Source organism: Streptomyces sp. NPDC026246, assembly GCF_055567995.1.
Map to the genome: position 1 here is coordinate 1 of NZ_JBVHPJ010000021.1, position 53,704 is coordinate 53,704.

General features: G+C 69.9%; 69 protein-coding genes and 1 pseudogene (1 of these 70 cut by a window edge). 49 read left to right on the forward strand and 21 right to left on the reverse strand.

Features of this window, described 5'->3' with window-relative positions:
- From ACZ4M5_RS33195 to ACZ4M5_RS33205, 3 genes are all read left to right on the forward strand, one after another.
- Positions 1–235, forward strand: a 235-nt coding sequence (locus ACZ4M5_RS33195; RefSeq protein WP_467742537.1) for a hypothetical protein, incomplete at its 5' end; no start/stop codon positions are given.
- Between the two features lie 89 nt (positions 236–324).
- On the forward strand, positions 325–870 hold the full coding sequence (locus tag ACZ4M5_RS33200) for a nuclease-related domain-containing protein (protein ID WP_467742539.1): 546 nt from the start codon (positions 325–327) through the stop codon (positions 868–870).
- Between the two features lie 132 nt (positions 871–1,002).
- A complete protein-coding gene (locus tag ACZ4M5_RS33205; RefSeq protein ID WP_467742541.1) occupies positions 1,003–1,344 on the forward strand; it encodes a DUF6233 domain-containing protein in 342 nt (113 codons plus the stop codon).
- Positions 1,345–1,358: 14 nt separating this feature from the next.
- On the opposite strand, the gene ku is transcribed toward ACZ4M5_RS33205, so the two are convergent.
- The 5 genes from ku to ACZ4M5_RS33230 all read right to left on the reverse strand — a co-directional run bounded on the left by ku (position 1,359) and on the right by ACZ4M5_RS33230 (position 3,826).
- A complete protein-coding gene (gene ku, locus ACZ4M5_RS33210; protein WP_467742543.1) occupies positions 1,359–2,267 on the reverse strand; it encodes a non-homologous end joining protein Ku in 909 nt (302 codons plus the stop codon).
- 215 nt (positions 2,268–2,482) lie between these two features.
- Complete coding sequence (locus tag ACZ4M5_RS33215; RefSeq protein WP_467742545.1) at positions 2,483–2,881, reverse strand: DUF7352 domain-containing protein; 399 nt, start codon at positions 2,879–2,881, stop codon at positions 2,483–2,485.
- A gap of 14 nt (positions 2,882–2,895) precedes the next feature.
- Positions 2,896–3,276 carry a hypothetical protein gene (locus tag ACZ4M5_RS33220; protein WP_467742547.1) on the reverse strand — a complete coding sequence of 127 codons (381 nt, stop codon included), beginning with the start codon at positions 3,274–3,276 and terminating at the stop codon, positions 2,896–2,898.
- Positions 3,276–3,503 carry a hypothetical protein gene (locus ACZ4M5_RS33225; RefSeq protein ID WP_467742549.1) on the reverse strand — a complete coding sequence of 76 codons (228 nt, stop codon included), beginning with the start codon at positions 3,501–3,503 and terminating at the stop codon, positions 3,276–3,278. Before ACZ4M5_RS33225 ends, ACZ4M5_RS33220 begins: the two co-directional genes overlap by 1 nt.
- Positions 3,504–3,610: 107 nt before the next feature.
- Positions 3,611–3,826 carry a hypothetical protein gene (locus tag ACZ4M5_RS33230; protein WP_467742551.1) on the reverse strand — a complete coding sequence of 72 codons (216 nt, stop codon included), beginning with the start codon at positions 3,824–3,826 and terminating at the stop codon, positions 3,611–3,613.
- A gap of 314 nt (positions 3,827–4,140) precedes the next feature.
- Here ACZ4M5_RS33230 and ACZ4M5_RS33235 point away from each other — a divergent pair, with 314 nt between their 5' ends.
- Positions 4,141–5,181, forward strand: a complete 1,041-nt coding sequence (locus tag ACZ4M5_RS33235) for a hypothetical protein (RefSeq protein ID WP_467742553.1) — start codon at positions 4,141–4,143, stop codon at positions 5,179–5,181.
- A gap of 172 nt (positions 5,182–5,353) precedes the next feature.
- Here ACZ4M5_RS33235 and ACZ4M5_RS33240 read toward each other — a convergent pair whose 3' ends face one another.
- The 7 genes from ACZ4M5_RS33240 to ACZ4M5_RS33270 are packed head-to-tail and all read right to left on the reverse strand — an operon-like array spanning position 5,354 to position 8,381.
- On the reverse strand, positions 5,354–5,677 hold the full coding sequence (locus ACZ4M5_RS33240) for a hypothetical protein (protein WP_467742555.1): 324 nt from the start codon (positions 5,675–5,677) through the stop codon (positions 5,354–5,356).
- Positions 5,674–5,976 (reverse strand): hypothetical protein, encoded by a 303-nt coding sequence (locus tag ACZ4M5_RS33245; protein WP_467742557.1) that lies wholly within the window; start codon positions 5,974–5,976, stop codon positions 5,674–5,676. Before ACZ4M5_RS33245 ends, ACZ4M5_RS33240 begins: the two co-directional genes overlap by 4 nt.
- The gene (locus ACZ4M5_RS33250) at positions 5,973–6,569 is read right to left on the reverse strand and encodes a hypothetical protein (RefSeq protein WP_467742559.1); all 597 of its coding nucleotides are present in this window, start codon (positions 6,567–6,569) and stop codon (positions 5,973–5,975) included. Before ACZ4M5_RS33250 ends, ACZ4M5_RS33245 begins: the two co-directional genes overlap by 4 nt.
- Positions 6,566–6,715: a hypothetical protein gene (locus ACZ4M5_RS33255; RefSeq protein WP_467742561.1), complete on the reverse strand. Its 150-nt coding sequence runs from the start codon at positions 6,713–6,715 to the stop codon at positions 6,566–6,568. The genes ACZ4M5_RS33250 and ACZ4M5_RS33255 overlap by 4 nt, the downstream gene beginning before the upstream one ends.
- Before the next feature lie 3 nt (positions 6,716–6,718).
- Positions 6,719–6,892, reverse strand: coding sequence for a hypothetical protein (locus ACZ4M5_RS33260; RefSeq protein ID WP_467742563.1), 174 nt, complete (start codon positions 6,890–6,892; stop codon positions 6,719–6,721).
- Positions 6,889–7,956 carry a hypothetical protein gene (locus ACZ4M5_RS33265; RefSeq protein ID WP_467742565.1) on the reverse strand — a complete coding sequence of 356 codons (1,068 nt, stop codon included), beginning with the start codon at positions 7,954–7,956 and terminating at the stop codon, positions 6,889–6,891. Before ACZ4M5_RS33265 ends, ACZ4M5_RS33260 begins: the two co-directional genes overlap by 4 nt.
- A gap of 2 nt (positions 7,957–7,958) precedes the next feature.
- A complete protein-coding gene (locus ACZ4M5_RS33270) occupies positions 7,959–8,381 on the reverse strand; it encodes a hypothetical protein (protein ID WP_467742567.1) in 423 nt (140 codons plus the stop codon).
- Positions 8,382–8,826: 445 nt separating this feature from the next.
- Here ACZ4M5_RS33270 and ACZ4M5_RS33275 point away from each other — a divergent pair, with 445 nt between their 5' ends.
- A complete protein-coding gene (locus ACZ4M5_RS33275; RefSeq protein WP_467742569.1) occupies positions 8,827–9,108 on the forward strand; it encodes a hypothetical protein in 282 nt (93 codons plus the stop codon).
- Positions 9,109–9,172: 64 nt separating this feature from the next.
- Here the strand turns inward: ACZ4M5_RS33275 and ACZ4M5_RS33280 are convergent, their stop codons facing one another.
- From ACZ4M5_RS33280 to ACZ4M5_RS33315, 8 genes and pseudogenes are all read right to left on the reverse strand, one after another.
- Positions 9,173–10,426 carry a hypothetical protein gene (locus ACZ4M5_RS33280; RefSeq protein WP_467742571.1) on the reverse strand — a complete coding sequence of 418 codons (1,254 nt, stop codon included), beginning with the start codon at positions 10,424–10,426 and terminating at the stop codon, positions 9,173–9,175.
- A 190-nt stretch (positions 10,427–10,616) separates the two neighbouring features.
- Entirely contained in the window at positions 10,617–10,793 is a 177-nt protein-coding gene (locus tag ACZ4M5_RS33285) for a hypothetical protein (protein ID WP_467742573.1), read from the reverse strand.
- A gap of 254 nt (positions 10,794–11,047) precedes the next feature.
- Positions 11,048–11,413 (reverse strand): hypothetical protein, encoded by a 366-nt coding sequence (locus ACZ4M5_RS33290; RefSeq protein WP_467742575.1) that lies wholly within the window; start codon positions 11,411–11,413, stop codon positions 11,048–11,050.
- Positions 11,410–11,796: a hypothetical protein gene (locus ACZ4M5_RS33295; protein WP_467742780.1), complete on the reverse strand. Its 387-nt coding sequence runs from the start codon at positions 11,794–11,796 to the stop codon at positions 11,410–11,412. The genes ACZ4M5_RS33290 and ACZ4M5_RS33295 overlap by 4 nt, the downstream gene beginning before the upstream one ends.
- A gap of 498 nt (positions 11,797–12,294) precedes the next feature.
- Positions 12,295–12,489, reverse strand: a pseudogene (locus ACZ4M5_RS33300) (helix-turn-helix domain-containing protein); the annotation flags it as partial.
- A gap of 230 nt (positions 12,490–12,719) precedes the next feature.
- Positions 12,720–12,977: a hypothetical protein gene (locus ACZ4M5_RS33305; RefSeq protein WP_467742577.1), complete on the reverse strand. Its 258-nt coding sequence runs from the start codon at positions 12,975–12,977 to the stop codon at positions 12,720–12,722.
- Positions 12,978–13,180: 203 nt separating this feature from the next.
- Complete coding sequence (locus ACZ4M5_RS33310) at positions 13,181–14,386, reverse strand: helix-turn-helix domain-containing protein (RefSeq protein ID WP_467742579.1); 1,206 nt, start codon at positions 14,384–14,386, stop codon at positions 13,181–13,183.
- A 181-nt stretch (positions 14,387–14,567) separates the two neighbouring features.
- Positions 14,568–14,753 (reverse strand): hypothetical protein, encoded by a 186-nt coding sequence (locus ACZ4M5_RS33315; protein WP_467742581.1) that lies wholly within the window; start codon positions 14,751–14,753, stop codon positions 14,568–14,570.
- 288 nt (positions 14,754–15,041) lie between these two features.
- Here ACZ4M5_RS33315 and ACZ4M5_RS33320 point away from each other — a divergent pair, with 288 nt between their 5' ends.
- From ACZ4M5_RS33320 to ACZ4M5_RS33530, 43 genes are all read left to right on the forward strand, one after another.
- Positions 15,042–15,359, forward strand: coding sequence for a hypothetical protein (locus ACZ4M5_RS33320; RefSeq protein WP_467742583.1), 318 nt, complete (start codon positions 15,042–15,044; stop codon positions 15,357–15,359).
- Complete coding sequence (locus tag ACZ4M5_RS33325; RefSeq protein ID WP_467742585.1) at positions 15,356–15,643, forward strand: hypothetical protein; 288 nt, start codon at positions 15,356–15,358, stop codon at positions 15,641–15,643. The genes ACZ4M5_RS33320 and ACZ4M5_RS33325 overlap by 4 nt, the downstream gene beginning before the upstream one ends.
- Entirely contained in the window at positions 15,640–15,945 is a 306-nt protein-coding gene (locus tag ACZ4M5_RS33330) for a hypothetical protein (protein ID WP_467742587.1), read from the forward strand. Before ACZ4M5_RS33325 ends, ACZ4M5_RS33330 begins: the two co-directional genes overlap by 4 nt.
- A complete protein-coding gene (locus tag ACZ4M5_RS33335) occupies positions 15,945–16,430 on the forward strand; it encodes a hypothetical protein (protein WP_467742589.1) in 486 nt (161 codons plus the stop codon). Before ACZ4M5_RS33330 ends, ACZ4M5_RS33335 begins: the two co-directional genes overlap by 1 nt.
- A gap of 142 nt (positions 16,431–16,572) precedes the next feature.
- Entirely contained in the window at positions 16,573–16,695 is a 123-nt protein-coding gene (locus ACZ4M5_RS33340; RefSeq protein ID WP_467742591.1) for a hypothetical protein, read from the forward strand.
- 23 nt (positions 16,696–16,718) lie between these two features.
- Positions 16,719–17,171, forward strand: coding sequence for an NUDIX domain-containing protein (locus tag ACZ4M5_RS33345; protein ID WP_467742593.1), 453 nt, complete (start codon positions 16,719–16,721; stop codon positions 17,169–17,171).
- A gap of 38 nt (positions 17,172–17,209) precedes the next feature.
- Positions 17,210–18,409 carry a hypothetical protein gene (locus ACZ4M5_RS33350; RefSeq protein ID WP_467742595.1) on the forward strand — a complete coding sequence of 400 codons (1,200 nt, stop codon included), beginning with the start codon at positions 17,210–17,212 and terminating at the stop codon, positions 18,407–18,409.
- Positions 18,410–18,440: 31 nt separating this feature from the next.
- The gene (locus ACZ4M5_RS33355; RefSeq protein WP_467742597.1) at positions 18,441–18,950 is read left to right on the forward strand and encodes a DUF6197 family protein; all 510 of its coding nucleotides are present in this window, start codon (positions 18,441–18,443) and stop codon (positions 18,948–18,950) included.
- Positions 18,951–18,953: 3 nt separating this feature from the next.
- A complete protein-coding gene (locus ACZ4M5_RS33360; RefSeq protein ID WP_467742599.1) occupies positions 18,954–19,547 on the forward strand; it encodes a hypothetical protein in 594 nt (197 codons plus the stop codon).
- Between the two features lie 122 nt (positions 19,548–19,669).
- Positions 19,670–21,556 (forward strand): hypothetical protein, encoded by a 1,887-nt coding sequence (locus tag ACZ4M5_RS33365; protein WP_467742601.1) that lies wholly within the window; start codon positions 19,670–19,672, stop codon positions 21,554–21,556.
- A gap of 18 nt (positions 21,557–21,574) precedes the next feature.
- Positions 21,575–21,955: a hypothetical protein gene (locus ACZ4M5_RS33370; RefSeq protein ID WP_467742603.1), complete on the forward strand. Its 381-nt coding sequence runs from the start codon at positions 21,575–21,577 to the stop codon at positions 21,953–21,955.
- A 71-nt stretch (positions 21,956–22,026) separates the two neighbouring features.
- Positions 22,027–24,369 (forward strand): type IV secretory system conjugative DNA transfer family protein, encoded by a 2,343-nt coding sequence (locus tag ACZ4M5_RS33375; RefSeq protein ID WP_467742605.1) that lies wholly within the window; start codon positions 22,027–22,029, stop codon positions 24,367–24,369.
- Positions 24,369–25,136, forward strand: coding sequence for a GIY-YIG nuclease family protein (locus ACZ4M5_RS33380; RefSeq protein ID WP_467742607.1), 768 nt, complete (start codon positions 24,369–24,371; stop codon positions 25,134–25,136). The genes ACZ4M5_RS33375 and ACZ4M5_RS33380 overlap by 1 nt, the downstream gene beginning before the upstream one ends.
- A gap of 284 nt (positions 25,137–25,420) precedes the next feature.
- A complete protein-coding gene (locus tag ACZ4M5_RS33385; protein WP_467742609.1) occupies positions 25,421–25,948 on the forward strand; it encodes a hypothetical protein in 528 nt (175 codons plus the stop codon).
- A complete protein-coding gene (locus ACZ4M5_RS33390) occupies positions 25,941–27,467 on the forward strand; it encodes a terminase large subunit domain-containing protein (protein WP_467742611.1) in 1,527 nt (508 codons plus the stop codon). Before ACZ4M5_RS33385 ends, ACZ4M5_RS33390 begins: the two co-directional genes overlap by 8 nt.
- A 669-nt stretch (positions 27,468–28,136) precedes the next feature.
- Positions 28,137–30,002: a hypothetical protein gene (locus ACZ4M5_RS33395; RefSeq protein WP_467742613.1), complete on the forward strand. Its 1,866-nt coding sequence runs from the start codon at positions 28,137–28,139 to the stop codon at positions 30,000–30,002.
- A 65-nt stretch (positions 30,003–30,067) separates the two neighbouring features.
- On the forward strand, positions 30,068–30,805 hold the full coding sequence (locus tag ACZ4M5_RS33400; RefSeq protein ID WP_467742615.1) for a hypothetical protein: 738 nt from the start codon (positions 30,068–30,070) through the stop codon (positions 30,803–30,805).
- A gap of 117 nt (positions 30,806–30,922) precedes the next feature.
- Positions 30,923–31,330, forward strand: coding sequence for a head decoration protein (locus tag ACZ4M5_RS33405; protein ID WP_467742617.1), 408 nt, complete (start codon positions 30,923–30,925; stop codon positions 31,328–31,330).
- An 18-nt stretch (positions 31,331–31,348) separates the two neighbouring features.
- A complete protein-coding gene (locus ACZ4M5_RS33410; protein ID WP_467742619.1) occupies positions 31,349–32,398 on the forward strand; it encodes a major capsid protein in 1,050 nt (349 codons plus the stop codon).
- Positions 32,398–32,673, forward strand: a complete 276-nt coding sequence (locus tag ACZ4M5_RS33415; RefSeq protein ID WP_467742621.1) for a hypothetical protein — start codon at positions 32,398–32,400, stop codon at positions 32,671–32,673. Before ACZ4M5_RS33410 ends, ACZ4M5_RS33415 begins: the two co-directional genes overlap by 1 nt.
- A gap of 99 nt (positions 32,674–32,772) precedes the next feature.
- A complete protein-coding gene (locus ACZ4M5_RS33420) occupies positions 32,773–33,105 on the forward strand; it encodes a hypothetical protein (protein WP_467742623.1) in 333 nt (110 codons plus the stop codon).
- A complete protein-coding gene (locus tag ACZ4M5_RS33425; protein ID WP_467742625.1) occupies positions 33,102–33,938 on the forward strand; it encodes a hypothetical protein in 837 nt (278 codons plus the stop codon). Before ACZ4M5_RS33420 ends, ACZ4M5_RS33425 begins: the two co-directional genes overlap by 4 nt.
- A gap of 59 nt (positions 33,939–33,997) precedes the next feature.
- Entirely contained in the window at positions 33,998–34,561 is a 564-nt protein-coding gene (locus ACZ4M5_RS33430; RefSeq protein WP_467742627.1) for a hypothetical protein, read from the forward strand.
- On the forward strand, positions 34,558–34,950 hold the full coding sequence (locus ACZ4M5_RS33435) for a hypothetical protein (protein WP_467742629.1): 393 nt from the start codon (positions 34,558–34,560) through the stop codon (positions 34,948–34,950). Before ACZ4M5_RS33430 ends, ACZ4M5_RS33435 begins: the two co-directional genes overlap by 4 nt.
- A complete protein-coding gene (locus tag ACZ4M5_RS33440) occupies positions 34,950–35,393 on the forward strand; it encodes a DUF6093 family protein (RefSeq protein ID WP_467742631.1) in 444 nt (147 codons plus the stop codon). The genes ACZ4M5_RS33435 and ACZ4M5_RS33440 overlap by 1 nt, the downstream gene beginning before the upstream one ends.
- A complete protein-coding gene (locus ACZ4M5_RS33445; RefSeq protein ID WP_467742633.1) occupies positions 35,393–35,785 on the forward strand; it encodes an HK97 gp10 family phage protein in 393 nt (130 codons plus the stop codon). The genes ACZ4M5_RS33440 and ACZ4M5_RS33445 overlap by 1 nt, the downstream gene beginning before the upstream one ends.
- A gap of 1 nt (position 35,786) precedes the next feature.
- On the forward strand, positions 35,787–36,254 hold the full coding sequence (locus ACZ4M5_RS33450) for a hypothetical protein (protein WP_467742635.1): 468 nt from the start codon (positions 35,787–35,789) through the stop codon (positions 36,252–36,254).
- A 126-nt stretch (positions 36,255–36,380) separates the two neighbouring features.
- On the forward strand, positions 36,381–36,851 hold the full coding sequence (locus ACZ4M5_RS33455) for a phage tail tube protein (RefSeq protein ID WP_467742637.1): 471 nt from the start codon (positions 36,381–36,383) through the stop codon (positions 36,849–36,851).
- Between the two features lie 104 nt (positions 36,852–36,955).
- Complete coding sequence (locus ACZ4M5_RS33460; RefSeq protein ID WP_467742639.1) at positions 36,956–37,483, forward strand: hypothetical protein; 528 nt, start codon at positions 36,956–36,958, stop codon at positions 37,481–37,483.
- Between the two features lie 50 nt (positions 37,484–37,533).
- Complete coding sequence (locus ACZ4M5_RS33465) at positions 37,534–37,848, forward strand: hypothetical protein (protein ID WP_467742641.1); 315 nt, start codon at positions 37,534–37,536, stop codon at positions 37,846–37,848.
- Between the two features lie 19 nt (positions 37,849–37,867).
- Positions 37,868–42,556 carry a hypothetical protein gene (locus ACZ4M5_RS33470; protein WP_467742643.1) on the forward strand — a complete coding sequence of 1,563 codons (4,689 nt, stop codon included), beginning with the start codon at positions 37,868–37,870 and terminating at the stop codon, positions 42,554–42,556.
- Positions 42,546–43,439 (forward strand): phage tail family protein, encoded by an 894-nt coding sequence (locus tag ACZ4M5_RS33475; RefSeq protein WP_467742645.1) that lies wholly within the window; start codon positions 42,546–42,548, stop codon positions 43,437–43,439. The genes ACZ4M5_RS33470 and ACZ4M5_RS33475 overlap by 11 nt, the downstream gene beginning before the upstream one ends.
- A gap of 10 nt (positions 43,440–43,449) precedes the next feature.
- Entirely contained in the window at positions 43,450–44,391 is a 942-nt protein-coding gene (locus tag ACZ4M5_RS33480) for a hypothetical protein (RefSeq protein WP_467742647.1), read from the forward strand.
- Positions 44,388–45,491, forward strand: a complete 1,104-nt coding sequence (locus tag ACZ4M5_RS33485) for a hypothetical protein (protein ID WP_467742649.1) — start codon at positions 44,388–44,390, stop codon at positions 45,489–45,491. The genes ACZ4M5_RS33480 and ACZ4M5_RS33485 overlap by 4 nt, the downstream gene beginning before the upstream one ends.
- A gap of 2 nt (positions 45,492–45,493) precedes the next feature.
- Positions 45,494–47,152: a phage tail protein gene (locus ACZ4M5_RS33490; RefSeq protein WP_467742651.1), complete on the forward strand. Its 1,659-nt coding sequence runs from the start codon at positions 45,494–45,496 to the stop codon at positions 47,150–47,152.
- A complete protein-coding gene (locus ACZ4M5_RS33495) occupies positions 47,149–47,514 on the forward strand; it encodes a hypothetical protein (RefSeq protein WP_467742653.1) in 366 nt (121 codons plus the stop codon). Before ACZ4M5_RS33490 ends, ACZ4M5_RS33495 begins: the two co-directional genes overlap by 4 nt.
- Positions 47,515–47,674: 160 nt before the next feature.
- Positions 47,675–48,079 (forward strand): peptidoglycan-binding protein, encoded by a 405-nt coding sequence (locus ACZ4M5_RS33500; protein WP_467742655.1) that lies wholly within the window; start codon positions 47,675–47,677, stop codon positions 48,077–48,079.
- Between the two features lie 2 nt (positions 48,080–48,081).
- Positions 48,082–49,050 carry a peptidoglycan-binding protein gene (locus ACZ4M5_RS33505; protein ID WP_467742657.1) on the forward strand — a complete coding sequence of 323 codons (969 nt, stop codon included), beginning with the start codon at positions 48,082–48,084 and terminating at the stop codon, positions 49,048–49,050.
- A 49-nt stretch (positions 49,051–49,099) separates the two neighbouring features.
- A complete protein-coding gene (locus ACZ4M5_RS33510) occupies positions 49,100–49,474 on the forward strand; it encodes a hypothetical protein (RefSeq protein ID WP_467742659.1) in 375 nt (124 codons plus the stop codon).
- 77 nt (positions 49,475–49,551) lie between these two features.
- A complete protein-coding gene (locus ACZ4M5_RS33515; protein ID WP_467742661.1) occupies positions 49,552–49,887 on the forward strand; it encodes a hypothetical protein in 336 nt (111 codons plus the stop codon).
- Positions 49,850–50,095 carry a DUF7620 family protein gene (locus ACZ4M5_RS33520; protein WP_467742663.1) on the forward strand — a complete coding sequence of 82 codons (246 nt, stop codon included), beginning with the start codon at positions 49,850–49,852 and terminating at the stop codon, positions 50,093–50,095. Before ACZ4M5_RS33515 ends, ACZ4M5_RS33520 begins: the two co-directional genes overlap by 38 nt.
- Entirely contained in the window at positions 50,095–50,436 is a 342-nt protein-coding gene (locus ACZ4M5_RS33525) for a putative phage holin (protein WP_467742665.1), read from the forward strand. The genes ACZ4M5_RS33520 and ACZ4M5_RS33525 overlap by 1 nt, the downstream gene beginning before the upstream one ends.
- Positions 50,437–50,448: 12 nt before the next feature.
- Entirely contained in the window at positions 50,449–52,494 is a 2,046-nt protein-coding gene (locus ACZ4M5_RS33530) for a hypothetical protein (RefSeq protein ID WP_467742667.1), read from the forward strand.
- Between the two features lies 1 nt (position 52,495).
- Here the strand turns inward: ACZ4M5_RS33530 and thyX are convergent, their stop codons facing one another.
- Positions 52,496–53,236 carry an FAD-dependent thymidylate synthase gene (gene thyX / locus ACZ4M5_RS33535; protein ID WP_467742669.1) on the reverse strand — a complete coding sequence of 247 codons (741 nt, stop codon included), beginning with the start codon at positions 53,234–53,236 and terminating at the stop codon, positions 52,496–52,498.
- Between the two features lie 379 nt (positions 53,237–53,615).
- Between thyX and ACZ4M5_RS33540 the strand changes: the two genes are divergently transcribed.
- Positions 53,616–53,704, forward strand: partial view of a hypothetical protein gene (locus ACZ4M5_RS33540; RefSeq protein WP_467742671.1) — the 5' end (the start) only. Its footprint extends 196 nt past the window's final position; only the first 89 of its 285 coding nucleotides appear in the window; the start codon lies at positions 53,616–53,618; the stop codon falls past the right edge of the window.

Here is a 53,704-nt window from a genome sequence, read left to right on the forward strand (position 1 = left end):
GCGCGCGGAGGAACGCCAGACCCAGGCCGAGGCCGGGAACACGGTGGAGAACGGGGCCTGGTGCACGGTGTGGCTGGAGGGGCGGTGGCGGTGGGTCACGTCGAAGATGACGACGCCGCAGCGGGAGTACGCCGCGGACTGCGTGGCCGCCTACTCGCGGTACCTGGCGACGTGCGACGGGGACCTGGAGCGGGATGAGCCTGAGGGCCTGCGCTGGTGGAGGGACGGCCGGTGAGTGCGGGTGCGTCGGCGGCGCGTGAGGCGCGGCGGTTGCGTGCACGGGCCCGGCGGGGAGTGTGGCGGCGTATCACGGCGTGGGTGGGCATGAACCCGGAGGCTGCCCGTGCGGACGCCCAGGCGGCCCGCTGGGAGCTCGGCGCCCGCGCGGAGAAGGACACGGCCCGAATCGTCCGCCCGTTACGTCTGCGGGGCTGGCGGATACGCCACGACCTTCGCCTGGCGGGCCGCCGCTTCAACATCGACCACGTGAAGGTGCCACCGTGCGGGAGCGCGGTGGTGGTGGGGGACACGAAGCGCTGGCCTGTCGGATGGGAGACGTGGGAGGCCGGGGGTCGACTGCTCTGTGGTCGGGAGGACCGGCATGGGGAGGCAGAGAAGGTCGCTCGGTACGCGCAGCTGGTCGGCCAGGCGCTCGGCATGCCCGGGGTGGCGGTGTGGCCGCTGCTGGTGGTGCACGGGTCGACGGTGCGGGGCGGTCACATCGAGGTGACGACACCGGCCGGGATGGTGCAGGTGGTGGCGGCTGGAGAACTGCGGCGGGTGCTGCGAGACGCGCCGTCCGGTTGGTCGTGGGGGCGGTCGCGTCGTGTGGCGGCCCGTGTCGACGAGGTGCTGGTGCCCTACCGGTGATCGGTGTGCGGGGCGTAGCGTGCTGGTGCCATCGGGAGGGGGCACCACCCTGTAGTGGCCACCCGAGGGCCCGTCGTCTGGGGGATCACCCCAGATGGCGGGCCCTTTTCCTCGGTCTCTAGAATCGAACACATGAACGATCGTCCGCCGTCGCGTCTCGAGATGCTGCGCTTCCTGGAACGCGTGCAGGCCGCGGACCTCGAGCGGACCCGCCGGTGGATCGCCGAGGAGGAACGCCGCCAGGCCGAGCGCCGTGCCGGGGAGGAGCGGCGGCCGCCGGCCCCGGACTGGGTGCTGGACTACGGGCTGAACCGGGACGCCCTGCCGGTCGCCGTGCATGCGGGGGAGTGCCATATGGCGGGGAAGCGGGCGAAGGGCGTGGACCGGGTGGCGGCGTTGCGGGCGTTGTCGGAGGGCGTGGCGGCGTGCGGGCATTGCCGGCCGGACGCGGAGCTTGGGTTCCTGGACGGGTGAACCCTTGCGCCTTGTCAGGCGCTGCGCGGCCGCCGGCTGGCCGTCTTCTTCGCCGTGGTCTTCTTCCCGCTGGTCTTCTTGGCGGGCTGCTTCTTGGCCGCGGCCTTCTTGGGCATCTCGTGCACGTCGGCGTCCTCGCCGCGGTCTGCCCGCGCCTTCTGCACGGACTCTTGCAGGGCGGCCATGAGGTCGACGATCCGGCCCGTGTCCCGTTCCGGCTCCGGCGCCGCGGGCAGCTCGCGGTGCTCCCGCTTGGCTTCGATGATCTGCTCGATGGCTTCGGTGTAGGTGTCGCGGAACTGTGGGTCGTCGAGGTCTTCGCGGGTCATGGAGTCCATGAGCGCCAGCGCTCCGTCGACCTCCTCATCAGTCAGTTCGACGGGTGGGGGGAGGAGGGAGCTGGGGTCGCGGATCTCGCCGGGCCAGCGCATGGCGTGCAGGACGATCACGTCGTCGCGGACGCGCAGCAGGCCGAGGCGTTCCCGCCCGGACCAGGCGTACTTCGCCACGGCGACCTTCGAGGAGCGGGCGAGGGCCTGGGTGAGGAGCTTGTAGGGCTTGTGGGAGACCTGCCCGGACGGCTGGAGGTAGTAGCCCTCGCCGATGCGGATGGGGTCGACGGAGGCGAGGGGGATGAACGCGACGATCTCGATGGCTTTGGCGGTGGGCAGGGGAAGGTCGCGGAGTTCCTCGTCGGAGATGGCGATGACCTGGTCTTTGGCGTACTCGTAGCCCTTGCCGATCTCGTCGGTGCGGACCTCGCGGTCCTCGACCTCGCAGTACTTGCGGACGCGGACGCGGCCCATGTCCTCGAGGTGGTACTGGTGGAAGCGCACGGAGTGGTCTTCGGTCGCGGACTGCACGTTGATCGGCACGGTGACGAGACCGAAGCTGATGGCGCCTGACCAGACGGTTCGGGGCATGGGGTACCTCCGCGTGTGTCCCCGAGCAGCACCAGGCTACGTCCGTCGCTGGGGGCTCGCATGCGACCGCCCCACCACGACGGGGGACTGCGTGGTGGGGCGGAAGCGTGTGCGCTCGCCCGGCTATGGACCGGACCTCCCCGGGTGCCACGGTTTCCCGCAGCAGACGAGCGAGCGCTATACGCCAGGATGGCACGGGCTACTGACAGCCCGGGTTACTGCGGCGCCCAGCCGCCTTGGCCATCGCCGATTAGGTCGACGCCGCAGGCGTGGCAGATGCCCGGCACACGGTCCGCCGGGTCCTGCATCCTCGGGACCTCTACGACGTCCCAGTGCTGGCAGTGGTTCTCCAGTACGTGCCACACCAGCTGGCCGTCCGGGGTGATGGCCGTACCGTGGTGCCGGCCCAGCCAGATCGGGAAGGGCTGGCCGGTTCCGACGATCTGGAAGCTGCGCCGCATCGGCTCCATCCCGTCGGGGCGGGCCACGTACCAGACGTCGACCTTGCCGGGGCGACGCACGGCGGCGTGGAGGATGTCGCCGGTGAGGTCGATGCCGTGGGGCCGGTCGTCGAGGGGGAGCTCGGTGCGGTGGATGACGTGCCTCTGCTTCACAGGCCCTGCCTTCCTTAGGCGAGGTCGAGGACGGCGCGGAGCCTCTCCCGGGCGATGTGCCGGTTCTGCTCGCCGTCCTCGTTGGCGAGCGCGCGGACGCGGTCCAGGACGGCGAGGAGCTGCTCCCGTGTGGGCTTGCTCTGCGGCTCCCACCAGTCGGGCGGTTCCACCTTCAGTGGCACGTTGATGACCACGGTGGCAACGCGGTCGTCTGGGCCTGCTTGGAGGTGGCCGTCGGGGGTGCGGTCGTAGACCTCGCAGCGCAGGAAGCGGCCGGTGGGGCCTTTGTCGATGGTGATGTCGGCGTCCTGGGGGACGTTGGCGGGGTTGATGCCGTTGTCGGTGAGCCAGGCGCAGAGGGCAACGCGCCGGCTGCCGAGGGGGTGCTTGGCCATCAGACGGTCGGCCTCCCCGCTCGGGTGGTGGGCTCGCTGGCGTCGAGGAGGGCCAAGGCGTGGTGGAGGAGGGCCCGGCACACGGCGCGCTCTCTTGGGTCGTGTACGGCCTCGAGGTCGAGGCGCTGAACCGACTGGGTGGCACTGGGCCCGCCGGTGCTGACGTAGAAGATGGCGGGGCCGTGGACGGCGAACTGGCTGAACGGGTCTTCGTCGGGAAGGGGCATGACTCTACGGTGCCGCGCTTCCGGCCGGTCGTTCCCCCGGGCATGAAGGTGGCCCGGCAGGGTGCTGGGGGCACGCCTGCCGGGCCGGTCTGCGCGGCCGGGGCGGTCTAGCCCCAGGTGGTGTCCTGCGGCGCCGCGACGGGCCCGGTGGGGTCGCCGCCGGGGTTGGCGGGGGTGGTGCCCCAGGTGGTGTCGGTTTCGTCGGCGGGTGCGCCCCAGGTGGTGTCGGGCGGGGCGATGAACGTGTCGGCGGTGGCGAGGCCGAGGGCGGCGGCTGCGGTGATGCCGAGGCCGGCGGTGAGAAGGCGGAGGCGCTTGGTCATGGCGCGTGGGTTTCCTTCCGGTTGTGGTCGTTTCGTGAACGATAACGGGGCGTCTACCCGGTTTCTCGATGGCCGATCCTGCTGCGAATCCCCACTCCCTGTAGGCGATTTCCCTGGCAGTAGACGCCTGAGGTTGCGGGGAGGATGCGGTGTACGAGCGCCGGGGGACGCCCCATGGATACGGTGCCGTACGCTCGATTCATCCATCAACCACTTCCGGCTGCGCTTTCATGCAGTGCGTCAACACGCAATGCTGTGGTCGGTTTTGACAGGGGACCGAACCTTTGGCCATCGATAATGCGATAGGTGACGGCGTGTCGCTTTCGGCGGAAGCCGAGCGGGCTTACGGCTTCATCTCGTCCGGCCGGCCGGTACCCGAAGAGCTCGAGCAGGCGGTCACGGAGCTGGTACGGCTGGGGTTCGTGGTGCTCGACCCCCGGTGCGATAACCGACCGGTTGCGCTGGATCCGCGGCTGGTGGCGCAGCGCCGTATCGACGAGATGCTCGCCGAGAACGCGGCCCGCATCGAGCGGATGCGGGCCCTTCCTCACGTCGCGGACCGTATGGCTCAGGACTACCAGCGGGGCCTGTGGCGCTCCTCCGGCGGCGCCGAGTACCTGGAGGACCCGGCGGTGGTGAACGCCCGCCTGGACGACGTGGTGGCCTCCGCACGGTTCGAGATCCTCGCGGCCCAGCCGGGAGGCCCACGCACCCGGGAACAGCTGGAGCGGTCCCTGGCTCGGGACACGCAGGCCCTGGACCGCGGCGTGGCCAAGCGCACCCTGTACCGGGGCATGGCGCGGGACAACTCGGTCACCGCGGAATATGTGCGGGCGATGATCGGCCGGGACACGGGCAAACGCCCCGAGTACCGGACGTTGGAGGCGCCGTTCGAGCGGACCATCATCGTTGACCAGCGGGTGGCGTTCATTTCCAACCACTACCTGCCCGACGCGCCGGAGCATGCGGCGTGGGTGGTGACGGACAAGGCGATGGTCGCCTACATCGCTGTCGAGTTCTGCGCCCGCTGGAACGCCGCAGACCCGTGGCATGGGGAGTTGCGGGCGCGTAGGCAGTCGGGTGGCGGGGTGACGTGGTCGGAGGGTGTGCGCACGACGCGCCGTCAACGTGAGGTGGCCCGCGGTCTGGTGGCGGGTCTGGATCAGCGGGCTATCGCCTCGCAGCTGGGGGTGTCGCTGCGCACGGTCGCGGATGAGATCAACGAGTTGAAGGATCTGTTCGACGCGAGGTCTCCGGCGGAGCTGGGCTATAAGTGGTCGTTCTCGTCGGACCGGCTGGTGGACGACGGTGCGGCGGAGGCCGGGTTAAAGACCCGGGTGGAGCCGGCTGCCTAGTCGTCGTCGAACGTCATCTGGTGCGGCTCGGCGGGCTCGGCCGGGTGACAGTGGAAGAGGCCCTCAGGGAGGGCCTCCTGCCCGTCTAAGGGGCGAGGGGTGGGCTGCCGGTGCAGCGCCTCGAGAGCCTCGATGCGGCGCAGCAGCTCGCCCCTGGACGGCGTACGACGCCTCACGCGTCCTCCTGGCTCGCGGCGCGCCTCTTGGCGGCCCAGTCGGGGTCGAAGCTGGGTGCGGGGCTGCGGGGCGGTGGCGGGTCGTTGCGGTGCTTCCACGCGTCCCAGCCCTGCACCGGGTGCGCGGCCAGCCAGGTGAGGTTCTCGACGGAGAGGACGACGAACATGGCCCACCAGCAGGTGCTGTGGCGGCGCATGGTCTGGTCGTACTTCTTCCAGTTGGCCCAGTCGGAGGCGCGCTGTGCGGGGCGGAGTCGTCCGAGGGCGTAGCCGGCGGCGAGCAGGCCTAGGGCCGCGGCCGCGGTCGTCAGAGGGCTCACGCGGTGGTCCTCTCACGGTGGGTTGGCCAGCCGGGTGCGGCGTGCATGCGCTGGCTGTCGATGTCGATGAGGCCAAGCTCGAGGACGTGGAGCAGCGCTTCGCGCACGGCGCCGTCGACAACTTCGGCCAGGGTGAGGTTCTGGGCGTAGGCGCCTTCCGGCCCGAGAGCCCAGCCGGTGGCGGCGTGGCCGGCAATACGGTCTAGGCGGTGGAAGTCGCTGCCTTCGCTGGTGTCGACGGGGATGCGAGGCCACGGGTCGAACGTGCGGGAGGGCAGGGGCGGCTTGGGCTCGGTCATGTGGTGGGCTCCTTGTCCTCGATGGCGTCGAGGGTTGGGCAGGGGTGGGGGATGTACGCCACCCACTCCTCCGTGCGCGGGCCTGTGGAGCGCCGGACTGAGCACTCGGCGCACCATGTCCGGCCCATCTGCTGCACGGGCGCGTGGAGGGCCGTGACGCGCTTCTTGAGGTCGTTCCACGCGTCGGGAAGGACGTTGATTGCCTCGGCTGCCAGACGCCGACAGTTGCGGATGGTCTTCAGGACGAGACGGACATCGACTTCGTCGAGGTGACGTTCCATGGCCGACCAGACGACGAACTCGACAGCGTCGTCCGCGTACGCCGGGGACGCGAGGTCCTTGCGGGCCTGCTCGGCTTCCTTCTGCCAAGCTGCGGCCAGCTTCTCCATCGCAGCGAGGCGCTGCTCGAGGGCGTCGGTGGGGCCGGTGCGGGCTTCGGCTTCCTCGGCGCGCTTGAGGGCGTAGGCGAGCTGGATGCGCAGGTATGGGGCGTTGGCGGCCTCGGAGGCGAGGCGTTCGTCTTTGGGGAGTGCCGCGGCCTTGGCGTTGGCAGCTTCTGCGGCCTCGAGGTGCCGGTGCGGCTGGTCGGTCATGCGGTTTCCTCGTAGGTGAGTGGCTGGGTGTGGGCCCACGGCCCGGTGCGGGGCCGGGGGCGCCGGTGGGGGAGGTGGGTGTGGTGGCCGCACAGGAGCGTGGCGACGGTGACGACGAGGATCAGGTAGGCGGCCACACCGGTCACGGGTTACGCCTCGCAGTCGTGGTCGTCGGGGTGGAAGGGCTGCCCGTTGTCGTCGTGGAGGGTGAGGCCGTTGTCGGGGTCGTACCAGCCGTCGCCGGTGGCGCCGCAGTTGCCGCATTCCCAGCGGCCGGCGAGGCTGATGCCGGTGAAGCCGCCGCTGGTGTGCTGTGGGCTCATGACTGGGCCCCGTCCTGCTGTGCTCCGGCGGCGGGCTGCTTGAACCCGCCGCGGGCGACCGCGCGGCGAACAGCACGAGCCTGGTGCTCCCAGTGCGACCGGTCGTCCTCGTCGAGCTGGTCCCAGTCGGGGCCGCGGGGGTCGAACCGCTGGTGTAGCCAGGCGGGGAGCGTGTCGTGTGGGGCGGGCTGCGCCTCGGCAGCCATGCGGCGCATCCAGGGCTCCCCGCAGTCCGGCGCGCACAGCTCGTGGTCGCCTTCGGCGTGGCCCATCAGCCGCTCGTGAACGTCGCACGGTTCACCTCCGTCCTCGCACGGCACGCCGCTGCACGGGGTGGCCACGTACTCGGCCTGCCCTGCCTTCCGGAGGAAGACCTCCATCAGGGCGAAGGCCGCGCCTGCCGCGTCGTTGGCGCCGCGCTCGGCGTAGGCCCCGCCTGCCTTGTTGCACTCGGCGGCGGCGTCCAGCCACCTGGCGGCCCGGTCCGCCGGCTCGGGCAGCACCGCCATCACGGCGTCGGCGAGAGGCTGCGCGCGGTGGAGGCAAATCTCCTCGGCCGTTGCGGTGAGCGGCAGCCCGCCAGGGGTGTTGTGCTGCGGACCGCCGTAGCGCGGCTTCAGGGCGTCGGCGATCGCTTCGGCGATGCGGTCGCGGATGGCGGCCCGGTCGGCGGCGTCGACGGCGAGCTGCCGCCCGCAGCGCGCCCCCTTCAGCCATTCCCGCACATCCGCCGTGGTGATCGGGCGCTGCTCCCGCTCGGCGATGGCGCAGCACTCGCCGACGAACGCGAGGGCGTCCTCGGCGCGGTAGAGCTGGAGGCCGAGGGCGGCGGCGAGGGCGCGGACCTCCTCGGCGGTCAGCTCATCCTCGGCCCGGTCGGCGGCGGGCGCCTGGACGGCAGGAGCGGCGAGCAGCGTGCGCAGCGCCTCCACTGCGGCATCCGTCAAGCCGACGTCCACGGCCCAGACCTGCGTGTCGATGAGGGTGACGTCCGGCAGGTGCAGGATCACGCCGCCGTCGGGATTCAGGGTTAGGCGGGGCTCCGGGGCGGTCTGGTCGGCCATGGTCAGGACTCCAGGGCGGCGCGGATGCGGGTGACGGCTTCCATCTGCATGGCTGAGCGCTGGGTGTCGGGTTCGGTGCGCATCTCGGTATCGATGGCGTTGGCGAGTGCGCGAACGCGGGAGTCGGCGAGCATCAGATGGAGAAGGAGAGGGCTGATTGTCTCGCCGGAGGCGGTGCCTTCCTCGGACAGCCAGCACCAGTCGTGCTCGGTCATGCGGAAGTCGCCGCCCTTCCAGCCCTGGTAGGTGGCGCCGACGGCGGATCGGGCGGCTTCGAGCATCTCGCCGACGGTGATGTTCTCGGCTGGTTCGAAAGCCAGGTCGTAGTAGTCGCCGCGGTAGGAGTGGGGGTTGTGGAAGCCGTGGCGGACGGTCTGGTGGGGGTCGGCTGCTTGGAGAGTGGTGATGAGGTCGCCGAGGTTCATGGGCGAGGGCTCCCGTGTGGTTGGGGGCGGTGGTTGGTCAGCCTGCCGCAGTTCGAGCAGGGCGTTCCCCCGGCTCGGTGGGGCGGGGTGCGTGATGGGTCCACCCTACCGAATGTTGCATGGCACTGCAATGCAAAGCGAGGGATTAGGGATGCCGCCTCAGTGCCCCCAAGGGCATGAAGACGCCCCCAGACGCAACGCCTGGGGGCGGTCAACCAGCGTTTCCCCTCACCGGGTCTCTAGGGTCATGGGGGCGCTTTAAGGAGCAACCCCACGAGCTCGGGATGCACTCACAGCATGCCGCGCAAGGCCGGGCACGTTCCCCTGGCGTCTTCCGGCCCTCGGCTGCCGGGCTGTCGAGTCACAGTCCGGTGACTTGCCCTGCCAGCGGTGCGGGTGACGGCGCATCATGCCCCGGTACGGATCTGATCAACGGGGGGACCCCATGCGCACCACCACTACCGCCCTGCTCGCCGTCCTGCTGCTCGCCGGCGGGGCCGTCGGCTGCTCGGACGACAAGTCCTACGAGGAGATCACCGCCGACTGCGCGGCCGCCATCAAGGACCAGGCGGAAGGCGACACCAGCAAACCCGAGGCGTGCGAGGACGTGAAGGAGGACGACTACAAGGTGCTGCGGATCTCGCAGGGCCTGGAGGACTCGGGTGTGGTGAAGGACGGGGAGGTCGACATGGACAAGCTCCTCGACGACGCCACCGCCACGCCGTAGTCGGCCGCCTTGACAGCAGTGCCCCTCGGCTGGTGGCCGAGGGGCACTATGTGGTCGTCGAGAGTCATGCCGCCAGTCCAGCACCCCCTTGCGCGTCCTCATTCTTCCTGCGGCACGAATAGTGCTCCGGCAGCCCCTGAGGGCCCGTCATGCTTGCGGGCGAACCACAGCCGAAGCGGCACAGCGGGATCGGCCGCCCTGACGCGTCGACGGCGACCTTGGCCGGCTCCGCCTCCTGAGCAGTACGGCTCTCAAGGACGATCGTGCGACTTCCGCGCCTCTCCCTCGGTTCCGCTCTCACCTCCGAGGCTGGACGGTCCTCGGTGCACCGGTCCCGCCTGTCGCCTCGCCGCACCGTCGGCGCGCGTTCCTTGTCGTCCAGGGCGGGGCCGTTCGCTTCCATGTACTTCTGCCAGTGCTGCGAGGGCAGCCAGCCGTGCAGGCCGTTGTGCTGGAACGGGACCCGCTCGCCGGCCGCCGCTTCCACGATGAACTGGGTCAGGGTCAGGCCGCCCGTTCCCTCGAAGACCCTTGACTGATGGACGGGCACGAGGACGCGGTGCCAGCCCCAGCAGTACCCGCTGTCAGTGGGGTTCTTCTCGTCGTACTGCTTGTACGGGCATCGGGTCAGCTTGCCCCTGGGACTGCACTGGCCCTCCTCGACGACGAAGTTGCCGTCACGGATCTGGATGGGGTTCTTCTGCACGCGTATGACGGAGGCCGGCAGGTTCGGCGTACGAACGTACGGAACAGTGCCGACGCCCGGATGGTCGGGGTCGGTGAAGTCCCACACAGACCGGATCCCGCCGCGACGCCGGAACCCCTCTCGCCTGCTCATCCCTCGAGCGGTCTGAATGCTCAGCTGAGGCTCGTAGTCGAGAACGATGCCGTTGGCGCCGCTGATACGGACGTCGAGGCGGGCGTGCCCGCCGGCGGCCGACGACTCGATGTCCGCGGGGAAGCCGTGGTCTTCGCAGTCCTTCGCTACGCGCTCCTTCCGAGCGAGATGCTCGTCCGACTCGTGGCTTATCGGCTTCTCGCCTGGCCTCCGGTAGTGGGAGGCGAGCCATACGCCGTCACGTTCGACGAGGTACATAGGGACGCGCCGGCTTCTCAGGTCCCGGCAGTCAGGGCAGATCAGTCCGCGCTGTTCGACGGGGACGCGGCGCCGCATGCGGAGGAGTTCGTCCAGGAGGCCCTCGCCGTTCGGGACGCCGAGGTCTGCCCGGTCCAGGTCGAGGTTGCGTCCGGCCGGTTCGTAGAAGACAGGGTTGCGGTAGAGCTCTTCATCGCTGTCGGGCTCAAGGCCTTCGTCCATCGGTACCCCCAGCAGCCGCTACGAGTAGGACCAACAACGCTACGGGCTGGGTCTGACAATGGTGGCTGAACTGTGAAAACCGGTCGTATGTCACGATGCTCCACCCCTTCGGCCGGCCAGCCTACTGGTGCGTAAAGCGAACAGCAGACCGCCCGGCCGCCATGGGGGCGCGGCCGGGCGAGGTAGTGCGCTACCTCCTTCCGAGGATCAGGAGCGGTGCGAGTTGGCCCGCGAAGCCGAGTAGTTCGGCGAGGGCGTTCGCTTGTTCGGTGGTGAGCCTGCCGATGGCGAGTGCCGAGACGAGCAGCACTGCCCACGTGGTGGGGTCGGTCGGGAATCGGTCGTTGTAGGGGCTGGATGTAGTCACGAAGGTCCTTGGTGAGGGCGCTGGTTGGGGTCGGGTGGGCAGTGTTGCGGCAGGCCTGATGACCTTCGTGACTTGTGCAGGGGGTGTTGACGGCCGAGTCGGGGCCCCGAAGCTTGGTGGTGGAGGGGCCCCGGCGGGGCAACACTTGAACCGTACCGCGCCTTGCATGGCATCGCAATGCATAGCCGGGGATCGTTGGAACGGCGACGCCCCCGAATCAACGTCCAGGGGCGTAACCAGTTTGACCTGTTGGCCTACTTCGAGCGCTTGTCCACCCGTTCGGACAGCTCGGTGTTCCACACGGCTGCGACATACCCACCCGCTACAGCAAAGTCAGTCTGCGCACGGTGGAGCACCGGAACTCCGCGGAGCTCGGAGCCAAAGGCCGCCTGCTGCACCAGGAACCTGGCGCCCATCACCGCGTGAAGCGCCGCCTCAACGCGGGCACCACCAGGCATGGCGCCCTCCACGCCGGAAGGTAGGCCGACGATGTGGTGGTCGTGCTCCTCGATGCGTCCCGAGATGACTGAGGCTGCCAGGGTGCTTTCCACTTCGAGAAGCATCTCGATCGCGCGCTTCCACTCGGCAGCCGTCGGCTGGTGTTCCTCGTGGTCGTTCATACGGCGACATCCTTTCGGCACTGCGGGCACAAACCCGGCTCGGGCGACCGGAATGCGTGGTCGCAGCGATCGCAGTTCTGCAAGGGCACGACAGCCGGTCGGGGAAGCGTAGCGACGCCCCCTGACATGGCCGACGCCATGTACGTGCCGTTCCCCACGGTCTCCGGGACGGGCCCAGCCAGGGCCTGACGCAGTCGACCGGACACGATGGCTCCCACCGACGTGGTGATCTGGTCCGGCAGTGGCCGCCCAGCAATCACCTGGCGCAGCTGCTCCGGCGTCCAGCCCTCCAGCAGCATGCCGGCCAAGACCATCCCCTGGTCCTGGAGCGGCTTGCCGGTCAGGAGGAACTCCGGCTGTTCGGCACCGATGGCAAGCAACAAGTCGACACCCGGGTTCCTGCTGATCTGACTGGGGACCGTCGGCCCGTCCGTCCCTCCGTCTGCTGCCGCCGAGCCGTCAGGGACGGAAGGACGGGGAGTGTCCCGGGGTGGGTTAGTAGGGGAGGGTTGGGGGTCTTGCAGTCCCCCGGTACCGGACTTGTAGTCCCCACCCCCGGGACTTGAAGACCCCCCCTCCTGCCCGGTTTGACCCGGGGACTGTGAGTCCCCACCCCTAGGACTTGCAGTCCCCTCGCCGGGCCGCGAGGCCGGCTTCCTGCGCTTCCCTTTGTCTGCGCGCTGCTTCCGGGGAGGTGCATCCGCCAGGTCCGGTCGGTCCGCAGGCCTCAGCGGTGGCTTCCCACGCCGGGTCCGTTCCTCGTTGGCCTGTTCGATGTCCGGGAACCACGAGTACGGGATCATCAGGTCGTACACCGTCGGACGGAAGTGCTCCGGGATATGCGCCGCCGCTGACTGATCTCCTAGAGCGATCAGCCCTCGCTTCTCCATCGCCCGCAGACGACGCTGCACCGTCTTCGGGTCGATCATCGCGACCTTTGCGATGGTCTTCTTCGACGGCAACGCATCCGAGCCGTCTGCCCACGCCCGCTCCGCAAGAGTGACCAGGATGAGGCGCTCTTCAGCATCTGCAACGGGCGCGCTCTTCAACGCCCACAGGATCGGCAGCAGGCTCATGACCTCACCGCCACCGCACGAACGATCGTGGTGGGGCTACTTGTCGACTTCCTAGGGGCAAGCTGTAGTCTCGACAACGAGACACCTGCTTTCTGGATGTGGTTCTCACTCGCCAGCGGACTGCAATCCGCTGGTCTTGCTTCGACGGCCTGGTAGGGGAGCTGCGTCTCCTGCTGGGCCGTCCTTGCGTTCCGGGCCGTGGCTGCGTACACGGCTGGTCGGAAAGCGACCTACTGCTTGTTCGGACCGCGGCCGCCGCGCGGCGGGCCGGCTTTGAAGTACGCCAGGAAGACCCCGGTCTCCATCGTTCGGGCGTTGCCGACCTTGATGTAGGGGTGCTGTCCGTTGCCGTCGCCGAAGGGCCAGTCCTTGGCCGTGCGGGCGATGTACCTCAGGCCGTCCGGCGTGATGCTGTCGACCAGGCCCTCGTCGATGAGGAGCTTGGCGCCCGTCGTGAAGGTGACGAACGGGGGCGTGGGGCGGGTCACCACGGGATTCCGACAGGCTTGAACTTCGATGTTCCCGAAGTTGTCGCTAGGGTGTGCAACGTACGGGTCCTTCCTTAGCTGGGGGCATCTGTGCGGGCCGCGCGTATTCGCAGTACGCCGGCGTGGAAACGGTCGGTCGGGGCGACCCGGTTCGGCCGTTTCTGCTGTTCAGGGCGGTGATCGCACCTTGTCCTCGTCTCCTCTCACGCCGCGAGGGCGTTGATCGCTTCTACGGTTTCAGCGGCGGTCGAGTTCCCCGCGTACCGAGGTGCGCTGAGCATCCCCGCCAACCGCTCCGCACGCTTCACAATCCACGAGATTTGCTCCTCCACAGGCAACGACAGGACAGGGCGGATGGCGTCAGCCGCGCCCTCCACGTCGTCCAGCTGCACCCGGGCCGTCGCCAGGTAGATGTGCGCCAGGCGCTCATCGTCCAGCGACCGCTCATCGGCCGGCCCCGACTGCCACAGCTCGATCGCCATGATCGCTTCGCGGGCCGCCCGCTCGGCGTCGTGCCCGCCCTCCAGCCAGATCAGGCTCGATCCGGCGTAGTAAGACTGCTTGGCCTGCGAGAACCCAAACAGACCCGACAGGGAGTCCGGCCGGTGCATCCGCTCCCGGGCTGCTTCCGCGGCATCCAGAGCGGCGTTCGCCGCCCTCGAGTCACCGAGGTTCGCCAGGCACTGGGCCTCACCACAGCGCAGCCGGGCCTCCCCGGTGCCCTGCCCGTGGCCGACCCACTGGTAGCCGTCCCGCACGTACTCCAGAGCACGCCCGTAGTCGCCCTGGAAGCGGGCGATCAGGGACTTCGTGCCGGCCACCCACGCGGCCAACTCCGCATCCCCCGCGAACTCGGCGCAGCGACCCGCCGCAGTGGCGTGCTCCAGCGCTTCGTCCGCGTCGCCCATGTCGAGCAGCGCATACGACAGCACCCCGGACAGCCGCCCGGCAGCCACGTACAGGTCGGAACGGTCCTGCGGCCGGTGGTGCCCTGAGCGGATCCGCTCGAACGCCTCGCCGCGCAGGGTGTGCGCCCGGTCCATCATTGGACCCGGGGGAGAGGCCAGGTAGTCGACCGCCGTAGCGGACACGCCCTCCTGGAGCTCGCTGATGTCCAGGTCTGCCAGTGCGGTCAGGTCCCGCGACATGGCCAAGGCTGCCGCACGCGTTCGGTGCGCGGCCGCGGCCTGCCGGCGGGCTTCGTCCTCCCGGTGCCACTGGGCCACGAGGGCACCGTTGGCGCCGGTCGCCTCATCCGCAGCCTCAGCGACGGACAGCGGCGTGGGCCGGCGGCCGGTCTCGAAGTTGTGCAGCGACGTGCGGTCATACCGGACGAGCTGCGCCAGGTCTGCCAGGGACATGTGGGCAGCCATGCGCCACTCGCGGAGCAGTTCCGGGAAGGTCGTCATGCCGTGAGTCTTCCTCCTCTCGTTCCTCGTCGGGAGGGCTTGCCGCCCTGTACGTGCAGTTTGTCTGTTGGCAATTCCTTGAGGGGCTGATTGCAAACAGCAGCCTCAACTCCAGTGGCCTCGGCCGGTGCTGGCATGGAGTCAGCACTGATCGAAGACGCGAGGAGAAGCTGCTGTGGCATCACTCCGCATCGCCCTCCGGCTCCACGCGGCGCCGGCGGTCGCGCGCGGCGGCCTTCTTGGCGTGAGCCACGAAGTACGGTCTCGCCTTCTTCCAGTCGACGACGTTGGAGCGGCCGACCTTCTGGACCTCAGGGAAGTTCTCGACGTCCTTGAGGTGAAGCTGGGAGATCCGTTGGTGGGTCATCGACGGGAGGATGCCTTCCTCCACTACGCGGCGCGCAGCTTCGCGGAAGGTCACCAACTCAGGTCCTCCTTCGGTCTCGGCTATGACGACTTCCTCCAGTCTCCCTCATTGGGTTGCCAAATGGCAACCCAGGGCGTAGTGTCTTTCATGGCACAGCACGACGGCCCCGGACCAGCAAATGCCGGACCAGGGCCGCGTGTCCCGAAGCGGCTCCTACACCGCCACGGACATGAACCCGCCCACCTGCGCATTCAGGGAGGCCGATCCACCATGGATCGTATCCGCCACATGGCTACTCGCACAGCACACCCCCTGGACAACGTCCAGTCGGTGTCTGGCGCCACCACCCAGGCCGACGAGGCGCTCCGCCGCGTCACCCTCACCCAGATCGGCCCCCGCCGGCCCGGCGTCGTCTACTACGACGGCAGCCGCATGGTCGAGGTGAAGGCCGTCATCACCAACCTCACCGAAGCCCGCCGCGTCCTGCGCCGCAACGCCGCCCGCTTCGCCGTCCTCATCGAGGACCTCCACACCGGTACGTCCCGCTACACGGGCGCCGTCTGGACCGGCTCGGACCGTGTCCTGAAGGCGGTGACGGTGCGATGAGCGAGCTGCGTGACGTGTACCGCGAGTACGCCGAGCAGGCCGGCCTGGACTACCTGACCAGCCTGCGCGCCCTGCCCGCCTACCAGCCGCGCCCCGGCGTGAACCTGGGCCTGCTGCGCGTGTCCGTGACCCTCGTCGACACCGGCGCGGACCTCGGCTTCGCCGACCTCGACCCCGTCAACCTCGCTGACCTCGCCGCCGACACGGCCCGCCGTGCCTCCGGCCTCCGCGTCAAGCACAACCGGCCCACCACCCGCCTGCACGTGGTGGGGGAGGGGGCGTGATGGACGACAAGCGGCACGACGACAGCCCCGAGTACCTGCCCGCCCTGGAGCTCTACCACCAGCTCACCAACCTCGGCCCCGACACCGACCGAGCCGTCATGGTCACCCTGCGCCTGCCCAACGGCCGCTACATCGGCGACGTATGGCTCTCCAAGCAGGACGTACGGGACCTGTCCGACGCCTGCGTCGGCCTGGCCGCGGTCCGCGAGTACGAGGACGCCACCCGCATCCCCGACCTCGACGCGGCCGACCTGAACGCCGCGCTTCAGGCCCTCGAGAACCACGCGAACGGCGGCGAGTGATGGCCAGCCGCAACGTCCTCGACGGCACCGAGCTGGGCGACCTGCTCGACGACCTCACCACCGGCACCAACATCCGCCCCGGAATCCACCTCATCGCCGACGGCATCCGCGCCCTCGCCGAAGACGCCCACACCGGGCAGCTCGACAAGCGGGCCACGCAGCTCGTCCTCGTCCAGCTGTGCGGCAACGCGGACGGCCTCGACGCGGTCGGCGCCATCGGTGAACTCGCCGCCTACATCACCACCGACCACAACCCCACCATCCGCAACCTCCCCGACGAGCAGCGCAAGACAGTCACCCACCAGGGCTGGCTGACCGCCTACGGACTCAACGACCCCGACCTGCGCACCGCTGCGGCCGAAGCCAACGCCGCCCTCGACCACCTCGACCCCGAGGGGAGGTGCGACGTGGACGACGCGAAGCGAAAGGAGATGCACGACAAGGTCAAGAAGGCCAACGACCAGTCCCGTAACCGGCCCAAGTAGCCACCCCCCGGGGCCCGTGCCGAGCCGACACGGCCGGGCCCCACCCCCTCTGGCCCCGCCCGAGGCCGCACCACCACCGCCCCCAGGTGGTGCGGCCCCGAGCACGACCAGCGGAACACCCCACCAGACCGAAAGGACCGCCATGACCGGACCCGAGTTCCGCGAGACCCACGGCGACCCCGCCACGTGGGACGACGACGAATACGAGGCCTACTTCGCCATCACCGCCACCCAGAACCCCACCGACTACCAGCCCGCCGCCTGACCACCGAAAGGACACCGACACCCGTGACCGAAACCCTCGAGGCCATCCGCTACACCGCCGACGTCGTCTGCATCCGCGACGGCCACGTCCTGACCATCAAGCGCGGCTGGCCGCCCCACAAGGGCCAGCTCGCCCTGCCCGGCGGACACGTCGATCCCGGCGAAACCTCCCGGGACGCTGCCGCACGCGAACTGCTCGAGGAGACCGGCGTCAACGTCGACGCCCGGGACCTGACCCTGGTCGGCGTCTACGACGCGCCCGACCGCGACCCCCGCGGCCGATACATCACCGCCGCCTACACGATCACCGTCCCGGCGCACACCACGGCTCGGGCCGGAGACGACGCTGCCGCCGTTCAGTGGGTGCCTCTCGCTGAGACCGGAGACCTCGCCTTCGACCACAACGAGATCGTGACCGACGCCCACCAGGCCCTCGCCGGCACCACCGTCCAGCCCGCCATTCGCCACAGCGCCTGACCCAACCGATCACCCCCCACCACAGAAGGGACGCGCCCATGCTCACCCAAGTGCAGAACGCGGCCGCACAGGTGCCCGTAGAGGCATGGGCCGCCCTCCTCGCCCTCACCACCCTCGGCTTCGGCTACCGACTCGCCGCCAAGACCCGCGCCCCCCGCCGCAAGCCCGTCGACAAGAAGAAGCGCCGCACCCTCACCGGCCTCCTCGGCATGGGCCTCGTTGTCATCGCCGGCCTGGCCCTCTCCACGAACACCAGCGCCCGCTTCGCCCTCACGCGACTCCACATGGACTCGCCCTGGCACATGACTATCGGCCTCGCCCTGGAAGCCATCGTCCTCGGCCTGTCCGTGTACTCCTGGGCGTTCAACGACAAGAGCGTTGCCCGCGTCGTGTACGCCCTCGTCTTCGCCCAGGCCATCGGCGCCGTCGAAGTCACCAGGTTCGAAGGCGAGGACCTGGGCACCGCCCTCGTTCGCATCGTCGGCCCCGTCATGCTCGCCTACGGACTCCACAAGCTCCTCGGTCTCGAATCCAAGCTCGGCAAGATCGAGCTCAAGTCCGACGGGATCCTCGCCCGCTGGTGGCGCGACCGCCTCAAGCGACTCGAGAGCAAGCTCGGCATCGGATCCCGCGGCGCCGACGCCGAAGCCATCAGCCGCCGCAACGCCCAGGACAAGCTCATCGCCCTCGCCACGCTCGGTAAGCCCTGGTACATGAGCCAGCGCTCCTACGACAAGGCCCTCATGCGCGCCGGCGACGCCGCCTTCCACGGCCTCGACGACACCCTCGACCAACTCGGAACCGAGATGACCATCACCACCCGCATCGACCGCATGGGCGCCTTCAAGACCCTCCCCGACCGGTCCGAGACCTACGCCCTCCGCTCCCTGCGCCAGGTGCGCCCCTCCAACGAGGCGCAGGGCGCACTAGACACCGCGCCGGACGACATCAGGGCTCTGACCAGCGAGGGCGCAGCAGGGCGCACCCAGAGGCCCGAGGAGAGCGCGCCCGAGGCGAACACGGGCGAGGCGCAGGCGAGCAGCAGGCGCGACGGGGGCATCACCGACCGCCGCCAGCTCGCGTTCGACCTCTACTTCGACCTCCGCGGCACCGGCCCCGCCCCCTCACAGAACGCCTTCGAGAAGGCCTGGCGCGACGCCGGCTACGGCCTGAAGACCGACGACATCCGCGCCCTCTACAAGGACATCCACACCAAGGTCACCGGTAACAACGCGTAACCATCCGCCCTGATCCCGAAAGGAGGAGAACGTGCACCCCGCCCACACCCAGCCCGTGCCGCAGACGGTCACCCCGTCCGCGGCACCCGCCCGCACCACCCACCGGCCGGCCCCGGCCCCCCTCCCGGCACCGACCGTCACCGCCCCCGACTGGCCCACCCGCTGGCACCTGCTCATCCCCGCCGGCATCCGCAACACCGCCGCCGCCCTCGGCCTCTGGCAGAACCCCGTACCACTCATCCCGTCCGACCACCTCACCCAGACCCTCGCCGTCCTCGAGCGGTACGGCTGGTGCAAGTCCCTCGACTTCAGCCCCACCGGACGCATGTGCATCCGCGGCGCCCAGACCTTCCTCGAGCACACCGGACACGTCACCCCCACCGCCCGGAACCGGGCCGTCGACTACATGCAGCAAACCCTCCACGAGAACGGCATCCACACCCCGTTCTTCGCCTGGAACGACTACGGCGACCGCACGTTCCCGCAGGTCAAGCACCTGATCACCCTGTCAGCCCACTCGGCACGCAAGAACGGAGAATGAGCAGTGACCCCCGAGCAGTTCAACCAGGAATTCGGCCCCGAATTCGCCCCCCAGACAAGCCCGTATGGATACACCGGGCAGCCGGTAAAGCCCGGCCTGACCAAGCGGGGAAAGACCGCCCTCGCTATCGGCGCGGCCGTTCTCGCCGGTGGTGGAATCCTCGCCTGGCAGGACTACTCCGCCGAAGCCTCCGCCAACGAAGTGAAGGCACAGGAACTCGCCCTCAGGCAGCAGGAACTGCGCATCCAGGAACTGAAGGAAATCAACAAGGCGACCGCCGCGCAGAAGAAGAACCAGGCCACCGAGGACGCGGCCCGCAAGAAGTTCATCAACGCGTGCATTCAGGCCGACAAGGGCCTGGTCGGCAAGCAGATGGGCGTCACCTACAGCTCCGTCGTCGCCGACTGCCAGGACCAGTTCCGGGGCAGTGAGGACGGCACCACGACGGGCGCCGACATGGCCGTTGCGGGGTCCGCGAACGAGGCCGGCAGCGGCTCAGGCGGCATCAACTCGGCCGGTCTCGTGGGCATCGCGGTGGGTGGCGGACTGCTCGTCGCTCTGGGTGCCAACCGCATGAAGAAGGCTCACACACAGTAACCGTCAACGTTCATTCCTCACTCGCTCACGCCGCTGAAAGCCCTCACCCGGCACCCCATGATCCATCCCTGAGGGTCTTCACAGCGGGAGTGAATGAGGAATGAAGCTACAGAGAGTGAGGAATGATGGCGACCGACACGGTCCCCGCGGCCATCCCCGGACCCCCCGACCCGCCGTCCGGAACACCCACCACCCAGACCGGCGCAGACAAGCCCGCCAAGGGCTTCCTCGCGGCCATGGTGGCCCCCGTGGAGCCCGCACGAGCCACCTTCGACCTCACCCCAACCACCGGCCACGCCACCCACCCCGACGCCGGTGACGGGGTCCTGGACCGCTCCGCCCCCGGCAAGTCCTCCGCGTCGTTCCACGACACCGAACAAGCCTCCACCAACGACCCCACCGGCCAGAAACGAAAAGCCCAGGGATCAATTTGGAAAGCATGGTGGCTGGCCGGAGCGCAGCGCTGGGCGAAAGGCGGCGGCACCGCCAACAAGCGCCTCGACCTGAAGAAGGCCCAGGCGCAGGCTAACCAGGTCAAGGAAGCACGCACGACCACGGTCAACAAGTCCGGCGGAATCCTCCCCGTGCGTAATTCCGGCGGATCTGGTGCGGGTCCGAAGGGAAACTCCGGTAAATCCGGCGGCAATACGGGCGGAAAGGGCCCGGTGAATTCCTCCGGGAACCGTTCGGGCGGGGCCGGCCGCGGCGGATCCGGCGGCGGCCGCGGGTCTGGGGGAGGCTCAGGCAGCAACGGAAGCAGCTCGACCGGCGGCAGGCACAAGGACTCCGTCGGCCACGGCAAGGGCACCGGTACGAAGGGCCCTGCCTCGGGCGGGAAGGGCGCTGCCGGTACGGGCGGCTCCAATGGCGCCGGCGGTCCGGGCAAGAACACCAGCAGCGGCAAGGACCCCCACGGCGGGAAGGACCGCGCCATCCGCGGCCCGAAGGCCTCCAAGGACACCGGCGCCAAGGGGCCGGGCAAGGGCCCCGGCACCGGCGGGGGAGCCGGATCCGCATCCGGCGGTCCTGGGAAGCAGGGAGCGGGCGGCAAGAGCGGCGCCGCAGGCAAGGACGGCAAGACTCCGAGGGCCGGTGCTGCCGGCGGCCCGGGAACTGGCGGCGGCTCCAAGACGGACACTGCCAAGCCGCCCACGAAGAACGGCAGGAACGACTCCGCCAAGCCGAGCAAGACGCCCGGCAAGAACGACACCGGCGCCGGCACGGCTCACAACACCAAGCACCGCCAGGGGCAGCCCGATACCCGCACTCCGCTGGAGAAGTCCCGCGAGACCGGCCACAAGGACGGCAGCGCCGTCCGCCAGGTCGTCGACCACGTCAAGGCCTACAAAGACGGCGCCGTCGACGGCTACCGCGACAAACGCGACGAGAACGCGCGTGACCACGCCCGCCTCGACAAGGCCCACGACAAGCACAAGCCGAAGACCACTGCCGCCAACGACGCCAAGACACAGACCGGCCGCCCCCAGCCCGTCATCGTCACCGAACAGGAGGACGACGGAGTGACCACCGACGTCAAGCCCCTCACCGTCAAAAGCATCGACGCCAACACCCTCACCCTCGGCGCCGACGCCACCCGCGCCACCTACGGCAGGCGTGAGCTGCGCAACTTCAAGCAGTACGAACGGAAGCTCGAAGCGAAGGAAACCAACCTCCAGAAGATCGCCGACGCGTGCAAGCAGCTCGAGAAGGAAGCCGAGAAGGAAGCCAAGGACTGCCAGGACCTCCTCGAGAAGGCCAAGAGCGTTGAAGGCGGCGAGAAGCTCGTCGGCAAGCTGACCAAGCTCGCCGACGAGGCCAAGAACCAGACCGCGGAAGCCGCCGAACTCGCCAAGCGCGCCAAGCGGGCCGCCGAAATGTGCAAGGTCGTCCTCACCAACATCCAGACCCGCTACGCACCCCTGTACAAGGCCGTCGTCGACAGCGACGAGACCAAGCCCGCAGAGCTCCGCTTCTACAACGACAAGGGCACCTACGCCCCCGCCGCCTGAACTCGCTAAGGAGCCCCCATGGCTGAGCTCACCTACAAGGCCCTCACCCACGCTGTCCAGGCGAAGGAGAGGAAGCTGGCCCGCCACGCCGAGAGCGTCCGCCTGGCCGCGGACAACATCAAGGAACACGCCGACGACACCGCCCGCGACGCCGACGCCCTCGGAGCCAAGTCCGTCGACCGCGACTCCATCGCCGAATGCCAGGAACTCGCGAAGGTCATCCGCGGCGTATCCGACGGCGCCATCACCTACGCCTCCAAGACGGCCGACACCGCCAAGGCCGCCAAGGCCGCCGGAGACCAGGCTCGCACCACCCACGGCGGCTTCCAGGAAGCGTTCGACCGCTCCACCGTCACCGGCCTCGAGAACGTCTCCCGCGACTGGCTCGAACAGGAATAGCCCGCCAATCCATCACCCCGGCCCGGGGCACCGACCCCGGGCCGCACCCCACCCAACAAGGAGCCCCACCCGTGTCCACGAACACCCGCACCGTGCCCAGCACCGACACCGCGGAGCGGGCAGCAGCCATCGGCCAGACTCTCCTCCCCATCGCCACCGGCGTCCTCGCCCCCATGCTCGAACCCTCCGCCGCCACCATCGCCGGAGGCACCTACCTGGCCGGCGCGGCATTCGTGGCCGCCAACTTCACGGGACACCTCGGCACCTGGGCCGACGACCTGCCCGCTATCGACATCGCCCGCGCCCACCGCGACACCCTCGGCATCGCCACCATCACTTCCGGCATGGCTCTCGGCCTCGGCACCATCGGCGGCCCGGAAGCCACCGACCTCCTCATGCTCGGCGTCACCCAGATCGCCTCCAACCCCGTGCCCGGGATCCTCTCCCTCGGCTGGTGGGCCGCCGTCGCTCTCGTCCCCCTCAAGCTCCGCCGCATCCTCAGCCGCAAAACACTCCAGCACGGGCCCGCCGGACCGCAGGCTGTTGCCGTCAACGACACTGTCGGACCCATCACCGCCGCCGACGAGATCATGGCCGCTTGGCACCGCCACATCAGCAACCCCGACAGCGGCATCCACAAGGGACAGGTCCTCACCGACGTCACCGTCTACACCAATCGGTGGACCGCCCGGATCCTCGCCCCCGCCGGCGCCGCGGTGACCGTCACCAAGGAGACCGTCTCCTCCGTCTACCGGCGCAACCCCGGCTGGATTGAACTCGCCCACGGCGACCACTCCGGCGAAGCACGCATCACCGTCAACCACCAGGCCCCCGCCGAACTCGACCCCGACACCCTCGAAGGCGCCTGGAAGAAGCGCGTCGCCTGCTCCGGCGGCACCATGCCCAAGACCCATCTGGAGAACGTCACCGACGACCCCAACACCGGCGGCAAAGCCGCCTGGGTCGTCGCCGACGACGACATGAAGGGCGCCCTCAAGCAGCCCGACCTCACCGACCTCGCAGGCGACCTCCGCAAGTCACCCCTGCTCGTCTCCTACGAGCCGAACTCCAACAACGTCCGCAAGGCGATCATCCGCGTCATGGACTCCAACCCCCTCGAAGCCGGACACGACTTCCAGGGCCTCGACTCCATGAAGGCTTCCGCAGGCGGATGGTTCCCCATCGGCAAAATCATCTCCGGCCACCCCGCCCGCTTCCAGATGTTCGACCCCAAGCTCGGCGCCCTCCACCTCGTCGTCGCCGGCACCACCGGCAGCGGCAAAGGCGGAGCCGTCCAGGTCATCTCCCTCGGCTACCACGCCAACGGAGCCGCCATCCTCTACGCCGACCCCAAGGGCGCATCCAACCCCGCCATCCCCAAGATGGCCGCCTACTCCGGCCTCCAGCGCTACGGAGCCCTCGGCGCCATGCGCCTCTCCTACCACGTCCTCCAGCACCGCATCGAAGAAGCCGCCCGCCTCGACCTGAAGAACTTCCAGCCCTCCAAGATGCGCCCCTGGTGCCCCACCATCCTCGACGAAGCCCCCCAGATGCTCGGCCCGAAGGTCCCCAACCGCGCCGAAGCCGTCCACATCGTCAAGGCCGGAGCCTCCCTCGGACGCTCCATGGGCATGCCGTGGTGCCTCGTCACCCAGACTGTGAACCTCGACCAGATGGGCGGCGAGCAGGCCATCCGCGCCAACCTCCTCGCCGGCGGAGCCTGGCTGATCCTGCGCACCGACTCCGACCAGGTCAACCTCGGCGACCTCCCCACCGGCTTCGAGGGCATCGACCCCTCCCAGATCCCAGCCGTGTGGCCCACCGAAGACGAATCCCTCATCTACGACCCCGACATCCCCGAGAACGACCCGCGCCGTACGTTCGGCCTCGGCTACCTTGCCGCACCCGGCGGCCGCGCCGGCATGATGCGCATCGACACCCTCGAGGACGCCACCCCCCACATCCGCCCCGAGCTAGTCGCTGCTCCCGAGGACGTGCCCTGGTGGGGGGACGAGGACGTCATGGAGGAGCTGGCCAACACGCCCCTGCCCGGCTTCGAGGAGAAGGGCGACGCCGACGACGAGGACGGTGCAAGCCGCCCCGTGATGGCCCCGGGTGCCGACCTGCCCGCCCGTAAGGAGCTCACCGCAGAGGAGAAGGTGCTCTCCGCCCTCCGCGACGAAGCCGACCCGCTGCACCTTGAGTACCTCGACGGCTCCGACGGCATCGACGAGGACGACTTCGAAATCGCCTACACGGACCGCACGACGCTGCTCACCACGACCGGCCTGAAGGAAGGCACCTTCGCCAACGCCCTCCGCAAGCTCGAGACCGCTGGGAAGATCCACCGCGTCGCCGAGGGCAAGAACGTCCGCGTCGGTCTCGGGCGTGCCATCGCAGAGGAGCGCAACTGATGAACCTGAACCTATGCGCTGTGCTTCGCTGCATCGAGCCGCCCTTCATCCACGAACCGCTCCTCCTATGCCGCCAGCACGCCCTCGCCATCTCGCTGAACGTCACCGATCGACTCCACGCCAACGCCCTCACCGGCCACACCACCAAGGGCCTCGACATCGAGCAGGCCAACCTCGCACCAGGCAACGTCTGGGACCAGACCGCGCACCCCGCCGTCGTCTACTTCCTCACCAACGGCGACAGAGTCAAGATCGGCACCAGCACCAACATCACCGCCCGCGTCAGCGCCCTATCCCTGCGAAAGAGCAACGCCGTCCTCCTCCTCCAAGGCGGCCACGATCTTGAGAAGGCCCTCCACCACCACTTCGAATGCGACCGCATCGCCAACACCGAGTGGTTCGTGCTCTCCCCACGCGTCCAGGACTACATCGCCCGCCGCAAGGCCGCTGACGCCTCCCTACGGCAACCCCGGCTCCCCGCAGAAGCCCACTCTGTACCGGCAGGCAGTCGCGAGTCGGGAACTCTGCACGTCACGATCAGCCAGCCGAGGACCCCGACCGCCGAGGAACGCATCCTGGAAGTGCTCACCAGCGCCCAGTCCGACACCGTCTGCCGGCACATCCACCGGGTCGACATCGGACGCCTCGCTGGCGTCACCGGCTCCACCCTCGACAACACCCTCGGCAACCTCCGCCGCAAGGACCTCATCCACCGCGGCCCCGAACGCGGCACCTGGGCCCTCGGCCCCGCACCCGAAGTCGAATAGCCGCCGGGGGAAGGCGCCTCAGACAAACCGCCCCCGGTAGGGCAGCATCAGAACTGCACGGCCCGGACCACCGGTACCGGTGTCCCCGCGCCCTACCAAGGACCGGGCCGTGCCACAGCCGCTCGGGCACCCTTCCCCCCCCGGCACCCGAGCACCGACAGCCCCGCACCCACCCCCCTTGGGCCGCGGGGCTGTCCCACACCCGGGGGAACCTTCCGCCCGAAATCAGCGATCATCCGACTAGGCGCGGGGCCTGACAACCACACAGCGGGAGCCCCACCGCCATGCCCTGGTCCAAACTCAAGCAAGACGAAGTCGCCGTACGCCGCACCAAGCTCCTCCAACTGCGCCGGCAAGGCATCCGCTACGACGACGAACGCATCGCAGCCCTCGGCTACTCAAGCCCCGACGTCGCCCGCAGCGACCTCAAGCGCGCCCTCGAGGCCCACCGCAACGCCGAAGCCGCCGAAGTCAGCCTCTACCGGCAGCAGGAGAACGAACGCCTCGACGCCCTCCTCGAGGCCGCATGGCCCCGCGCCACCCAGCCTTCCCCGGTCTTCGACAAAGAGGGCAACGTCATCAGTCACGAGCTGGACATGCGCGCCGTCGACACCGTCCTGCGCCTCATGGACCGCCGCGCCAAGCTGAACGGCCTCGACATGCCCGCCAAGACCGAAGTCACCGGCGCAGGCGGCGGCCCCCTCCAGATGAGCAAGGCCAGCGACGCCGAACTCGATGCCATCATGAACGCCGGCCCCGCCCCAGGCCCCGAGGACGCCCCCGGCGAACAGCCCGGCGACGGCAGTGGCTGACAGCCTCCTCGCCCGCTACCGGGCCCTACCCGCCGACCAGCGGCGCCACATCATCCGCCACGCCTCCGACGACCTGCGCGCCCAGCTCGCCACCCTCGAAGCCGAAATGGCCATGGACCGCTCACCCGGGGCGCTCGCCGCCGTCATCACCCACGGCAAGGAGATGCAGGCCCGCCACCTCGACATCATCGACCGCATCTACCAGCGCATCGCCAACGGCGAACGCATCCGCGCCATGGTCACCATGCCCCCACGCGCCGGGAAGTCCCGCCGCACCTCACGCTGGGGACCCACCTGGTACCTGCGCCGGCAACCCGACCACCGGTTCATGCTCGCCTCCTATGCCGCGCACCTCGCCGACGACCACGGCCGGTGGATCCGCAACACCATCACCGAACACGCCCCCACCCTCGGCATCAACCTCAAATACGGCTCCCAAGCCGCCAACCGGTTCGACATCGACGGCCACGAAGGCGGCATGGTCACCGCCGGCGTCGGCGGCCCACTCACCGGCCGCGGCGCGCACGTAGCCTGCGTAGACGACCCCTTCAAAGGATCCGAAGACGCGGGCAGCCCCACCCAGCGGGAACGGGTCTGGGACTGGTGGCAGTCCGTCCTCCTCACCCGCCTCGAACCCCAAGGCTCAGTCCTCCTCGTGAACACACGCTGGGACGACGACGACCTCTCCGGCCGGCTCCTCAAAGAAGAACCCGACGACTGGATCGTCATCGACCTTCCCGCCATCGCCCTCACCGCCGACGACCCCCTCGGCCGCCAGCCCGGCCAGGCCCTCTGGCCCGAGCGGTACAACGAAGACGACTACGCCCGCATACGGAAATCCGTAGGTGAACGCGTCTGGTGGGCCCTCTACCAGCAGCAGCCCAGACCGCTGGAAGGCGGCGTCTGGCAGTGGGCGTGGATCACCGGCAACCGGCTCAGCCCCTCAGCGTTCCGCGGCGTCGACCTCACCCGCAGCCTCGTCGCCATCGACCCCTCCGGCGGCTCAGGCACCGCCAACGACGAAACCGGCATCATCGCCGCAGGCCGCGACCACACAGGCGAGCTGTACCTGTTCGCTGACCGATCCGGTCGGCACGGCGCCAACACCTGGGGCACCGAAGCCTGCCTCCTCGCCCTCGACAGCGACGCAGACGCCTGGGTCGTGGAGACGAACTTCGGCGGCGACATGACCCGCCAGGTCCTCATCCAGGCATGGCAGGAGCTCGAGCGCTCCGGCCGCACCGGCGGTCGGCCTATGCCGCGGATCATCGAGGTCAATGCCAAGCAGGGCAAGCGACTGCGCGCTGAGCCGATCGCCCAGCTCTATGAGCAGGGCCACGTCCACCACGTGGGTGAGTTCCCTGACCTTGAGCGGCAGATGGTGACCTGGCTGCCCGGCATGGACTCCCCAGACCGGATGGACGCCGCAGTGCACGCCCTAACCGAGCTGGCAGACCCAACACAGCAAGGCCTCGGCAGCCAGCACTACAGCGACAACCGTCTGCGTGGACGCCGCTAAGCCGGACAGCCCGACGCTTACAGCGTTCACGGATGGTGAAGACGTAATTCCCGTCCCCGCGGATTGCGGATCCGCATTGCTGGACGGCGGCTGCGGGGTATGTTGGCTAAGAGCCAATCAGAACGCATCGGGAGATGCGTTGGTTGGCCGACAGCCAGTCAACGAGTCCCCGGGCTCGCTGACAGCGGCAAGAGAGAGGGCCGCCCCCCGTCGGGAGCGGCCCAGCACGGACGCCGGATTATGCGGTGAGCCAGATCGCCAGCTGGACGGCCAGGTCCAGACAGGCGACGTAGAAGGCCCACCGGTCATAGTCCGGCGGTTCGTTTTCCAGCACTCTTTCCTCCTCCCGGGAGGTAGTCCCGGAGGGCCGAATGCCCTCCGCGCCCGGCCGGGGCGCAGAGGCGCTGGAAACGCCGTATCTGCCACTCTATAGACGGCGAAGCCCAACTCAGGGCCGCTGTGCAAAACTTCGCGCCTGCTGACTTGTGGTCAGTCCCGTGACCTGCATAAACCCAAAATCATGCTCCGGCGCAAGTTGCGCAGGGTAGGGGGATTCTGACGCCCCCTACCCCCGCCAAGGTCTCCACCCGGGGGAACCCGGATCGCGCACGCCCGTACCCTGATGATCAGGCGCGGGGCCTGAGCAGCAGGGGAGTAGCGGTGGGCCTCATGTCCGGCCTCAAGCGCGTCACCATCGACGCGTGGTCCTGGCTGAACTACAAGCCGATCTACGCCGACCCCCGCGGCATGCCCCACCGCCGTGCCTTCCCCGAAGCCCGCGCCACCTGGGTGCCGGCCGCCGACGAACGCCGCCTCGCCGCTTACAAGCTGCTCGCCGCCTACGACAACAACCAGGCCGCCGAGCTCGCCGAGGTCCTCGACGGGCCCACCGCACGGGAGAAACGCGAGTTCGGCGACCCGTCCCTGCACATCGACTCCATCATGTCGCTCGTGCTGGGCCGCGAGCAGACCATCACCGTGCCCGGCGCCGAGGACCCCGACAGCGACACCGACACCGCCCTCGCCGAACGCGTCCAGACCCTGCTGCGGGACTGGGCCACCGACGAACTACTGCCGATGCGCGTGCAGCAGACCGAACGCAAAGCCGTCGCCCTCGGAGACGGCGTGTACCGGCTCGCCTGGGACCCCGCCAAGCAGCGCGCCACCGTCCGCAGCGTGGACCCCGGCTTCTACTTCCCCGTCATCGGCGAGGACGACGACGGCGGCGAGTTCCCCACCCGCGTCCACTTCGCCTGGGAACTCCCCGAAGACCCGCGGCGCGAGTTGAAGGCCCGCATCCGGCGCATCACCTACGAACTCGCCCCCATCGGCCCCGCCACCGCCGCCGGCGCCGACGCGGAAGGCCGAGCCGTACGGGCCCCGCTCACCGTGGAGGACGCCGACGGCCAGCTCGTGCCCGTCCTCGGCCAGGGCGACACCCTCGACCCGGGCAGCGGCAGCATCAGCCGCCTGTACCCGTGGAACGACCAGCCCACCACGATCACCTGCTACCTGACCGACGCCACCTGGAACCTCGACGACCTCAAGGGCCAGATCGACGTCGACTCCCTGCCCCTGGCCAAGGCCACCTACGCGACCCGATCCGACGGCGAAGTCCTCGACCACCTCGACCTGCTGATCGACTTCATACCGGTCGTGCACGTCCCCAACACCGTTCCCCCCGCCGAGGAGCACTGGGGCCAGTCCTCCTTGGCCAAGGTCCTGCAAGTCTTCGACGAACTCGCCTCCTCAGACACCGACTCCTCCCGCGCCTCCGCAACCACGGGCCTGCCGATGGTCGCCATATCCGGCGTCACCGACACCCGCAACCACCTCGACGTCGGCCCGGGGTCGCTGTTCAAGCTGGGCGAGAACGGCAAGCTCACCGCCGTCGACACCTCCTCCGCCCTGCGAGAGCTGCGCGAGCACGTCCACGACCTCGAGGACCGCGCTGCCAAGGTCTCCCGCCTCCCCGCCGTAGCCCTCGGCACCGTCGACCCGTCCAAGGCCCCCTCCGGCTATGCCCTGGACATCTCGCTGGGCCCGCTGGACTCCCTCATCGGATCCATGCGCCTGGCCCGCGACCACAAGTACACGCTGCTGCTGAAGATGGTTCAGCGCCTGCACCTGGCCGGGCAGCACCCCGACTGGACGGGCATCACCGTCCAGCCCGCGAAGCTGGTGTTCGGCCCGTACAAGCCCACCGACAAGGCCGGCATCCTCGAACAGGTCACCAACGGCGTCGACAAGGGCGTCATCAGCAAGGAAACCGGCATCCGCATGCTCATCGAGGCCGGCTTCCCCATCGAGGACTCCGAGAAGGAACTGGAACGGATCGACGCCCGCTCCTTCGCCGACGCCCGCAACCTCGCCGACGCCCTCGGCAACCCCGAGGAAGTCGCCGCGTTCCTCGGCCGCAAGGCCCCCGACGAGCCCGACACACCGCCCGTGGTCCTGCCTCCCGCCGCCGGCGACGACGACCCGCAGGACGACGACGAGGACCCGCCGCAGGGAAGCGGGGGGAACACACCGTGACTTTTGTGCTGCACTGTGATCTAGGCGCGGGGCCTGAGGAACTGTCCATGGGAGGACTGTCACCAATGCGTCGCCCCGCGCACCGTCCCGGCCACGCCGCCGCCCTCGGCTGGGCCCACCCCTACAGCGGCACCGAGTCGCTGGCCGTGTTCTACAACGACGGCGGCGGCAACCCGCCCGCGGACCCGCCCAAGCCTGGACCGCCTCCCACCCCCACCCCCACGCCGCAGTTCACCCAAGACGACCTCGACCGGATAGCCGCCCGCGAGAAGGCCCAAGGCCAGCGCGCCGGCGCCCGACAGGCCCTCGAGGACCTCGCCAAGGAACTGGGCTTCACCAACCCCGACGACGTCAAGACGTTCGTCGCGGCCGCACGCAAGGCCCAGCAGGACGCCCTCACCGAAGACGAGCGGCGCCGCCAGGAACTCGAGCAGCGCGAGCAGGAACTCGCCGCCCGCGAAGCCGCCGCGGTCGCCCGCGAGCGGGCCGCCAACCGGCGTGCCGTCCTCGCCGGGCTCGGCGCCACCGGAGACGACCTCGAGGACGCCGCCGCCCTCCTGCGCGTCGCGGACGACGCCGACGACCAGGCCCTGCGCGAAGCCGCCGAAGCGCTCAAGACCCGCCGCCCCGAACTGTTCGGCGCCAAGCCCGCCCAGGCCCCCAACCAGCTTCCCCCGGCCCCCGGCGGTGCCCCCGCCGCAGCACCCCCGGCCCGCACCACCCCCAGCAAGGACGACGCCCGCGCCCGCGCCCTGGAACGCGCCCGCAAGATGGGCTACGCCAGGCCCGCCGACGCCGCCTAACCGGCAGCCACAACAGACCGAGGGACCACGCCCTCCCAACTCCCCCCGTGGACGACACCCCGCAGGTGTCCGCACCCCGCTTCGTGCACCCACCCATTCCACGGGAGGAGATCCGGCGTGGACATCCAGCCGATCACCACGACGGAGACCGTCACTGCCAGCCGCCCCTGGCTGCTGTCCCTGCACGGCTCCGACATGAACAAGACCGTGACCCTCGACCTGTCGAAGTTCACGGCCAACACGCACTACACCGCGGCCGCCAACGGCCTGCCCAACCGCCTCAAGTCCGGCCTGCCCCTCGCCAAGATCACCGCGAGTGGCCTGTACGCCCCCTACGCATCCGGCGCCTCCGACGGCACCCAGATCCTCGCCGGGCTCCTCGACACCGAGACCGCGTTCAACACCGGCTCCACCAAGGTCGGCGCCGCCCTGCGTGTCCACGGCGACGTCGACGTCGACAAGCTGCCCGTCGCGCTCACGGTCCCCGCGGCCGCGAACCGCACCGACTCCATCCTCTTCTCCTGAGAAAGGGCGTGAACCCCCATGCTTGAGGCCCTGCTCAGGGACATCACCCCCACCGAGATCATCGCGTTCGCGCGAGCCGTGCAGACCCCCGCGGACTACGCGCTCACCGCCAGCGTGATGCCGGAACGCCAGATCAACGGCGTCAAGTTCAAGACCCGCCGCACCAGCCGCCGCGTCAACGCCGCCAAGTACCGCGCCTACGACGCCCAGACCCCCGTCGCCTCCCGCGAGGTCAAGCGGATCGAGACCGAGGGCATGCTGCCCCCGCTCGGCCAGAAGTACCTCGTCGGCGAACTGGAGACGATCCTCCTCGCCGCCCGCCGCGGCGCCGACGCCTCCGAACTGGTGGAGTCCCTCTACGAGGACACCGCCGCCCACACCCTGTCCATCCGCTCCCGCCTCGAACTCGCCGTAGGTGACCTCCTCACCGACGGCAAGTTCACCCTCGCCGGCGAGAACGGCCTCACCATCGAGTACGACGCCCAGGTCCCCTCGGCGAACATGCCGACCGCCTCCACCGCCTGGACCGACCCCACGGCCGACGCCCTCGCCGACGAACTGGCCTGGCTCGAGGTCCTGCGCGCCTCCGGCGCACCCATGCCGGAAGCCGTCTACACCTCCTACAAGGCCCGCGCGCTCCTCGCCGGCAACGACGCCTACCGCGCCGCCTACTACGGCAGCGTCAACCCGTCGAACACGCCGACCGCCACCCTCGCACCCAACGAGGTCGACACCGTCCGCGCCCGCTACAACCTGCCGCCCATCCGGATCTACGACGTGCAGATCCCCAAGGACGACGGCACCATGGCCCGCCCGATCCCCGAGGACCGCTGGGTCATGGTCCCGCCCAACCGCACCCAGTGGGGCGAGACCCAGTACGGCATCACCGCCGAGTCCATCGCGCTCACCACCGGCGACAACCCCGCCATCGAGCTCGAAGAGGCCCCCGGCATCATCGTCACCCACGGCTGGCAGGACGACCCGGTCCAGGTGTGGACCAAGGGCTCCGCCGTCGCGATGCCCGTGCTGTACGTGCCGGACATCCACATCACCGCCAAGGTGTTCTGATGGCCAAGCTCGCCACCGACACCTTCGTCAAGGACCCAAAGACGCGCCAGATGGTGCACCTTCGGGCCGGTGAAGAGCCCGCATCCGAGTACGCGGCGCTCGTGAAGAACCCCGACGCCTGGGAAGGCGGAAACGCCCCCACCAGCGGGGACAAGGCCGAAGCGGCACCGTCCAAGGACAGTGACGACGACGCCGACAAGCCGGCCGCCAAGCGCGCGGCCAAGAAGCCGGCTCGGGGCCGGAGCGCCGCTGACGAGGGCACCAGCGGCGACTAACGCGGTGTGCGGGCCCGCCCCCTGTGGTGGGGGCGCCAACCGGGCGGGCCCGCACCCGCACCACCCCTCCCGCCCCACCCCGCCCCACAGGAGGCCAGAGTGGACGCCGCCGTACGAGCCTGGCTCCTTGCCGAACTCGGCACCACCACCGACCAGATAGACCTCGAGGCCCGCTACACCCGCCTCGGCACCGCACGCGCCGTAGCTCTGGAGATACTGCGCGAACGCCTTGCCGCGCTCCGCACCCAGCCCGCCACCGTGAACGTCTCCGGTGTTGTGTCGGTTGGTTTCGCCGAGAACATCCGCGCCTACGAGCGTCAGATCAACGCCCTCGAGAACGGCGAGCCACCCGCCCCTGACGACCCGATCGACGGCAGCGGCAGCAGCGGCGGCATCGGCATGCTCCACCTGCATGCAAGGCCCCGCCGATGACCACCCCCGTCCAGCGTCGCGGCCGCACCCTCCGCTCCCGCCTCCTCGCCTACATCTCCGACGCCACGGCCCGCCTGCGCGCAGCCTGGTCGATCCTCACCCGCGCTCAGACCCGCCTCCTCGGCCGGCTCTCCCGCATCCGCCCCGGCCACACCGCCCGCGCCCGCATCCGCGAAGCCATCACCGAGTTCAACCAAGCCCTCGCCGAGTTCAATCGGCAGGCAGGAGCGTTCGCCGACCGGTGGGCAGCCGTCGACCTGCCCCTCGTCTACCGAGAAGGCGCCCACACCCTCCTCGACAACTCCACCCAACCCTGGGTGCGCTTCTCTTGGACGTTCACCCACCAACAGCAGGTCACCGCCCTCTCCGCCCAGTACTACGCCGACCTGACTGCCCGCATCAACGAAGCCCTCCGCCGAGCCCGCGCCTTCCTGCGCGCCGCCCAGGACGCCGCCCGCGGCACTGGCGACCGCTTCAACCCCGCCGCGCTGCGCCGCGCCCACCCCCTGGACACCGTCATCTACGCCAACGACCACCGGCACCCCGTCGGGGCGTGGGCACGGGCGGCGATCACCTGGCAGACGGTCACCACCGCCAACACCGCCGCGGCCCGCACCGCTCTGGAGCAGCTGGGTACCGAATGGCTCGAGGTCCGTGACGGAAACGGATGCGGCTGGGCCAGTCATGAGGACGGCGACAAGGCCGACCGGACGCTGCGCACGGTCCAGGACGCACTGGCACACCCGACGAGTCATCCGCACTGCATTCGCGAGTTTCTGCCCCGCGTCGACCTCATCGGCCGCACCGACATCCGTACCGGAGCCCTCCTGTGACCGCCCCAATCGCCTACACCAGCCACGCGCGAAGCGATGACACGACGAGGAAGACGACCATGAGCGAGCCGAGTGGCATGATCGGCCAGCAGCTAGACGCACTCGGGTTGACTGCGGCCCTGGGCAACGACCACCAAGTGGTGCGAGCCACCGTCAGCCTGATCACCGAGCAGGACGGCTGCGAGGAGACCCACGGCCCCATCGCGCTGCCACTGGAAGAGCCGGGCACCACTCCCGTTCCCCACCCGGTTGAGCGCCGCATCGTCACCGTGGTCGCTGAGGGGCAGCCAATCAGCGACGAGCAACGGCAACGAGTGGCCGCCTGGCTCCGCGCCAACGGCATCGACCCGCGTCGTGTCACACGGGACACCATCACGGTGGAGTCCGTAGTGTACGGCGACCGGACCGGACGGCAGGTCATCGGCTTCACCGAGTACTACGAAGACGCCCAGGGCCGCCGGGACATGAACTGGAAGACCCGAGACGGAGCACTCACCTACCGACGCTGGGTTGAGCAGGTAGCGCCGATCGACCCGGACCCCTCATGGCAGGGGTGGGATGCCTACCGCGCCTCGTGTGCGGCGAAGCAAGCGGCCATGAACGACGCGGCGGATACCGAATGACCGAGCGCCCCGACGAGCCGCAGGCGCACGGCGTCCGCATCGACGCCCAGCCCGGCCACGCCACCATCACCCTCGACGGCACCCCCATGCCGCCCGGCACCGTCACCGGATACACCCTCCAGCACGACATCGCCGGCGGCATCCCGCTCGTCGTCCTCCACACCCGCCAGCCCGACGGTCTGGTCTTCGAAGGCCTCGCCCGGGTCGCGGTCGGCGTCAGCAAGAGCCCCGGCGAGCTGGTGGCTGCGTTCCTCGCCGAGGTCGATCCCGTCCTCCTCGACCAGCAGGCGTTGAACCGGGCCGACTACGGCGGCGGGCAGGGCGCCACCGCCAGGGCCATGCTCGCCACGCTCACCGAATGGGCCCGCGGCGGAAAGGCAGACGCCTGATGGCCGGCATCGACCTGTCCGGGATCGCCAACCTCGTCGAGGGGCTGATCCTGCTGGACACCGTCCGCTTCACCACCCCCGGCGCAGGCAAGCCCGTCTTCGACCCGGGCAGCGGCACCTACACCTACCCCGAAGGCGACCTCATCTACGAGGGCATCGGCGCCGTGCAGCTGGCCGGCACCTCCGACGGTGTCACCGCCGACCCGTCCGCGAACCTGCCCTGGCCCGGCGAGACACGCTCCCGCTACCGGGCCCTCACCCCCCTGGCTGCGCCCATCGCCGCGCGGGACACCATCGTTACCGTCGTCGCCGTCCACCCCGGCGGCGACCTCACCCTGCTGGGCCGGCAGTGGCGGGCCCTCGACCCGTCCGCCGGCGGCACCCTGGGCGTCGTCCGCATCACCGGCCTGGACCAGATCACCAAAACAGGTCAGGTGACCTGATGGACCTGGAGGACCTCGCCCCCCGCCTGGAGCAGGCCGCCGCCCGGGTCGGCCCGGAAACGGACCGCACGGTGCAGCAGCAGGCCCGCCTCCTACGCGCCCTGATCATGGAGAACGCCTCAGGCCGTCCCGGCCCGAACGTCATCAGCGGCGACTATCGCGGCTCGTGGAAGCGGGAGCCGTTCCCCGTCCCCGACGGAGGCGGCGCCGACGTCGGCACCAACGAGCCGCAAGCACGCCGTCTCGAGTACGGGTTCATGAACATGTACGACTCGCTGGGCCGCTTCTACCGGCAGCCACCCTTCCCGCACGTGGAGCCCGCGGTGAACGAACTGTCGACCCAGTACGAGCAGGCGTTCCACGACGCCCTGGACCGGATCTTCGGGAGCTGACGTGATCGACAGACTGCCCGTCACCGACGGCCTCCAGGCGCTTCTTGAGACGCTCACCGGCCGGCCCGTCGGCCGCCGCACCGTCCCCCTCGACGACAACGGCCTCCCGGTGCCGCCGCCGTACACGATCCTCGACCCGCTGGACCGCGGCGACGACACCAACACCCTCGCCGACAACAACACCGCCATCGTCGTCGGCTACCAAGCCACCTTCGTGTCCGGGCCCGCCCCGGGCGTCCCGGACAGCCGCGGCGGCGACGAACAGGCCCAGTGGCTCACCGACCGCGGCTGGAGAGTCGTCGAACGCCCCGCTGACGGCAGCCCCGGCTACGCCCACCCCATCAACGTCGGCCCCGGCGTGCAGTGCTGGAAACGGGAGGCCAGGGAAGCGGGGGGAACGCCTGATCCGAACGATGGCATCATCACCAGTGTGATCAGGTACCGGCTGTACCTGGAGAAGACCGCCTGACCAGGCGGGGCATGCACCGCACCGCGGCGGGACCCCACGCGGACGCCACCAGCAGGTGGCCGCCACACAAAGACACGTGTAGCAGGGGCCCCACATCTCGGCCCCTATCCGCGAGGGGCCATTCTCATGAGGTTCAACCGCAAGGGAACCAGCAAGTTCTACTTCCTGCCGACCATCGCCTCCGGGACGCTCGTGCCGACCGGCGCGGAGATCACCGCAGGCACCGACTACTCGCCGCAGATTGCCGCGGTCGACGGGTTCAGCATCGAGAACTCCCCGATCGAGACCCCCGACATGGCGTCCACGTTCGTGTCGAAGATCGGCGGTGACGACTCCGCCGCCGACAGCTCCTGGACCCTGTACGAGGACTCCACCGCCGACGACATCGAGAACGACCTCGCCAAGGGCACCAGCGGCTTCGTCGTCATCTTCTCCAAGGGCCTCACCACCGGCGCCAAGGGCATGGACGTCTTCCCCGTCACGGTCGTCAGCAACTCCAAGGCGTACACCGCGGACAACGAGGCCGCCCAGGTCACCGTCCAGTTCACGATCACGGACCGGCCGCTTCAGAACGGCACCGTGCCCACCCTGACCTGACCCGCCCGGCAACGGCCCTAACCCCACCAACCCCCGGCCGGGTGCCCGACGTACTGGGAAGGGCGCCGCGCGCGCCCGGCCGGGCCTTCCCCCAAGGACCCGACATGAGCAGCACCAACTGGGCCAACCTCCAGAAGCGCCTGGACGGCATGCCCAAGCCGACCCGCACCCTCACCCTGTGCTCCGACCCCGACATCCGGGACCGCTACCTCGCCGCGAAGAGGCAGCACGCCGCGGCCGTCGAGTACCAGAGCGCCCTGACCGCCGACGCCGACAAGCAGGCCAAGACCCACGTCCAGAACCAGGTCATCGTGGCGGCCGCCGAACTCGACGAAGCCACCGAGGCCTACACGGCGAACTCGGTCACCCTCACCTTCACCGCGCTGGACCGCGGCCAGCTCGAGGACCTCCAGGCCAAGCACCCGGCCACCGAGGAAGACGAGGAGCAGGGCCGCGACTTCCACTTCGACACCTTCGCCCCCGCCCTCATCGCCGCCGCATCGGTGGACGGCATGCCGCTGGAGTACGCCACCCAAGCCATGAAGACCTGGTCCTGGGTCGACGCCGAGGACCTGTGGAACGCCGCCTGGGCCGTGCAGCAGACCCGACGCTCCGACCTGGGAAAAGGCTGATCTCAGATGCCAAATTCCGTGCCGAGATGGAGCTGTGCCACAAGTGGGGCATGCCCCACAGCCGGTTCCGCGGGCACGGAGATGGCACATGGTCCGACCTCGACCGGCGCAAGGCCCTCGCCTACGCCGACTACCTCAAACGGGCCTGCCCCCAGTGCGGCACCCGCCCCGAGGAATGGGACGAAGCCGTCGGCGGCGACGAGGACGCCTACCGGGCCACCACCCACCGCTGCATCGGCTGCCAGCTCCTCGCCGACAAGCAGAAGACCGTCCCCGACGGAGACGAGGGCCACGGAGTGAAGGTCGCCCTGATCCCCACCAGCGTCGCCGTAGCCCTCGAACTCGCCAAGAACCACCGCCACTAGAGCAGGAAGGAGCCCACCCGTGTCCGAGTGGAACCTGAGTGTCCGGCTGACCGGGCAGGGCTCCAACCTGTCACGCACCCTGCGCTCCACCGCCCGCGACGCACGCGACGCCTCCCGCCAGGTCAACACGCTGCGCCGTGACATCAGCCGGTTGCGCGCCGAAGCCTCCCGCGACATCCGCGTCCGCGTCCGAGCCGACGCCCGAGGTCTCCGCAATGACGTGCGTGCCGCGCTCAGCACTGCCGGCAGCGGCCAGCGCCTCGGTATCCGTCTCGGGGTCGATGCTCGCCGCCTGCGCAGCGACGTACAGGCCGCGCTCACCGCAGCCGGGGCCGGGCAGGGCATCCGCATCCGCTTCGACGTGGACGCCGCCCGGCTCCGGGCCGACGTGCAGGCCGCACTCACCTCAGCCGGCGGACAGAACCTCACCGTCGACCTCAACGTCAACGGCACCGCCAGCCTCGCCGCCCTCCGCGAAGAAGCCGAACGCACCACCCGCACCCTCAACCAGCTGCAAGACGCCACCCGGGACGCCGGCAACCAACTGGACGTCCTGCGCAACCAGGCCCTCGCCGCCACGATGGGCCTGCGCTCGTTGAACCGTGCGGCCGGCACGGGGCGCAACCGCCTGGACACCCTGTCCGCCAGCACCCGCACCTTCCGCGGCGACCTCGACGACCTGGACGGTTCCCTCACCCGCGTCACCGGCCGCCTGTCCGGGCTCCGGGGGCGCGTCGGCGGCCTCACCGGTGGCTCCGGGGGCGGCGGTCTGGGCGGCGGATCGTCCATGCAAGCCCTCAAGGGTCTGCTGCTCCTCGCCCCCGCCGCCGTCCCCCTCGTGGCCGGCCTGTCGACCAGCCTGGCGCCTCTGCCCGGCCTGTTCGGTGCTGCCGGCGTCAGCGCCACCGCGTTCGGTGTGGCCCTGGCGGGGCAGGTCGAACGCCTCGGTGAGGTCGCCGACGCGCAGAAGAAGTACGACGACGCGGTCCGGGAGCACGGCCGCTCCTCCGCGGAAGCGATCAAGGCGCAGCTTCAGTACCAGCAGATGCTCGCCGAGCTGCCCCCGGAGGCGCAGCGCGCCGCCATCGCCCTCGCCGACCTCAAGTCCAACTTCCGGGCCTGGTCGGACGACATGTCCGGCTTCACCATGGAGCCCCTCACCAAGGGCATCACCGTCCTGGACCGGCTCATCCCGCGCCTGAGCCCGCACGTACAGAACGCCTCCACCCAGCTGGACCGGCTCATCACCGTCGCCGGCGGCGCCATCGAAACCCCCGGCTTCGACCGCATGGCCGACAAGTTCGCCGACTTCTCCGGCCAGAAGCTCGACGAGATGACCGACAGCGTCATGCACTTCCTGCGGGTCCTGTCCGAGGGGGGCGCCTTCCAGTCCGGGCCGATCGCCGCGTTCATGGACTACGCCCGAACGAACGGGCCCGCCGCCCGCGAAGCCCTGTCGGCCATCTCTGACGCCGTCGTCACGCTGCTCCAGGCGTCCGCTGAGGCCGGGCCCGGCCTGCTCACCCTCGTCACCGCCGCAGCCCAGCTGGTGGCGGCGCTGCCGCCCGAACTGGTGGGCATCATCATCCAGGTCGCCGCCGGGCTGAAGCTCGTGCAGCTGGCCGGCGCCGGGGCCGCGGCCATCGCCGGCGGGGTCGCCGCCCTCGGTACCCGCCTCACCGCGCTGCGCGCCGCTTCCACCGCTGCCGGCGGCGGCATGGCCGGCCTCGCCGCGGCGTTCGGCACGCTCGGCACGGCCGCCAAGGCCACCCTCATCGCCTCCGGTATCGGCATCCTCCTCATCGCCCTGTCGGAGCTGTCCGAGATGGGCAAGGAGGCGCCCCCGGACGTCGACAAGCTCACCACCTCGCTGCGCGAGCTGGGCAGCACCGGCCGCGTCACCGGTGAGGCGGCCCGTTCCTTCGGCAAGGACCTCTCCGGCCTCGCTGACAGCCTCCAGAAGGTCACCGATCCCAAGGGCCTGGATCAGGTCCAGCAGTCCATCGTCAGCTTCTTCGGCACCGACTCCACGCCGGTGAAGGATGCCAAGGAGAACATCGACGCGGTCGACAAGGCCCTCGCCAACCTGGTGAAGAACGGGCAGGCCGACCTCGCCGCCGCCGCGCTGGACAAGCTCTCCTCCAAGCTGCGCTCCCAGGGCTTCTCCGCGGACGAGATCCGCGCCCAGATGGACGACTACAAGTCCGCCTTGGCCGACGCCAAGTTCGAGCAGGAGCTCGCCGCCCAGTCCATGGGCCTGTTCGGGCAGGCCGCCCAGCAGACCTCCGCGAAGCTCGAGGCGCAGAAGGCGTCCGCGGACGGGCTGCGGCAGGCGATCGTCGCCCTGAACGACGTCAACCGCGCCGCCGGGTCGGCCATGAGCGCGTTCGAGCAGTCCATCGACGACACCACCGAAGCCCTCAAGCAGCACGCCGGGGCGCTGAAGATGCGCGACGGGGAGCTGGACCTCGGCTCGGAGAAGGCCCGCGCCGCCGAAAAGGTCCTCTCCGACCTCGCCGCCAACACCGACGCCGCGGCCACCTCGGCGCGCGAGCAGGGCAAGTCCTGGGAGTACGTCAGCAGCATCCAGGAACGCGGCCGGGCGGCGTTCATCAAGGCCGCGGACGCCATGGGCCTGTCCAAGGCGCAAGCACAGGCGCTCGCCGACTCCTACCTGAGCATCCCCGACAAGAAGACCACGTCGGTCGAGATGCGCACCGAGGACGCCGTCGCCGGCCTCGACGCGGTCATCGCCGAGATCGAGAAGACACCCGACGAGAAGTCGGTGAAGGTGAAGGCGCTCACCGAGGACGCTCAGTCGATGCTGCGCGGCCTGGGATTCGAGGTCACCCGGCTCAAGGACGGCTCCTTCAAGGTCACCGCGAGCACGGCGACCGCTGAGGCGTCCCTGGCGAGCGTGCAGGGCCTGCGGGACAAGCTCGCCGACAAGTCCATCACGATCAGCGCGCACACGCAGGACACCATCAACAGCCTCTCCAACGTGCAGGCCAAGGTCGCCTCCACCAAGGGCAAGACCATCACGATGTCGGCGCCCACCTCCGCGGCCCGGCACCAGCTGGAGCTGCTCGGCTTCAAGATCCGCGACACCAAGGGCAAGAACGTCGTCATCACCGTGCCCACCGGCAGCCAGCGGGCCAACGTGAGCGCGCTGGCCGGGGCCATCGCCTCCCTGCGGAACAAGACCGTCACGATCACCACCCACTACCGGATCACCGGCAGCCAGGCCCGCCGCTCCGGCTCCCACGGCGCGCAGCTCGCCAACGCCCAAGGCGGGGTGTGGGACTACTACGCGAACGGCGGCATCCGCCCCGCCCGCCGCGGCCGGGTCTCCTACTACGCCGGCGGCGGCATGGAGCCGGGCGACCGGCCCAACCAGCACGTCGCGCAGATCGCCCCCGCCGGATCCTGGCGAGTGTGGGGCGAGCCCGAAACGGCCGGCGAGGGCTACGTGCCGTTCCGCAGGTCAGCACGACCGCGCTCCCGTGCCATCACCGAGGAGATCGTCAGCCGTCTCGGCGGTGACCCGTCCTCCATCCAGTGGAACGCCGCCGGCAACGTCACCGACTGGCGCTACGACCCCCAGACCGGCTCCCTCTACTCCGGCAACGACATCACCTCCGCGGGCAACAAGACCCGCAAGGTCAAGGTGAAGGTCAAGGGCAAGTGGCAGACCAAAGAGGTCGAGTACTTCGACATCGGCGCCGTCGAGAAGAAGCTCAAGAGTGCGGCGAAGGCCACCCAGGCATGGAACTCCGACCTGCAGAAGGTCGCCGACCGGGCCGGCGGGGACGTGGCCGAGGCCCTGGCCTCCATGGGCAAGGAGGGCGCCAGGCTCGCCGACAAGATGGCCAACGGCTCCACGAAGTACCTGAACGACATGTCCAAGGCCCTACGCGATCTCCAGAAGACCGCCAAAGCCAGCCTGACGGACTACACGCGGCAGCTCACCAACGCCAACAAGGTCAACAAGGACTTCGCGGCCGACCTCGCCAAGCTTGCCGCGATGGGCTACGGCGACCTCGCCGCGCAACTCGCGGAGCAGGGTGACACCGCGGCGCAGCAGATCGCCGACGCCGCATCGAAAGACAAGAGCAAGGCCGCCAAGGCCAACGCCCAGGCGAAGACCGCCAACCACGCCCTCACCTCCGACCAGGTACAGGCGCTGGTGCAGGTCATCGCGGCGATCAAGACCAGCAAGACCGGCATCCACGACGTCGCCGCCACCACCGGCCTCGGCGAGGACGAGATCATCGCCATCGCCAACAAGGCCAAGAGCCAGATCAGCTCCAGCCTCGGCGGCCGCGCCGCCCGCTTCCTCGCGGACCTGGGCAAGGCCAACAAGCACCAGGCCTACGCCGACGGCGGCCTCCGCGCCGGCATGTACGCCACCCGCGCCGGGATCATCCGGTTCGCCGAGCCGGAGACCCACGGGGAGGCCTACCTGCCGCTCAGCCCCAGCAAGCGGCGCACCGCCCTGCCGGTCCTCCACGACGTCGCCACCCGCTTCGGCCTCGGTCTGACCGACGCCCGCGCCACCCGCCCGGTGGTCGTGGTCCGCGAGTCCAGCCCCACCAACGTCACCGTCACCGCCGTCCGCACGGGGGCGTCCGCATCCGACATCGGCGCGCAGGTCGGACGCAGCGTGCGCCGCGCCCGCAGGGGAGGGGTGGCCGCCCGTGCCGCTTGACGACTGGCAGTACGACCTGGGGGGCGTCGTCATCGGCGCCGGCACCAACGTCCAGGTCATCGAGACCACCGGCCTGGGCCGCCCCCCGGTACGGGAATCGGATGTGGACCAGCCGTCCATGGACGGCCAGTTCGCCGGGCCCGACTACTTCGCCGGGCGGCAGATCCAGTTCGACGCCGCCATCAAAATCCCCGGGAACCCGGCTGCCTGCCACGACATGGTCGCCCAGTTGCAGGCCGTCACCGACGCGGCGAGCGTGCGGCTGGTCGGCGGGCAGGGCCTGGCGCTGCGCATCAAACGCCCCGGCCGCCCGGTGAAGCGCCTCACCGTCAGGGCCCGCACGCTCGACCCCGAGTATCGGCAGGTCATGCACGGCTACGTGCCCCTCGACATCGAGCTGCTGGCTCACGACCCGACGTTCTACGCCGACGAGCCGTCTGTCACCGAACTGCCGCTGGGCTGGCTCACCGGCGGAGGGTTCGCCGCCCCCGTCGCCGCCCCGATTTACGTGCAGGACGGTACCGTCGCCGCGGACCGGCCCGGCTGGGTCACCAACAACGGGACAGCCGACGCCTGGCCCATCCTGCGGATTTTCGGGCCGTGCGCCACCGTCACCATCACCCACGTCGCTTCGGGCCGCTCCCTTGCCTTCCCCTCCCTGAACGTGCCCGCCGGCCGGTGGATCGAGGTCGACACCCGGCCCGGCTACCGCACCGTCACCTGGGACAACGGCGGCAACGCCTCCACCTACCTGTCCCCGAGCAGCCGCATCGACCTGTTTGCCCTGCCGCCCGGCCAGTCCGAAATGCGCTGGACCGCGTTCGACAACACCAACTCCGCCCGCCTCCGCGTCACCTGGCGCGACGCCTACATAGCCCTCTGAGGAGCCGACCATGGCACTGTTCCCGAGGCCCCTCCTCACCAACGGGGCCACCCACTCCGCGCAGCAGTTCCGCATGCTCGTGCGGGACCTGTCCAACGGAGCCGAAGGCATCACCCAAGGCGACGACCTGAAGGTCTCCCAGCGCTCCACACCCGGCGCCGGGGTCACCGTCGGCGACGGGTCCGGCGTCATCCGCGGCCGCGCCAACACCTTCCAGGGCTCCTACTCGGTGTGCAACATCGGCTCCGTCAACGTTGACATCGCCGCCACCGGAGCCGGCTCGGGCCGCTCCGACATGGTCATCGTGCGGGTGGAGGACCCCGAGTACGAGGGCTCCCTGAATCCGGCGGTCGACCAGGTCGCCTACTTCCAGGTCATCTCCAACGTGTCGTCGTCGGCCACGACGATCCCCGACGGCCGCACCGGCATCCCCCTGGCCCGCATCGACATCCCCGCCTCGACGTCGACCATCACCAGCGCGATGATCACCGACCTTCGGAAGGTCGCCAACCCGCGCCGCTCCCGCACGGTGGTCACGCAGTCCCCGGCCAGCATCAGCAGCGGCATCGGCTCCAGCACCAGCTACTCCTACTTCTCCACCGCCGCCGGCTGGAACATCGCCATCCCCGACTGGGCATCGAAGGCCATCGTGAAGGTCGACGTGTCGCCGATCCGGTACGCGCTCGGCAACTTCTGGGGCTACCTGTCCGCCACCTGGGGCGCCAGCCTCACCCTCCAGCCCACCACCCTCGACGACAATCAGGGCAGCCCGGCCCGCCGCATCCCCGGCATCGTCGCCGACACCCTCACCATCCCGAGCGCCTACCGCGGCACCACCCAACTGCTGCGGGTGCGGGCAGCGGCCGCCGACAACAGCCAGGTCGGCCGCGTCTACGTCGACTCCGGCACCACGTTGGTCGCGGACGTGCAGTTCGAGGAGGCCCCCCGGTGACCGTGCCGCCACCGGTGCGGGTCCTCACCCGGCACGCCCTCACCGGCGCGTGGCTGTCGACGGCGCTCCCGGTCACCGACCTGGAGTACGGGCCGGAACTGTCCGGGCCGGGGGAGCTGCGCGGCACCCTCTCACCGCGCCTGGTCGCCTCCAACCCCACCCTCGCCGACCCGGGCACCACCGAGATCTACGTCGAGTCCGACGGGCAGATCGAATGGGGTGGCCTCATCTGGGACGTGCGCGCCCAGGGCAGTGACTACGCCCTCGAGGCCGCCTCCTGGTCGTCCTACCTCCAGCACCGGTTCGACCTGGACGGCGAGCACGGCGGCCGCGGCCCCTACGTCTACACCGACCGCTGCGCCGTCATCCGCAACATCTGGGCCTACGCCCAGTCCATCCCCGACGGTGACCTGAACGTCACCGTCGACTCGACCACCTCCACGTCCACCGTCGGCACCCCCGCCGACGTCCACCACTCCTACTGGTACGACACCAAGAGCCTCGGGGACCAGGTCGACGAGCTGGTGTCCGACCAGGGCACCCCCGAGTACACGTGCACCACCGCCTGGAACACGGCCAAGACCGACGTCGTCAAACGCATCCACCTGGGTTGGCCGCGGCTCGGCGCCCGCCGCAAGGACATCGAGTTCTCGAGCGGCGTCAACATCATCGAAGACCCCGAAGAAGCGCTGGCCGGGGACGACTACGCGCAGGTCGTCATCGGCACCGGCGCCGGCGACGGCTCCGCCAAGCTCCGGCAGGTCTCCGCCGTCCGCAACGGTCGCCTCCGTCTCGAGGCCGCGGCCGCCTTCCCCGAGATCAACGGCAACGACGTCCTGAAGGCCCGCGTGGAGTGGGAGCGGGCCTGGCGGCAGTCCATGGGCCGCATCGAGCAGGTCACCCTCCGCGACACCGCGGCCGCACCGTTCGGGTCCTGGCAGGTCGGCGACGACGTCTACACCCGCGTCCACAACAACTGGACCTCCTACACCGGCTGGTGCCGCGTCATCGGCTGGACCATCAAGCCCACCGCCCGCGGCGGCCCTCAGGCCCAGGTGTCGCTACGCCCGTCCGGCATGTACGTCTACGGAGGACAGTGAGCATGGACATCGGGAAGAAGCTCGTCGAGCTGGAGCAGCGCCTGGCCCGCGTCGAAGGCTCTCCGCGCCTGTCGCACGCCGCCCTCGACAACGCCAACATCGTCGTCAAAGACAACACCGGGCAGGTGCGGGGCCGCATCGGCATGCAGGCGGACGGCACCATCGGCCTGATCGCCGTGGACGGTCCCGCACCCGGCGCCCCGACCGCCCCCACCGTCACGTCCACCATCGGCGGGCTGCGCATCGTGTGGGACGGCACCCTCGCCGACGGCACAGCCCTCCCGTCCGACTTCGACCACGTCGCCGTCCACGTCTCCACCACCACCGGCTTCACCCCGTCGGCGGCCACCTACGTTGGCACCATCACCAAGGCTGGAGACGGCGGCATGCTGCCCGTCATCCCCCTGCCCTACGTGACCCACTACGTGCGCCTGACCGCCGTGAACTCCTCCGGCAACGCCGGCGCCCCCTCCGCCGAAACCACCGCCACCCCCATCAAGGTCGACGGCCCCGACCTGAAAGCCGGATCCGTTCAGGCGGCCGCCATCCAGGCCGGAGCCGTCACCGCGGAAAAGCTCGAGGCAGTCCTCCAGCTCGTCACCCGCCTCGTCGCGGGAGACCCAGCCGGCGCCCGGGTCGAGCTGAACGAGGACGGGCTGCGCGTCTACAACAGCTCCGGCGACCTCACCATCCGCTTCGACGCCGCCGACGGCTCCGGCGTGTTCACCGGCGCCATCACCGGAAGCACCGTCACCGGCGGCGTCATCCAAACCGCCACCACAGGGCCGCGCGTCACCATCAACGAAGCCGGCGCCAACAAGGTCCTCGTCTACGACGCCACCACCCCCACCGCCATCGGCGAACTGTCCGACCGCGGGCTGCTCCTCGAAGGCAACAACGGCTCCATCCTCTGGCTGGACCCGGACAACGCCTACCCGAACCTTCAGTTCAGCAACGCCGCCAAGACCAACAACGCCGTCATCAACGTCAGCGAGAACAGCGCCGGCGCCGCAGACCTCGGCCTCAACAGCGGCACCTTCACCGGCTCGTCGTTCAGCGACATGAAATGGCGCACGTTCTTCGGCAACGACTTCTGGGTGGCCGAACGGTTCCGCAACGGCACGACCACCACCATCGGCGGCCGCGTCGCCCTCAACGACTCCCGCGCCAGCATCGGCTACATCAACACCAGCGACACCAGCCAGAACAACCATCTCTTCGTCTACAGCGGCTACGCCCAGTTCAACAAGTCCCGCATCGAGGTCCTGGCGCCCGCCTCCTCCTCCAGCGCCCTGTACGTCAACGCCGACACCGGCCACACCGGCTACCTGTTCCGGCTGCTGCTCAACGCGGTCACCAAGTTCAGCGTCGACACCAACGGCAACACCGCCATCGACGGGATCCTCTCCGCCGGGAACGTCGCCGCCGGCCGGCTCACCATCACCCCCTCCGCGGCGAACACCCCCACCAGCCAGAACGTGACCGGGCTGAGCCTGAAAGGCACCAACATCCGCGTCGTCGCCACCGCCGCCACCACCGTGCCCGGCACGCAGGTGACCGGCGTCGGCGTCACCAACCAGACCTCCACCGGCTTCACCGTCTGGTGCACCCGCACCAACACCACCAACACCAACATCGATTGGATCGCGTACGGCACATGAGCGAGCCTGAGCCCACACAGCCCGACACCGAGCCGCAGGAGACCCAGACCGATCTGCCCCCGGTCGAGGTCGACCCGGAACCCACCCCCGAGCCGGAAGAGGACACGCCTCCGCCGCCACCGCCGGGCGACACCCTGGGCACCGTCATCACCGTCGAGCCGGCCACCTGGTACGAGGTCACCTCCGTGTGCACCACGCAGGACCGCGGCGACGGCGAGCCCTGCCGCAACCTGAACGAGTCCACGACCGAGCCGATGGTGTACTCCAACGCCGGGAAGATCCGCATCGTGTGCGCCCGCTGCGGCTACAACCGGCCCATCACCGACTACAGCCGACTGGACCCACAGCCCGAGATGTCCTGACCGCCGCAGGGCCGGGGGAACGCCCGGCCGCCGCGGCCATACCCTGATCACTGGGCGACCCTCCGCCCTCGTTGTGCTCCACCCGCCGAGGGACGACCGCGCACCTGCGGTCCGCCAGCACTTGTTCACCTGGGCGCGGGGAGATCCAGGAGTCCGGGCGATGCCCGATCCGACCACACAGCAGGACGAGCAGACGGCTGCCCGGAAGCCGAAGCAGACCACCGCCGACGCGGTCCCCGGCGCCGACACCCCGGCCCCGGCCGTCCCGGAGCCGGCCACCGACACCACCAGCGCGTTCGAGCCGTACCCGGGCGCCGACTTCTTCCACGGCGGCCGCCACAGCCCCATCGTCACCGCCATGGCCCGCCGCCTCGAGGCCGAAGGCTGCTCCGACGGCCGCTACCTCGGCCCGGACTGGACCAACGCCCACCGCGACGCCTTCGCCCGCTTCCAGCACCAGCTGCGCCCCAAGGAGGGCGGCGACGTGTCCGGCATCCCCGACCGGGTCGCCTGGGAACGCCTCGAGGTCCCCCGCGTCAGCCCCCGCACCCGAGACGAGGACTGACCGTGGCCAGGAACGGACCCCAGAAGATCCCCGGTGCCTCCCAGACCTACTTCTACGGATCCGGCCGCTACTCCGGCTCGGACATGGAAGTGAACTGCGGCGTCGTCCACACCACCGAGGGCATGACCCTGCCCTCCTACAACAGCGGCGCAATGGCCCCCACCGTGACCGGCGTCCCGGACATCAAGGCCAAGAAGATCCGCTGGTACCAGCACTACGACGTCGACGAGTCCGCCCGCGCGCTCGCCAACAAGCTCGGCGGCGTACAAACCAACACCAACAACGCCTTCCAGATCGAACTCGTCGGCACCTGCGACGACACCAAGAAGACGACCTGGTCGGGCAAGAAGGCCGGCGTCGACTACCTGCACTGGCCGACCGCCCCCGACTGGGCGCTCGCCGAGGTCGCCTGGCTGGTGCGCTGGCTGCACGACTACCACGCCGTGCCCCTCACCTGCGTCAGCAACTGGCTGGCCTACGGCAAGGACTCCCGGCGTCCCGGCGTCACGCCCGCCTCCTACGGCTCCAGCCCGGCCCGCATGTCCTTCACCGAGTGGAACGCCTTCAAGGGCTGGTGCGGCCACCAGCACGTTCCCGAGAACGACCACGGCGACCCTGGCTCGATGGACTTCCCTCGTGTCATCGCCCTCGCCAAGCAGGGCCTGAACGAGCAGCCGACGAAGCCGTCCACCCCGACGAAGCCGACGCAGCCCAAGCCGCCCGCGTCGAGCGTGCCGAAGTTCCCGGGCCGGGACTACTTCAAGCCCGGAGCCAACAACAAGTACGTCACCCAGCTCGGCCAGCAACTCGTCCGCAAGGGCTACGGCCGCTTCTACCAGGTGGGCCCCGGCCCTCGCTGGGGCGAGGCCGACCGCAAGGCCGTGCAGGCCTTCCAGCGCGCCCAGAAGTGGACCGGCTCCGACGCCGACGGCTACCCCGGCCCCGAAACGTGGAAGCGGCTGTTCTCGTGACCGCCCTCCCCGCAGCCCGCAAGCCCCACCTTCCATCAAGGAGACCCTCGTGAAGCCCATCGTTCTCTTCGGCCGTGAACCGGCGGCCTGGCTGGCGCTGTTCGCCGTCGCTGTGAAGCTGTTCTCCGCGTTCGTCATCGAGGTCGACGAGGAAACCCAGGCATGGGTCAACGCGGTCGCCGCAGCAGGCATGGGTGTGTTCATTGCCTGGGCCACTAAGGACGGCGTCGTCGCCGCGATCCTCGGCCTCGTCCAGGCCGCCATCGCTCTCGCCGTCGGTCTCGGCCTTGACTGGGATGTGACCACGCAGGCCGTGGTGCTGTCGTTCGTGTCCCTCGCTCTGGGCGCCTACGACCGCACACAGGTAACGGCGCCTGTGGCTCACAACGGCACCCGGCTCGTCGTCGCCGACCGCGAGATCTGACATCCCATGACCGCGAGGCACGCCACGCGTCGACTGGCAGCGGTGCTGGCGTGCCCCACCTATAAGGAGCGGCACCGGTGAACGACCTGTCGGCCGTCAACGTCCTCTTGCCGGGCGGGGCCGGGGCCATCGTCACCCTCATCGTGCTGCTCATTCTCCGAGGCAACCTCGTCGCCCGATCCGTCCTCGAGGACGTACGCAAGGACCGCGACGACCGCATCGCCGAACTCGCCAAGGAACGCGATGCATGGCGGGAAGCCCACAGGGAGAGCGAAGCCGCACGCATCGAAGCGCAGAACCAGGTCGGTGAACTCGTGGAACTGTCCCGCCTCGCCGACCACGTCCTGCGTGCCATACGAGGGGAGGTGCCCGGGGATGCGATGGATCAGTCGGTTGCTGCGCCGCCGTCCTGACACTGCCCCTCAGCGCCCGGAACAGGTCGATAAGACGAAGGGGCAGCGGGAAGCCGAACACGCCCTGTCCCGCGCCCGAGAGGCCCGTAAGGCGGTCGCCGCCTACTGGCCAGTCGTCTCCCGTGTTGTTGCCGGCCTGGCCGACCAGCGGGAGCAGAACCACTTCGCGGAACTGTTCCGCCAAGGCTTCGAGGGAGGCCAACGCTAATGGACTGCGCACAGCTTGCGAACGTTGCGGCCTCGGGTCTGGTCGCCCTGTGCTGCCTCGTCTTCGCCGTCGTCTACGAACGTAAGGCGCCGTGGAGATCCACCCCGGTGGGCCGCCACATCATGACGTTCACGCTGGCGATAGGGGCGCTCGGCGCCTACACCGTGGCGATCACCCTCTGGGACCACGGGGCACCTGCCGCCGCGCTCCGCGCCACGCGAACTCTGCTGCTGCTGGTCATCGCCGCCCTGGTGGTGCAGCGCATCCGCATGGTGATCCGCGCCCAGCACCACCACGCACCACCCGCCGACCGGGAACCGACCGGCCCGCCTTCTGTCTGAACTGGAGTACGAATGACCACGGTGACCGGGAAGCTGCTCGGGCCGGCCGCCCCGCAGCGGGTGGAGATGACGGCCACCCTCGTCGATGTGACGGGCAAGCCCGCCGTCGGCTATGTGGCGTCCGTGCCGGGGGAGCTGGTGCAGCCCAAGCGGATCACCGCCGGCAGTGACGGCGCCTGGACCGTGGACCTCACCCCCAACGGCGACATCGTCTCCGATGCGGGGGACACCCTGTGGTGCATCACCGAAGGCCGCATGCTCGACGGCACCCCCATCCGCACCTACATCGTGGTGCCGGCCACGGGCACGCACTGGGTGGGCGGCATCCGAGCCGACCTGTCCGACACGCAGACCGGGCAAGGCACCGTCGTCTACCTGCCCGGCCCGGCAGGCCCTAAAGGACCCCAAGGCGCCACCGGCCCCCAGGGCCCGCAGGGCGAACCCGGTCCGGCAGGCCCCGCCGGACCGGCCGGGGCAGACGGACAGCAAGGCCCCGCCGGACCGGCCGGCCCCCAGGGTGAGACAGGCCCCGAAGGACCCCAGCCCGACCTCGGTGCCGCCGGCGCCGGAGACGATGTGGCGCTGCGCTCCACCGACCCCACCACCACCAACCCGCGCACCCCCCTGCCGCATGCGGCCTCGCACGCCACCGGCGGCACCGACGCCCTCACCGCGGCCGCCATCGGCGCCGAACCCGCCGGCACCGCCGCGGCCGCCGTCGCCGCCCACGCCGCCGACACCACCGACGTCCACGGCATCCCCAACACCGCGGCCCTCGAGACGGCCATCGGTGCCCAGACCAAGGCCGACGCTGCCCAAGCTGCCGCCACCACCGCCGCTGCTTCGGACGCCACCAGCAAGGTCACCGCCCACACGAACGCCACCGACCCGCATGGCGATCGGGCCTGGGCCGACAACAAGTTCGCCACCAGCACCGACCTCGGCACCCTCAACACCACCGTCGGCAACCTCGGCGGCAGCGTCACCCAGCTCGACGGCTTCGTGCAGGACTGCCTCACCCGGGTCGCCGCCATCGAACAAGGCACCGCGTTCCTGTCCGCCCTGAACGTCGCCGGCAACGCACAGATCGCCGAAGGCAACCTCACCGTCACCGACTTCACCAAGGGCTACCGCTTCCGCGTCGACGGAGACGCCCTCGACCTCGAGGCCACAGGCAAGGACCTCATCGTCAGCGTGTGGTCGGGGAACGGCTTCAACGGCGACCAGCACTCCTACGACCGGTACGCCGCCGACGCCGACGCGGCACAGCACGCCGGCCGCCGCGAGTACGTCGCATCCCTGTACGGCGCCGCCGTGCACACCCTCGACCCGGCCACCGGCATCGCCGCCCTCGGCGCCCGCAACAGCCTGACGAACGTGCGTCTCGCCGGCCGCCGCGCCACCGTCGGCCCCCCGACGAGCGGCTCCTGGGACGCCGGGGACACCGTCCAGGACTCCACCGGCGTCTGGTGGCTGTGCACCGCCGCGGGCACGCCCGGCACGTGGCAGACCCCGGCCGCCCCCGGCAACGAATGGACCCCCGCCGACCAGGGACTCGCCGGGTGGACGTTCGACCCCGCCTCGTGCACCACCACCGGCACCACCCTCAGCGCCGGATTCATCTACCTCATGCAGATCGTCCTGCGGAACGCGGCCACCCTCACCAAGCTGCATGCCGTCATCGGCACCGCCGGGTCCGGGCTCACCGCCGGGCAGTGCCTGGCCGGGGTGTACGACACGGCCGGGAACCGGGTCGGCATCACCGCGGACATGTCGACGACGTGGAACACGGCCGGCAACAAGACCATGAACCTCACCGGGTCCGTGGCGGCTGCGGCCGGGAAGTTGTACGTGGCGTTCCTCTTCAACGGCACCACCAGCCCGACGTTCGCCTGCGGCAGCACCCTCGGCGCCACGTTCACCCCCGGCAACGCCAACCTGACCGCGGGCGCATACCGGTTCTGCCGGTCCGCGGCCGGACAGACCGCCCTCCCGGCCTCGATCACCCTGTCCGGGTACACGCCGGACGCCAACAACGTCTGGTCCGCCGCCAGCTGACCTACGGGGCGACGCGCCCGTTCGCGTTGAACGCCGCGTAGGTGAGCGGCATGAGCTCCGCCCAAGCGCTCTCCATCTGCTCGCCAACCATCTCGATCTCGCGCTGCGGGCTCGACCGGATCACCGCTGCCGGGTTGGTGGTGCGCAGCCCGAGGAAATGCATCAGCGACCGGGCGTTGCAGGTGGCGTAGGCCGACGAGTACAGGCCCACGGGCAGCACCGACCGAGCTACCTCCCGAGCCACGTCGGCCGCCAGCATCGCCTGGTACGCGTCGTAGGCCTGCCGGTAGGCGTTCACCATCACCCGCCCGGTCAGCTCGTGCTGCGCGACGGTCCCGGGCTCGAACCTGTAGTGGCCGGCCTTGCCGACCTGGACCAGCCGCCGGTCCGGGCCGGGGGTGTAGAAGACGGGCTGGAGCTCGCGGTAGCGGCCGCTCTCCTCGTTGTAGGACCAGCCGACGCGGTGCCGCATGAACTCGCGGAAGACGAAGATCGGGGCGCTGACCAGGAACGTCATCGACGTATGTTCCCAAGGGCTTCCATGCCGCTCCCTCATCAGGTAGTTGATCAGCCCCTTGGACCGCTCGGGGTCCTTGTTCAGCTCGTCCAGGGACTGCTCGCCCAGGGTGGAGACGCGGGCGGCGAACAGGACGTCCGCGTCGGACGCGGTGTGCTTGACCAGCTCCACCGTCACGTCACTGCGGAAGACGGGCTCGATGTCGGGGGAGGGGGCGTCGGACATGGGCGGGCTCCGTTCGGGAAGGCGGTACGCCCAGTGTCCCGGCGCCCGGCCGCCTCATTCCCTCCGCACGCTCGTACGATGGCAGGCATGAGCACCCCGACCTCCGACAGACCCAAGCCTCCGACCCCCGAGTGCGCTCCGTCGCAGGTCGGGCCGTGTACGAAGTGCCAGCAGCCGACGCACCGCTATGGGCTGGGCGGGAACCCGCTGTGTGTGCTGTGCACCCGGGAGCTGGAAGCCTGGCGGGCCCAGGTCGCGCGGAAGTAGGCCGACCGCCCGGCGTTGTCAGTGGGCCCGGCTACGGTGGTTGCAGTTCGGACTGCCGAGGGGCCAGGAGGGCTCAGGGACTGGCGGCGGGTCCTGGAGAAGGGGAGGCCATATGGCCAAGAGCGGCGGGTTCAAATTCTCGGCGAGCGACCAGCGGAAGCTGGAGCGCGCGGTGCAGAAGCAGGCGTCGAAGGTGCTGCG

Bases quoted from the DNA above. Each gene is read 5' to 3' on its own strand.
- ACZ4M5_RS33200 (WP_467742539.1), top strand. From the start codon at position 325: ATGAACCCGGAGGCTGCCCGTGCGGACGCCCAGGCGGCCCGCTGGGAG.
- ACZ4M5_RS33205 (WP_467742541.1), top strand. From the start codon at position 1,003: ATGAACGATCGTCCGCCGTCGCGTCTCGAGATGCTGCGCTTCCTGGAA.
- ku (WP_467742543.1), bottom strand. From the start codon at position 2,267: ATGCCCCGAACCGTCTGGTCAGGCGCCATCAGCTTCGGTCTCGTCACC.
- ACZ4M5_RS33220 (WP_467742547.1), bottom strand. From the start codon at position 3,276: ATGGCCAAGCACCCCCTCGGCAGCCGGCGCGTTGCCCTCTGCGCCTGG.
- ACZ4M5_RS33225 (WP_467742549.1), bottom strand. From the start codon at position 3,503: ATGCCCCTTCCCGACGAAGACCCGTTCAGCCAGTTCGCCGTCCACGGC.
- ACZ4M5_RS33230 (WP_467742551.1), bottom strand. From the start codon at position 3,826: ATGACCAAGCGCCTCCGCCTTCTCACCGCCGGCCTCGGCATCACCGCA.
- ACZ4M5_RS33245 (WP_467742557.1), bottom strand. From the start codon at position 5,976: ATGACCGAGCCCAAGCCGCCCCTGCCCTCCCGCACGTTCGACCCGTGG.
- ACZ4M5_RS33250 (WP_467742559.1), bottom strand. From the start codon at position 6,569: ATGACCGACCAGCCGCACCGGCACCTCGAGGCCGCAGAAGCTGCCAAC.
- ACZ4M5_RS33260 (WP_467742563.1), bottom strand. From the start codon at position 6,892: ATGAGCCCACAGCACACCAGCGGCGGCTTCACCGGCATCAGCCTCGCC.
- ACZ4M5_RS33265 (WP_467742565.1), bottom strand. From the start codon at position 7,956: ATGGCCGACCAGACCGCCCCGGAGCCCCGCCTAACCCTGAATCCCGAC.
- ACZ4M5_RS33270 (WP_467742567.1), bottom strand. From the start codon at position 8,381: ATGAACCTCGGCGACCTCATCACCACTCTCCAAGCAGCCGACCCCCAC.
- ACZ4M5_RS33275 (WP_467742569.1), top strand. From the start codon at position 8,827: ATGCGCACCACCACTACCGCCCTGCTCGCCGTCCTGCTGCTCGCCGGC.
- ACZ4M5_RS33280 (WP_467742571.1), bottom strand. From the start codon at position 10,426: ATGGACGAAGGCCTTGAGCCCGACAGCGATGAAGAGCTCTACCGCAAC.
- ACZ4M5_RS33290 (WP_467742575.1), bottom strand. From the start codon at position 11,413: ATGAACGACCACGAGGAACACCAGCCGACGGCTGCCGAGTGGAAGCGC.
- ACZ4M5_RS33310 (WP_467742579.1), bottom strand. From the start codon at position 14,386: ATGACGACCTTCCCGGAACTGCTCCGCGAGTGGCGCATGGCTGCCCAC.
- ACZ4M5_RS33315 (WP_467742581.1), bottom strand. From the start codon at position 14,753: ATGACCCACCAACGGATCTCCCAGCTTCACCTCAAGGACGTCGAGAAC.
- ACZ4M5_RS33320 (WP_467742583.1), top strand. From the start codon at position 15,042: ATGGCTACTCGCACAGCACACCCCCTGGACAACGTCCAGTCGGTGTCT.
- ACZ4M5_RS33325 (WP_467742585.1), top strand. From the start codon at position 15,356: ATGAGCGAGCTGCGTGACGTGTACCGCGAGTACGCCGAGCAGGCCGGC.
- ACZ4M5_RS33335 (WP_467742589.1), top strand. From the start codon at position 15,945: ATGGCCAGCCGCAACGTCCTCGACGGCACCGAGCTGGGCGACCTGCTC.
- ACZ4M5_RS33340 (WP_467742591.1), top strand. From the start codon at position 16,573: ATGACCGGACCCGAGTTCCGCGAGACCCACGGCGACCCCGCCACGTGG.
- ACZ4M5_RS33350 (WP_467742595.1), top strand. From the start codon at position 17,210: ATGCTCACCCAAGTGCAGAACGCGGCCGCACAGGTGCCCGTAGAGGCA.
- ACZ4M5_RS33365 (WP_467742601.1), top strand. From the start codon at position 19,670: ATGATGGCGACCGACACGGTCCCCGCGGCCATCCCCGGACCCCCCGAC.
- ACZ4M5_RS33370 (WP_467742603.1), top strand. From the start codon at position 21,575: ATGGCTGAGCTCACCTACAAGGCCCTCACCCACGCTGTCCAGGCGAAG.
- ACZ4M5_RS33380 (WP_467742607.1), top strand. From the start codon at position 24,369: ATGAACCTGAACCTATGCGCTGTGCTTCGCTGCATCGAGCCGCCCTTC.
- ACZ4M5_RS33385 (WP_467742609.1), top strand. From the start codon at position 25,421: ATGCCCTGGTCCAAACTCAAGCAAGACGAAGTCGCCGTACGCCGCACC.
- ACZ4M5_RS33395 (WP_467742613.1), top strand. From the start codon at position 28,137: ATGTCCGGCCTCAAGCGCGTCACCATCGACGCGTGGTCCTGGCTGAAC.
- ACZ4M5_RS33400 (WP_467742615.1), top strand. From the start codon at position 30,068: ATGCGTCGCCCCGCGCACCGTCCCGGCCACGCCGCCGCCCTCGGCTGG.
- ACZ4M5_RS33410 (WP_467742619.1), top strand. From the start codon at position 31,349: ATGCTTGAGGCCCTGCTCAGGGACATCACCCCCACCGAGATCATCGCG.
- ACZ4M5_RS33415 (WP_467742621.1), top strand. From the start codon at position 32,398: ATGGCCAAGCTCGCCACCGACACCTTCGTCAAGGACCCAAAGACGCGC.
- ACZ4M5_RS33425 (WP_467742625.1), top strand. From the start codon at position 33,102: ATGACCACCCCCGTCCAGCGTCGCGGCCGCACCCTCCGCTCCCGCCTC.
- ACZ4M5_RS33430 (WP_467742627.1), top strand. From the start codon at position 33,998: ATGAGCGAGCCGAGTGGCATGATCGGCCAGCAGCTAGACGCACTCGGG.
- ACZ4M5_RS33435 (WP_467742629.1), top strand. From the start codon at position 34,558: ATGACCGAGCGCCCCGACGAGCCGCAGGCGCACGGCGTCCGCATCGAC.
- ACZ4M5_RS33440 (WP_467742631.1), top strand. From the start codon at position 34,950: ATGGCCGGCATCGACCTGTCCGGGATCGCCAACCTCGTCGAGGGGCTG.
- ACZ4M5_RS33445 (WP_467742633.1), top strand. From the start codon at position 35,393: ATGGACCTGGAGGACCTCGCCCCCCGCCTGGAGCAGGCCGCCGCCCGG.
- ACZ4M5_RS33455 (WP_467742637.1), top strand. From the start codon at position 36,381: ATGAGGTTCAACCGCAAGGGAACCAGCAAGTTCTACTTCCTGCCGACC.
- ACZ4M5_RS33460 (WP_467742639.1), top strand. From the start codon at position 36,956: ATGAGCAGCACCAACTGGGCCAACCTCCAGAAGCGCCTGGACGGCATG.
- ACZ4M5_RS33465 (WP_467742641.1), top strand. From the start codon at position 37,534: ATGCCCCACAGCCGGTTCCGCGGGCACGGAGATGGCACATGGTCCGAC.
- ACZ4M5_RS33480 (WP_467742647.1), top strand. From the start codon at position 43,450: ATGGCACTGTTCCCGAGGCCCCTCCTCACCAACGGGGCCACCCACTCC.
- ACZ4M5_RS33490 (WP_467742651.1), top strand. From the start codon at position 45,494: ATGGACATCGGGAAGAAGCTCGTCGAGCTGGAGCAGCGCCTGGCCCGC.
- ACZ4M5_RS33495 (WP_467742653.1), top strand. From the start codon at position 47,149: ATGAGCGAGCCTGAGCCCACACAGCCCGACACCGAGCCGCAGGAGACC.
- ACZ4M5_RS33500 (WP_467742655.1), top strand. From the start codon at position 47,675: ATGCCCGATCCGACCACACAGCAGGACGAGCAGACGGCTGCCCGGAAG.
- ACZ4M5_RS33520 (WP_467742663.1), top strand. From the start codon at position 49,850: ATGCGATGGATCAGTCGGTTGCTGCGCCGCCGTCCTGACACTGCCCCT.
- ACZ4M5_RS33525 (WP_467742665.1), top strand. From the start codon at position 50,095: ATGGACTGCGCACAGCTTGCGAACGTTGCGGCCTCGGGTCTGGTCGCC.
- ACZ4M5_RS33530 (WP_467742667.1), top strand. From the start codon at position 50,449: ATGACCACGGTGACCGGGAAGCTGCTCGGGCCGGCCGCCCCGCAGCGG.
- thyX (WP_467742669.1), bottom strand. From the start codon at position 53,236: ATGTCCGACGCCCCCTCCCCCGACATCGAGCCCGTCTTCCGCAGTGAC.